Origin of the sequence: Micromonospora sp. ANENR4 (genome assembly GCF_015354395.1) — a bacterium.
Classification (GTDB): Bacteria; Actinomycetota; Actinomycetes; order Mycobacteriales; family Micromonosporaceae; genus Micromonospora; species Micromonospora aurantiaca.
On sequence record NZ_JADKYQ010000003.1, the window covers coordinates 55,674 to 111,429 of the forward strand.

A 55,756-nucleotide genomic window follows, 5' to 3' on the forward strand; every position below is an offset into this window, starting at 1 on the left:
CTTCAACTCGCCCGGGGTGCCCTCCGCGATCACCCGGCCGTGGTCGACCACGGCGATCCGGCCGGCGAGCTGGTCCGCCTCGTCGAGGTACTGCGTGGTCAGCAGCACCGTCGTGCCGTACGCCACCACCGCCCGCACGATCGCCCACACCTGGTTGCGGCTGCGCGGGTCCAGCCCGGTGGTCGGCTCGTCGAGGAACAGCAGGTCCGGCGTGTTGAGGATGCTCGCGGCGATGTCGATGCGCCGCCGCATCCCACCGGAGTACTTCTTCACCTGCCGTCCCGCCGCCTCGGTCAGCCCGAACGCGGCGAGTAGCTGTTCGGCCCGGTCCCGGGCGCCGGCCCGGCCCAGCCCGAGCAGCCGGCCCAGCAGGACCAGGTTCTCCGCGCCGGTCAGGTCCTCGTCCAGCGAGGCGTACTGGCCGGTCAGGCTCACCCGGGCGCGCACCGCGTCGGCCTCGCGCACCACGTCGTGCCCGAAGACCCGGGCCGTGCCGCCGTCCGGGCGCAGCAGCGTCGCCAGCACGCGTACGGCTGTGGTCTTCCCGGCGCCGTTCGGGCCCAGGACGCCGTAGACGGTGCCGGCGGGAACCCGCAGGTCCAGCCCGTCGAGTGCCCGGGTCGAACCGAAGGACCGGACCAGGCCCTCGGCCTCGACGGCCAGGCCGGTGTTCCGGTTGCTCATGAATCGCTACCTCTCTCGTCGGTGTCTCGACAGGCGTACGGGCGTGCCGCCAGACCGATCGCCTGTTTCAACGAGGCCGGGATGCTGTGGTGTTGTGCCGGCCTCACCTCTCAGGCGCCAGACGGCCCGCCAGATCCGATCTGGCGGTGGCGATTCCCGGCCGACGACGGCCGGTACGGGAGGAAGGCGGGGTTATGACCGTTCCCGCAGCAGTCCGCCGGATGACCGGTCGCGGACAGTGCCCGATCGATCGTCTGCCATATGCTGCGCCGGCATCCGACGCACGGGGGGCGTGTCCTGGTTGTGGTGACGCGGACGCCTCTTGAGCGCATTGAAACCGAGAGGGGTCCACCGTGTCCATCGTCCGAAGAGTGCTCGGCGCACTCGCCGTGACGGTCCTGGCCGTCACCGCCGCACCCACCGCCGCCGGGGCGGCGGATCCGGCCGGCGTGCTCCACCTGACCGTCACCAGGCCCGACGGCAGCCCGGCCGGCGCCAACGTCGCCGTGACGGCCGCCGACAACAGCTACGACAAGGACCTCCTGCCGCTCGACGAGTCCGGGCAGCTCAGCGTGGAGGTGCCGGCCGGCGACTACAAGATCGCCATCACCCCGGTGTACAGCGACGGCCAGGACGACGAGTCGCTGAGGCAGTGGGTGCCGGGCCGGACCAGCTGGGCGCAGGCCGGAACGGTCCGGGTGTCCGCGGGGGACACGACGGAGGTCTCCGAGCGCCTGCTCGTGCCCAGCGGGTCGACCCTGCGGGCGCGCGACGCGGTCACCGGCGCCGCGGTCGACGGGCTGTGCGTGTTCGTCGACCCCCGGCGCAATCCGTGCGGCGACACCCAGGTGACCGTTCCGCCGCTGATCCCCGGCCCGCAGGAGGTGTGGGTCTACACCCGGGACGACACCCACCTGCCCCGCTACGCCACGGTGAACGTCCTCGCCGACGGCAGCGGCACCGCCGTGGTCGTCCTGACCCCGGCCGCGAACGTGGTCTCCCGGGTGGTCGACGCGGCGACCGGCGCACCGGTCGCCGGGGCCTGTGTGACGCCGGCGCCGGCCGGGACCGGCGAACTACCCCACAACCCGGGACGGTACTGCTCCGACGCCTCCGGGAACGTCCGCGTCGGCCTGGTCGCGGCCGGCTCCTGGAACCTGTTCGCCCGCCCCGCCGGCGGATCGGCGTACGGCGCGCAGTGGGTCGGCGCGACGGGCGGCACCGGCGACGCGAAGCAGGCCCGGGTGGTCACCCTCCGGGCCGGGCAGACGGTCACCGTGCCCCCGATCCGGCTGGACCGCTCCGGTGTCGTCGCCGGCACCGTGACCAGCGCGGCCACCGGCAGGCCGGCGACCTCCGGCACCGTGACGCTCGCGCCCGAGTCGGGTTTCTTCCCGGATTGGGGAGTGGAACTGGACGCGCAGGGCCGCTACCGGATCGACTGGCTCGGCCCGTACGCCTGGCCGCTGCTGTTCACCACCGCCGACAATGCCACCCAGTGGTCCGGCGGGTTCGCCCTGCGGGGCAAGGCCGTGCCGGTCACCGTCCGGGCCGGCGCCACCACCGTCTACAACCTTGCCGTACGGCGAGGCGTCCTGGTCACCGGCCGGCTCGTCGACCCGGAGGGCCGCCCGGTGGTCGCCGAACTGACTGTGCGCAACGCGCGTACCCGTGAGGTCATCGGATACACGTTGGATCCGGATCGCGACGGTGAGTACGCGCTGCGCGTGCTCGGTCCCCAGCCGGTCACCGTGGCGTGGCTGTGGACGCCGCCCTACATCAACTACGCCGGCTGGTACGACGGTGCGACCCGCCCGGCCGACGCCACCGAGGTGGCCCTGCCGGGCACCGGCACCCTGCGGCTCGACGTCACTGTCGACCGGTTCCCGGCCGGTTCAGCGGCGCGGGCGAGCTCAGCGGCACCGGCCGGCTCAGCGACGCGGGCCGGTTGAGTGACACGAGCCGGTTGATCGGCGCGGGCCGGGTGGCGTGTGAGCCACCCGGCCCGGCGCCGGTCAGCGTGCCGAGTCCAGCCGGGTCCGCTGCTCGGCGGTCAGCTCCAGGTCGACCGCGGCCAGGCTCTCCTCCAGCTGCGCCACCGAGGAGAAGCCGACGAGCGGGACGGCCGGGATGTCGCCGCCCATCAGCCAGGCCAGCACCACCTGGTTGACGGTGGCACCGGTCTCGGCGGCCACCGCCCGCAGCGCCTCCAGCCGGGCCGGAGTGGCGGGCACCGCGTACTCCTCGCCGAGCCGCTCCGGCCGGACGTACGCGCCCTTCAGCAGCGGCGAGTACGCCACCAGCGTGAGCTGCGGCTCGGTGCGCAGGTAGCTGAGCAGGTCCGGGCCGACCCAGCCGACGTCCCCGTCCCGGTCCAGCTCGCTCGGCACGTCCAGGCGCCGGGGCAGGTAGCTGCGGTGGTACTGCAGCACCTCGTACCCGGGCAACCCGGCCGCGGCGGCGAGCGCCCGCGCCCGCTCCACCCGCCAGGTGCGGTGGTTGCTGGCGCCCAGCAGCCCGACGGTGCCCTCGGCGACCAGCTCGGCGAAGCCCTCCACGGTCTCCCCCAGGGGAACCGTGTGGTCCTCGATGTGGGCGTAGAGCAGGTCGATCCGGTCGAGCCCGAGGCGCTCCCGGCTGCGCTCGGCGGACTCGCGGATCACCTTCGCCGACAGCCCTTCGGGGTTGTCGACGTAGCTGGTGCCCGGCGCGAGCGGACGGGCGCCCAGCTTCGTCGCGATGACCACCTCGTCGCCGATCCCGCGGCTGCGCCGCCAGCGGCCGAGCAGTTCCTCGCTCTCGCCACCCTGGCCCCCGTTCTGCCAGAAGGCATAGTTGTCCGAGGTGTCGATGAAGGTGCCGCCCGCCTCGACGTACCGGTCGAGGATGGCGAACGAGGTGGCCTCGTCGGTGGCGGTGCCGAACAGCATCGCGCCGAGACTGAGCACACTGACCTCGCGGCGGGTGGCCGGGTCCGTGCCGATGGTGCGGTAGCGCATGTCTTCCTCCCCGTCGAAGCGTTGCCGGTCACCCTGCCCCTTCGAGTGCGCGCGAAGTCAACAACGGAGGGGCCCCGGGTCTCCCCGGGGCCCCTCCGACGTGTGACTGCTCAGCTCGGGATGTAGTCGAACTCGTCCGGGTTCGGGCCCGTCCGGCCGGCCTCGCCCCGGTCCAGCGAGGTGAGCCGCTCCATCGCGGTGTCGTCGAGCGTGAAGTCGAAGATCGCGAAGTTCTCCTCGATCCGCTTCGGCGTGGTCGACTTCGGGAAGACGATGTCGCCGCGCTGCACGTGCCAGCGCAACACCACCTGGGCCGGGGTCCGGCCGACCTGCTCGGCCACGTCGACGACAGTCGGGTCGTCGAGCACCTTGCCCTGCGCGATCGGCGACCACGCCTCGGTGAGGATGCCGTGCGCCTTGTCGTACGCCCGCACCTCCTCGTTGCCGAGGTACGGGTGCGCCTCGATCTGGTTGACCGCCGGCACCACGTCCGCCTCGGCGGCCAGCCGCTCCAGGTGCGCGACCTGGAAGTTGGACACGCCGATCGACCGGACCGTGCCCGCGTCACGCAGCTCCTCCAGCACCTTCCAGGTGGAGACGAAGTCGCCGTCGTAGCGGGTGGGCAGCGGCCAGTGGATCAGGAACAGGTCGAGGTAGTCGAACTTCAGCTCCCGCAGCGACTGCTCGAACGCCTTGCGGGCGTCGTCCGGCCGGTGGAAGCCGTTGTTCAGTTTGCTGGTGACGAAGACCTCGCCGCGGTCCAGGCCGGAGGCGCGCAGCGCCTGACCCACCTCGGCCTCGTTGCCGTACATCTGGGCGGTGTCGATGTGCCGGTAGCCGACCTCCAGCGCGGTGCCGACGGCCCGGACGGTGTCCTTCGGCTCGATCTGGAAGACGCCGAAGCCGAGCTGCGGGATGGTGTTGCCGTCGTTGAGTGCGATGTCCGGAATGCCGTTCTGGGCCATGAGAGCCTCATCTCCGATCGTGCGGTGCCCGGGGCGTGTCCGTGCCGACCGCCTCCCGGCCGTGCCAACCGGATGTCTCTACCCGCTCGCCACGCTTCCTCACATCGGGGACGAGCGTCAACCCCAGATCGACCGCGCCCACTCGGGGTGGTCGACGAACGGGTTGCGGTTGCCCTGCCAGCGCTCGTGGATGCGCTGGTTGCGGCGCTTCTCGAAGGCGTCCGGCGGATCCTGGTCGTTCCAGGCCAGCAGCTTCGACAGCCGCCCGAGGCGGGGTGCGGAGCCGTTGGAGACCGAGTCGTTCGGTTCCAGGTCCGGCCAGCCGTCGTCGCCCTCGTACCGGATCGCCATGTAGAGGATCATGCGGGCCACGTCGCCCTTCACCGCGTCGCGCGGCTCGAACGAGTCGGCGTCGGTGTAGCAGCCGGGCGCCTCGGCGACCGTGCCGCCGCCCGCATCGAAGTCCTTGTTGCCGCGCAACGAGTTGACCGACACGTCCTCCGGGCGAAGGTGGTGCACGTCGGTGCCGGGACCGGTGGCGGTGCCGAAGTCGCCGTGCGACTTGGCCCAGACGTGCTCCCGGTTCCAGTCGTTCGCGCCGCCGCCGTTGCTCGTCTTGCTCTGTGACCGTCCGCTGTAGAGCAGGACCACGTTCGCCGGGTTGGCCGGATCCTGGTCGGTGTCCTTCAGCGCGTCCCACACCTGGTCGTAGCTGAGCTTCGTCTGCACCCTGATGATGCCGTGCAGCGCGGTGCGCAGCGCCGTCCCGGTCTTGCCGGACGCAGCCGCGTAGTAGGCGTCCGGCGCGGCGGTGCCGGTCGGGCTCGGGGTCGGCGTGGGACTCGGCGTGGTGCCGCCGCCGAGGCTCATGGCGGTCGGGTTCTTCAGCCCGCCGTGGCTGAAGTACGCGGTGAGCGTGCCGGTGGCGGTGACCTGCCGCCCGCGCAGCGACGGGTTGGTGAGCAGCCCGAAGGTGCTCCGCCAGGCGGCCGTCACCTGCACGTACAGCATCCGGGCGGTGCCGGTCTCGCCGGCCTGGTCGGCGATGGCGATCGCGGTGTCGGCGGTGAAGCCCGAGGTGAGCACCGTGGTGGTGGCGGTGGGCTGGCCGATGACGTAGCCGGTGACGGTGGCCGTCCGGCCGTCCTGGGCGGCGAGGGCCTGCGCCACCGTCAGTGTGGTCGCGGCCGACGCGGCGCCGGTGACGCCGAGCGGGAACGCGACCGCGACGGTGAGCACGACCGCCGCGATCAGCCGCCCGGGTCGCGAGCGGGTGACGCACTTGATATTCATGATCAGCTATGTTAGTCGGATCGGGGTGAACTGCGGGAGGTCAGCGGGCCAACTTCTCGTCCCGGCCGGCCTCGAACAGCACCGGCCACGGCCGGGCCGCCGGGGCGAGGAGCGCCGGCCCGCCCGGTTCGTCGGGCGCGGCGAGCGTCTCGGTGGCGAGGTGGCCGAACATCGGCGCGGCGGGGTGCGCCGCACGGATCGGCCAGGCCGCGGAGATCCGCCGGACCAGCGGCGTACCGGTGATCGGCCGCCACGCGACACGTGGTTCCCGGCGGGCCAGCGCGGCGGGCTCGACGGCGACCGCGCCGCCGGCGAGGAGCAGACCGAACAGGAACTCCGGGTTGCGCGCGGGGCGGACCCGGGCCGGGGCGAAACCGTGCTGCCGGCACACGGTCAGCAGATGCTCGTGCCAGCCCGGAGCGGTGGCCGGTGGCGCGGTGACCAGGTCCATGCCGGCCAGATCGGCGAGCGCGATCTCCCGCGGTCGGGCCAGTGGCGAGGCCCGGGGCAGCAGCACACCCACAGGTACGTCCACCGGCTCACCGAAGCGCAGCCCGGCCCCGTCGACCGGATGGTGCAGCAGGCCGACGTCCAGCCGCCCGTCCGCGAGCATCCGGTGCTGCTCGGCGCTCGTCAGTTCGTGCAGGTCGAGGGCGAGCCCGGGCGCGCGGGCCGCGAGCGCGTCGAGCAGCGCGCGCAACGTCACGGCCGGGGTCTCCGGGGGTACGCCGGCACGCAGCACCCCGAGCGCGCCCCGGCGGACCCGGTCGGCGAGGTGACGCAGCCGGCGTTCACCGGCCAGCAGCTCGTCGGCCTCGCCGAGCAGCAACTGGCCGGCGGTGGTGAGGCCGACCTGGCGCTGTGACCTGTCGAACAGGGTGACGCCCAGCTCCCGCTCCAACCGCTGGATCGACTGGCTCAGCGGCGGCTGTGCCATGCCCAGCGTCTCGGCGGCCCGGCCGAAGTGCAGTTCCCGGGCGACCACCACGAAATGCCGCAGGTGCCGCAGCAGGTCCATCCGCGCACCCTAGCGTCGCCGCTGGTTACCGTGTCGGCGTGGATGTGGCGGAACGGGTCGGGGAGATCTTCGGGCGGGCCGGGGTGCGGGGTTGCCTGCACGTCGTGGACGTGGACGACCCGACCGGCGGTGAGGTGGCGCTGCGCGCCGACGAGCAGATCGTCATCGCCTCCATCTTCAAGATCATGGTGGTGCTGGAGTTCGCCCGGCAGGCGGCCGCCGGCCAGCTCGACCCGACCGAACGGGTGCTCGTCGGTGCCGCCGACCGGCTCGGCGGCTGGGGTGTGGCCGGCTGCGCCGACGACGTGGAGGTCTCCCTGCGCGACCTCGCGTACCTGGCCATGTCGGTGAGTGACAACACGGCGGCCGACCTGCTGCTGCGCCGGATCGGGGCGGACGTGCTGCCGATGCTGGCCGCGGAGCTGGACCTGCCGCGCACCCGGATCGTCGGCGGCCCCCGGCAACTCGTCGAGACGATGCTCTCCGACGTGGGCGCACGCACCGAGGCGGACTTCGCGCGGATCTTCCCCACCCTGTCGCCCGAACAGGTCCGCGCGATGCGGGTCTTCGACCCCGAGCACACCAGCTCCAGCACCGCCCGGGAGCTGACCCGGCTGCTCCGCCTGGTGTGGCGGGACGAGGCCGGCCCGGCGCCCGCGTGCGCCATGGTCCGGGAGCTGATGGCACGGCAGCTCTTCTGGACCCGGCTGGCCGCCGGTTTCCCACCCGGGGTCCGGGTCGCCGGGAAGACCGGCACCCTGCCGGGACTGCACCTCGAAGCCGGCGTCGCGGAGTACCCCGACGGCCGCAGGTACGCGATAGCGGTGGCGGTACGCACCGAACGGCTGGCCGCCCGCCGGATCGACGTGGACCTGGCGATGGGGGAGGCGGCCCGGACCGCCGTCGATTCGTTGCGTTGATCCGGGCCGGGCCACCGGCCTGGCCTGCGGTGATATCGGTCCGGATATCGGTCGTTGCGCTCGTCGATCTTGGACATCGGCGCCGGCGGGGTGGTGGTCTGGGCCTACCGATCACCGATCCCGAACGGGGAGGACGACACATGCCCGAGAACCAGCCGTCCGGCTACGCCCGCCGTCGACTGCTACGCGACACCGCGGTCGGCGCCGCCGCCGTCACCACCGCCGGACTCGTCGTCGGCGCCCCGGCCCGCGCCGCCGGGCCGAGCCCCGTCGCCGCGCCGAGCCGTGCCGCCGGCGGTACGCGACGCGGCGGCGCGGTGAGCTTCCGCTGGTGGGGTACCTCCGGCTGGCGGATCGACATGGGGGACCGGACGGTGCTCGTCGACCCGTACCTGAGCCGGTACGACACCGGGCTGTTCCGGAAGCCGTTCAACCCCGACACCCGGCTGACAGTGGCCGCCGACGTGGTCGACCGGCTCGCCGACCGGGCGGAGAACGTCTTCGTCACCCACACCCACTGGGACCACTTCAACGACGTGCCGCACATCGCCGCCCGGACCGGTGCCCGGGTCTTCGGCACGCTCACCGCGTATCACCTCGGCCTGGCGTACGGACTGCCGGCCGGGCAACTGGCCCCGGTCAAGGGCGGCGAGGTGCTCGACTTCGACGGGTACACGGTGGAGGTGGTCGGCTCGCTGCACAGCCGGAATCCCACCTGGTCGATGGCCTTCCCCGGGGTACGGGTCACCCGGCCGCCGCGTCCGGAGACGATCGCCGACCTGCCCGAGGGCGACACGCTGGCGTACCAGATCAGGATCGACGGCGGCCCGTCCGTGTTCTTCATGGGCGCCAGCGACTTCGACGAGCGCAAGCTGAGCGGACTCGCCCCGGACGTGGCGATGGTCGCCTCCGCCGCCACCACGGCGACCGCCGACTACGTGCCCCGGCTGATGGCCGCGCTGGACCGCCCGAAGGTCGTGGTGCCGGTGCACTGGGACAACTTCGAGACGCCGCTCACCAACCCGCCGACTGTCGCCGACAGCGACCGGGAACGCCTCGACGCCCTCGTCGCCGAGGTGCGCCGGGTCTCGCCGCGCAGCCGCGTGCTGGTGCCCGAGTACCACACCGCGTACCGATTCTGACGGCGCCGCTCAGGAGGCCGCCAGCCGGGCGTAGACGTCGCCGGAACGACCGGCCGGGCGGTACGTCTCCAGCAGGCGCACCAGCTCGGCCGCGTCCAGCCACCGATCACTGGCGAACCGCATGGTCTCCACGGGCGAGTAGTTGTAGCGGTAGCCACCCGCCGACGCGCCCAGCCGTTCCACCAGCTCCAACGCGGCCAGCGCGGAGTCGTGCGCGGGCGGCAGGTACTCGAACGACAGCCCGCGCACCGGACGGCTCAGCCCGGCCAGCACGTCGACCTCGAAGCCCTCGACGTCGACCTTGCAGAACGCCGGTACGCCGTGCCGCTCGATCAGGTCGTCCAGCGTCACCACCGGCACCTCGACCGACCGGTCCCAGCGGACCCCGGCGAAGCTCGGATCGGCGGTGACCGACTCGATCCACGACGACGACATGGTGGACACCGTCGGAGTCGCGCTGGACAGCTCCAGCCGCGCGCTCCCGGACCGGGCGCCGACAGCCGTCGGCTCGATCGTCACGTCGGCGTCCCGCCCGAAGCCCAGGCGCAGCACCCGCAGGCAGTCCGGCTGCGGCTCCACCGCCACGACGCGCGCGCCCAGCCGTCGCCAGGTGCGGACCCGGCCGCCGACGTGCGCGCCGATGTCGAAGCCGAGGTCGCCGGGGGAGAGGAACTGCCCGTAGAGCTGCCGGGCACGCCGGTGCTTGGCCGGCTGTCCGTGGTAGACGGCCAGGGAACGGGTGATCCCCCAGGCCCGCGCGAGCATCGTCACGACATCCCTAACTGTGAGTGGTGGACTTCGGTCCGAACGCGTGCAGGAACCGGTCGCGGAACGACTCCATCGGCCAGACCGGGGCCTGCGGGTCGGGGTTGAGGCCGTCCTGCCAGCCCCACCCGGCGATGCGGTCGAGCACTGCCGGGTCCTTGGCGACGACGGTGATCGGCACGTCCTTGCCGGCTCCCTCGCCGGTGACCGCCCGGGCCGGCTGGTGGTCGCCGAGGAACACGAGCACCAGGTTCTCGTCACCGTAGCGCTGCACGTAGGAGATCAGCGTGCGCAGCGTGTAGACCACCGACTGCCGGTACGCCTCCCGGGTGCCCTCCGCCGAGCGGTCGGCGCGCGCGGTCCCCTTGTACACCGAGCCGTCGCCGACGTCGTCCCAGTCCACGAGCGGCGGCACCGGCGTCCACGGGATGTGGCTGGACAGCAACGGGATCTCGGCCATCACCGGCGCATGTCCGGGTCCGCGCTCGCGGCGCTGGAACGTCGACAGCGTGTACTGGTCCGGCGGTGAGGAGAAGCTGAACAGCGGCCCCCGGTAGCCGAGTTCCTTCACCCCGTACACCTGGTCGGGGGAGAAGAAGTCGGCCTCCGGCCAGGCCCGGGTGAGTGCCGGCATGACCAGCGTGGTCCGCCAGCCGGCGCGCTTGAACGCGCCGTTGAGGGTCAGGTGGTCGCTGCGGACCAGGTTGGTGTAGCGCAACTGGTTGTCCGCCCGGATGCCGCTCATCAGGGTGGCGTGCGCGAGCCAGCTTCCGCCGCCGGTGGTGGACGAGGTGAGGAACGCGCTGCGGCTGCCGTATCCGGCCGCGCGCAACTGCCGGGTCCCCTCGTCCAGGACGGCGTCCACCTCCGGCGCGAGGTCCGGGTCCTCCAGCGCGACCCGGCCGTAGCTCTCCACGAACGTGAACAGCACGTCCTTGCCGCGCAGCGCGGTCAGCAACTCGTCGCCCGGCACGTTCTGGAACGGGTCGCCGGCGAGCTGCGTGTTCAGCGTCTCCTGGTCGTTGAGGCCCGCCCGTACCTGCCGGGCCCGGTCGTAGAGACCGGACGCCACCGTGTCGGCGGCGACCGGGACGCCCGGCACGATCTGTGCGCCGAGCACGGCGCAGACCACCCAGGCGGCGGCGAACGCGGTGGTCGCGCGCGCGGTGACCCGCCGGTGGCCGGCCACCACCCGGGTCAGCCGCCGCACCGACAGCGTCACCAGCAGCGGTACGGCGAGGACGGCGACCACGGCCAGCGCCACCGCGCCCACCTCGGCGGTCCGGCCGTACGACTCGGACAGGAACTCCGCGCCCGCGCCGAGGAACGTCCAGTCGGCGATCAGGTCGAAGGGGCGGTCCAGCACCAGCGAGAACCCGAGGTCGGTGACCTTGAGGACGAGGACCAGACCGAGCAGCGCGCCGAGGATCGTGGCCACCACCCGGCGCGGACGCGGCGGCAGGACCAGCAGCAGGGCGACGCCGATCAGCCCTTCCACCGGGATGCGCAGGAACGCGCGGGGGGTGAATTCGTTGACCTCGCTCGGCGCGACGAGTGCCACCAGCACGAGCACGGCAGCCAGCGCGGTGACCATCGCGGCGAGCACCCGCCGGGTACGCCGGCGGCCGGTCTGCCGGGCGTCGGCTGTATCGGCGTCCGGGGCGCCGCCGTCCTCGCGTGTGTCGGTGTCCGGAGTGGTGCGGTCCGGGACCCGGTCGCCCTCGGTCGTGGTGCCGGCGTCGTCGTCCGCCGCGCGGGACAGGTCGGTCACCGGTGCCGACCGCCGACCTCGGCGGGCTGCCGGGCGATCCGCACGCCCGGCGTCCACTCGGGCCGGTGACCCGCCGGTGCGGGGGAGACCGGCGCGGCCGGGAGCGCGCGCGGCGCCGGCCGTACGCGGTGCCGCCACAACCAGGCGACGTCACGGCCGAACGACTCGACGAGCATCGCGAGCGCGCCGAGAAGCACCGCGACTGCGAGCAGCCGGGGCAGGACGCCCGCCGCCACCACCGCCAGCGCGATGCCCTGCGTGGCGGCCACCACCTTGCGCCAGTAGCGCGGCGGCAGCGAACCGCGCATCCAGGGCAGCACCCAGCCGGCGGCGACGAAGACGTACCGCATCGCGCCGATCACCAGCACCCAGGCGCCCACCTGGTCGGCGACGTATCCGCAGAGGACCAGGACCAGGAAGGAGTCGACCTCCATGTCGAACCGGGCCCCCAGCGCGCTCACCGTGCCGGTACGCCGAGCCACCTGCCCGTCGACCCAGTCCAGCGACAGCGCCACCGCGCTCAGCACGACGAGCACCGGCACCACGATCGGCTCGCGGAACGAGTCGACGGTCAGCGCGGCAACGCCACCGGCGAGCGTCGCCCGGGTCAGCGTCACCCAGTCCGCAGGCCCGAGCCGGTCCGCGCCCGAGCGGCGCAGCCCGTATCCGAGCGCCGCGACCATCACCACCCCGAAGAGCAGACCGGCAAGCCAGCCGTACGCGCTCAGGCCGACCGTGCCGGCCAGGGCCGCGAGTACGCCGACCTGGAGAATCGCCCCCGCGAATGGATCAGTTCGAAGTGCGGACACCATGCCTCCGAGGTAGACGTCACGAACCACACGTGTGTACGGAGAACATGCCCGAACAGTTCGTTCTGATACCGGAAACGCGCCAGCAGAAGTAGCGGCACCGGCAGCTCCGCACGTTTGTTTGTTTGCACGTAAGTACGTACTTCCGTACTATCGCTGCCGTGGCAAGCGTGGAGGAACGGCTCGCGGCCCTGGAGGCCCAGGTGGCCCGGCTCGTCGGCGAGCGGGACGCCGGAGCCGGCGCGGCGACCGGCGAGGTCGCGCCGGCCGACGCCCTCTGGGCGCTCGGCGGCCTGAAACAGCGGATACCCGCCGACGGCACCGGGGCGGTGCTCTACACCGGCACTGTCCGCACCGGGGACCGGCACTACGACTGGCAGTACGGCTCCACAGTCGACGACCTGCTCGACGACGACTGGGCGGCACTGGCCGGCACGCTTACGGCGCTGGCGCATCCGGTGCGGCTGCGGCTGCTGCGGGAGATCCTCGGCGGGCGGCACGGCACCGCCGAACTGGCCGACCTCGACGGGCTCGGCACCACCGGTCAGCTCCATCATCACCTGCGGCAACTCGCCGCCGCCGGCTGGCTGCGCAGCGGTGCCCGAGGGCGCTACGACATCCCGCCCGAGCGGGTGGTGCCGCTGCTGGCCATCCTCACCGCAGCCCGCCGCTGATCCGGACATCCACCCCGACGGAAGGCAGCACCATGCGTACCCCGATCGTTCTCGCCGTCGCCGCCGGCCTCGCCGCCACGGCCGTGGCCGCCGTCCGGAAGCCCCGGCCACCGCGCCTGGGCCCGCAGCAGACAGGCGACGCGGACCTGGCCGCGACGGTCCGAGCCGCCGTCGACGACACCGAAGGGCTGCGCGGCCTCGCGGTCGCCGTGATCGAGGGCGACCGGGTCCGCGTCGCGGGCCTCGGCGAACGGGCGCGCGGCGGGCCGGCCGTCGAACCGGGCACGCCCTTCGAGATCGGCTCGATCGCCAAGCCGCTCACCGGGATGCTCCTGGCCCGGCAGGTGGCGGCCGGTGCGGTCGACCCCGACGACCGGCTGGCCGCCGTCCTGCCCGGCGTGACCGGTCCGGCCGGCGGCGTCACGCTCGCCGAACTCGCCAGTCACCGGGCCGGGCTGCCCCGGCTGGCACTCGACTCCACGGGTGCGACGATCCGCATGTGGTGGGCGGCGTCCACGGCCGGAAACGCGTACGCCGGCTACGACGTGGACCGGATCGTCGCCGTCGCCGCGAACACCGAGCCGGGCGGAGACCGCGGCACCGTCTCCTACTCGAACTTCGGCGCGGCGCTGCTCGGCCAGGCGCTGGCGGCCCGGGCCGGCGTCGGCTACCCGGAACTGCTGCGCCGGGACGTGCTGGGTCCGCTGGGCATGACCGCCACGCTGGCCGCCACCGAGGCCGGGCACCTGCCGGCCGGGCGGGCCGAGGGCGCCACCGCCGCCGGCCGCGCCGCCGACCCGTGGCTGGGCGCGGGCTACGCCCCGGCCGGCGTCGGAATCTGGTCCACGGCCGAGGACCTGGCCCGGCTCACCGCCGCGATGCTCGCCGGCACCGCCCCCGGCGCCGACGCCGCCATGCCCCGCTTCGACGCCGGGGACGACGGCCGGATCGGGTACGGCTGGTTCACCAGCCGGCACGGCGACCGGGAGATCGTCTGGCACAACGGGGGAACCGCTGGCTTCCGGGCGATCCTGGGCTTCGACCGGGCCGCCGGCCGGGGCGTGGTGGTGCTCGGCAACACCACGCGCGACGTGGACCCGATCGGCCTGCGACTGCTCGACGGCTGAGGTGACGCGGCGGTCAGCGGGCCCGGTCGGCGGTGTCCTCGTCGCGCCGGGCCAGCGCCGAACGGCGGTAGCCGTACAGCGCGTAGACGACCGCGCCGAGCAGGAACCAGGCGCCGAACCGCAGCCACGTCACCGGGTCGAGGAACGTGATCAGCCAGATCGAGAACACCACGCCGATCGCCGGCACCACGGGCATGCCGGGGAGCCGGAACGTCCGCGGCGCGTCCGGGCGGCGGTAGCGCAGCACGATCACCGCCACGCACACCACCACGAACGCCAGCAGGATGCCGATGTTCGTCAGCTCGGCGGCCTGCCGGATCGGCAGGAAACCGGCGATCAGCGCCGAGCCGACACCGACGATCCAGGTGACCCGGGTCGGCACCCGGCGTACCGGGTGGACCTTGGCGAACCAGCCGGGCAGCAGCCCGTCCCGGCTCATCGAGAACCACACCCGGGTCACGCCGAGCATGAACGTGAACATCACGGTGAGGATGCCGATGATCGCCCCGACCGCGATCACACTGGCCAGTCCGGAGAGCCCGACCGAGGCGAACGCGGAGGAGAAGCCGCTCTCCGGGTCGATGTCCCGGTAGTTCTGCATGCCGGTGAGCACCAGCGTGGCCAGCACGTACAGCACCATCGAGATGACCAGCGACCAGATGATCGCCTTGGGCATGTGCCGGCGGGCGTCCCGTGACTCCTCCGCGGCGGTGCTCATCGCGTCGTACCCGAAGACGGCGAAGAAGACGGTGGCCGCGCCGGTGATCGCGCCGCCGACGCCGAACGGGAAGAACGGCGAGTAGTTGGCGGTCTTCACGTGGAAGAAGCCGACCACGATCACCAGCAGCACGACGGCGACCTTGAGGCCCACCACGAACGTCTCGAACCGCGCGGCGGCCTTGATGCCCCGGGTCAGCAGGAACGCGATGAGCAGGCAGAGCACCACCGCGAACAGGTCCACCCGGTGCCCGTCGCCGGTGCCGGGCGCGCCGAGCATCCAGGCCGGCAGGTCCGCGCCCAGCTCGTTGACGAGGAAGCCGAAGTAGCCGGAGATGCCGATGGCCACGACGGCGACGATCGCCGTGTACTCCAGCAGCAGGTCCCAGCCGATGAACCAGCCGACCGCCTCGCCCAGCACCGCGTACCCGTAGGTGTAGGCCGACCCGGCCTTGGGGATCATGCCGGCGAACTCCGCGTACGAAAGCGCGGCGGCGGCGCTGGCCAGACCGGCGATCAGGAACGACACCAGCACGGCCGGGCCGGCGGTCTCGTTCGCCACCGCCCCGGCCAGCGCGAAGATGCCCGCGCCGATGATGCCGCCGACCCCGATCGCGGTGAGCTGCCACAACCCCAGTTCGCGGGAGAGGCCCGCGTCGGTCTCGTCGGCGATCTGCTCGACCGGCTTGCGCCGGAAGATGCCCTGTCCCACGGCCATGCCGGTTCCTCCCGTCGCACCGACGTACTCCGGCCGGGCCGCCGCCGTCCGGCGAGCCGCACCCGTATGGACGAACGTAGATGCTCGGCGCGAAGATCGCAGCGCGACCGCGGCGGTCAGCCCGGCGGTGGGCCGGCCACCAGCCGCCAGTACTGCCGTTTGCCCTCGTCGCGGACCACGACGCCGAGCCGGGCCAGCTCCCCGTGCAGCTCCCGGGTCTCGGCGTCGTGGCCGCCGTCGAGCGCCCGCTGCCGGGCGCGTAGCAGGGCGTCCGCGCCGGGCGGCAGGCCGGGCAGCCCTTCCACCCACCGCCGGTACGCGTCCCGGTGCGGGTCCTGGCCGGTCCACGGCCAGCCCTGCCTGGTGAACGCCTCCCGCAGCCGCTCGGTGTCCAGGTCGGACTTCTCCCGGGCCAGCTCGCCACCGGCGGTGTCCAGCAGCACCAGTGCCTTTCCGTCGACGAACACCCCCGCCACGTCGGCGCGGGCCAGCTCCCGGCCGTGCCCGTCGCGGTGCAGCCGTACCGTCCGGTGCCCGACCGTGACGGTCAGCCGCTCGCGGACCGCCACCACCGCCAGGAACAGGCCGCCGAGCAGGCCCACAGCGGCCCCGATCGGGTACGACCGCTCGTCCGGCCACCGGGCGAGCAGCTCGAACAGGCCCTGGAACGGAAACCAGGACAGCCCGGCGATCCAGCCGGACAGCGCGGTCAGCCCGGCGCCCAGACCTGCCCCCAGCAGCGGGAATCCCGCCCACATCAACACCAGCTCGCCGCGTCCGCCGTCGACCACGACGTCCTCGCCGGGTTGCCGGGCGGCCACGGTCAGGACACCTCCCGGCGCATGGTGCGGACCAGACCGGCGACCAGCGGCAGGAGCACCCAGACGGCGAGCGAGACGCCGAGCCGGCCCCACTGCCCGCCGGTCATCTCGGCGCCGAGCAGCGGCTCCATCGTGTACGAGGTGTCCAGCCAGCGGGCCGGCTCGCGCAGCGCCGAGATCATCGCGGCGAGCAGGCTCCACACGGTGGGCAGCAGCAGGTAGGCGACGATCGCCAGCGGCGTGTTCAGCAGCAGCAGGCCGAAGGCGGCGCCCATCAGCACGTTCACCACCTGGAACACGGCCGCGTGCGGCAGCAGTTGCCAGTCGAACGTCCAGGCGCCCGCCCCGCCGGTGGCGCGGGCGGCGAGCGTGCCGACGGCGGCGACGGCCAGGCTGACCAGCACCGAGGCGAGCGCGGCGAGCACCACCGCGACGAGTTTGGCGACGATCACCCGTTCCCGGCGCGGCACCAGCGCAAACGTGGTGAGCGCGCTGCGCTGCGACCACTCCCCGGTGATGGAGAGGATGCCGAGCACCGGCAGCAGCAGCCCGACCGGCAGCAGCGACGGGGTGAAGAAGGCGGTGAACGTCTGGTCGGCCGCGTCCACGACGAACAGCTGCACCACCACGATCACGGCGGCGATCAGCCCGATCGTGATCAGCAGCCAGCGTCCGGCCCGGGTGTCGGCGAGCTTGCGCAGTTCGACGGCGGTCAGCCGGGCCAGCGTCGGTCCGGCGACGGCGGCCTCGGGACGCGGCGGCGCGGGGGTACGGGTGGCGGTGGTCATCGGACGGCCTCCTTGGTCGACGCGCCGGCGGTGAGGGTGAGGAAGAGTTGTTCCAGGCCGCCGCTGCCGGCCGGGCGCAGCTCGGTGAGGACCAGTCCGGCGTCCGCCGCGGCCTGGCCGACCTCGCCCGGCTCGGCCCGGACCACGAAGCCGCCGTCGGTGCCGGCGGTGGCGGGCAGCGCGGCCCGATCCAGCGTCAGGCGCAGGGCGTGCGCGTCGCGGGCCCGCACGAGGGTGCCGGCGCCGGCGAGCAGCTCGTCCTTGCCGCCCTGGGCGACCACCCGGCCGCCGCCGATCACCACCAGCCGGTCGGCCACCGCCTCCACCTCGCGCAGCAGGTGCGAGGAGAGCAGCACCGTGCCGCCCCGGTCGGCGAAGTCGCGCAGCAGGCCGCGCATCCAGAAGATCCCCTCCGGGTCGAGGCCGTTTGCCGGCTCGTCCAGGATCAGGACCCGGGGGTCGCCCAGCAGCGCCAGCGCCAGGCCGAGCCGCTGCCGCATGCCCAGGGAGTACGCGCCGACGCGGCGCCGGGCCGCGGTGTCGTTCAGGCCGACCTGGTCGAGTGCCGCCGCCACCCGACCTCGGTCCACGCCCATGGTCCGGGCGGCGAGCGTGAGCGTCTCCCGGCCGGTCCGCCCGGCGTGCTGCGCCGAGGCGTCGAGCAGCACGCCGATCTCCCGCCCCGGGTTGGGCAGCTGCCGGTAGGGGCGGCCACCGACTGTGGCGCCGCCCGAGGTGGGCGGCGTCATCCCGCAGATCATCCGCATCGTGGTGGACTTCCCGGCGCCGTTCGGCCCGAGGAAACCGGTCACCGAACCCGGTTCGCACCGGAACGTGACGTCCTCGACGGCGGTGTGCGGGCCGTACCGCTTGGTGAGCTGGTCGACTTCGATCATGCCGTCGAGCCTGCCGGGGCCACCCGGTCACGCGCTGCGGCCGGCGGTCGGCGCCGCCGTCGACCTCGGTTCACCGCAGGCGTCGACTTTGGTAGCTGGTAGCCGGGCCGGAAGGCTTCCTAGCATGGACTGGTGACCAGCGCCGCCGTACCCGATCATCCCTGGCTCCTGCCGGGCTCCCTGGTGCCCGCCCGAGCCGCCCGGCGGACGCCGCGGGACTGGTTCGTGGACAGCGTGGTGTTCGTGATCGCGATCCTCTGGGTGTTGCTCGCACACGGCGACGTCACCAGCGCCACCCCGGAGTTCGGGCTCAACGCCGGTCCGGCCTGGTTGGAGGAGGTCGACGTGCTCGTCGGCCTGCTCGTCAGCGGTGCGCTCTGGCTGCGCCGGCGCTGGCCGGTCGGGCTGGCGGTGGCCACCGCGCCGCTGGCGCTCTTCTCGGTCACCTCCGGCGCGGCGCTGCTGATCATCACGTTCACCGTGCTCGTGCACCGGCCGCTACCGGTGGGCCTGGCCCTGGTCGGCTGGAATCTGCTGAGCCTGCCGGTCTACCTCGCGGTCCGGCCCGACCCGACGATGCCGTTCTGGGGCTCGGTGATCTGGACCGCGTTGTTCATCTGCGTGGTGGTGGCGTGGGCGCTGTTCGTCCGCGCCCGCCGCCAGCTGGTGCTGTCCCTGCGGGACCGGGCCGAGCGGGCCGAGGCCGAGCAGCAACTCCGGCTCGACCAGGCCCGGCAGCTCGAACGCGGCCGGATCGCCCGCGAGATGCACGACGTGCTCGCCCACCGGATCTCCCTGCTCAGCCTGCACGCGGGCGCGCTGGAGTTCCGGCCGGACGCGCCGCCGGAGGAGGTGGCGCGGGCGGCCGGGGTTATCCGGGCCAGCGCGCACGCCGCGCTCCAGGACCTGCGCGAGGTGATCGGCGTGCTGCGGGCCGAGGTCGGCTCCGAGGCCACGCCGGAACGGCCGCAGCCCACGCTGGCCGACGTGCCCGCGCTGGTCGCCGAGAGCCGCGACGCCGGGGTACGGGTCGCCGTGGTCGACGAGGTGATCGAGCCGGAGGCGGTGCCCGCCGCGATCGGGCGCAGCGCGTACCGGATCGTGCAGGAAGGGCTGACCAACGCCCGCAAGCACGCACCGGGCGCGGTGGTGACGGTCCGGCTCGCTGGCGGCCCGGGGGACGGGCTCGCGGTGGAGCTCCACAACCCGTGGCCGGTGGGCGCGTCGCCCACCGCCATTCCCGGTGCCGGCACCGGGCTGGTCGGGATCGCCGAGCGGGTCACGCTCGCCGGTGGCCGGCTCGAGCACGGGCGGGACGCCGACGGCGGGTTCCGGCTGACCGCCTGGCTGCCCTGGGCGGCGACCCGGTGAGCGCGCCGGTGCGGGTGCTGATCGTCGACGACGACCCGCTGGTCCGAGGCGCGCTGTCGATGATCCTCGGCGGCGTACCCGACCTGGCGGTGGTCGGCGAGGCCACCGACGGCGCCGAGGTGCCGGCGGCGGTCGCCGCGTACGCCCCGGACGTGGTGCTGATGGACATCCGGATGCCCCGGGTCGACGGGCTGGCCGCCACCGAGGCGCTGCGTGCCACAGCGGAACCGCCCGAGGTGCTGGTGCTCACCACGTTCGACGCCGACGAGCAGGTGCTGCGTGCGCTGCGCGCCGGGGCGAGCGGCTTCCTGCTCAAGGACACCCCGCCGGCCGAGATCGTGGCGGCGGTACGCCGGGTCGCGGCGGGGGAGGCGACGCTGTCCCCGGCGGTGACCCGCAAGCTCATCGCGCACGTCACCGGTACCGCGCCGGTGGCGAGCCCGGACCCGAAACGGGAGCGGGCGGTACAACTGCTCGACGGGCTCTCCGAGCGGGAGCGGGAGGTCGCGGTGCTGCTCGGCCGGGGCCGCACCAACGCGGAGATCTCCGCCGAGCTGTTCATGAGCGTGGCGACGGTGAAGGCGTACGTGTCGCGGCTGCTGACGAAGCTCGACCTGAACAACCGCGTGCAGGTGGCCCTGCTGGTCCAGGACGCCGGCCTGGTCTGACGCGCCGCGTGGCGGGATTGAACTGCTGCCGTTTCCCGGCCGTACCAGTGGTCGAGGATGTGGTGCGGCCGTTCCGCCGTACCGCTGCCGAGCTGCGGGAGGCCTGCCGTGCGAGTTGGTGAGCAGTCGACGGATCCCATCGACCAGATCCTGGGCGAGGTGCCGGTACCGGCACCGTTGACCCCCGAGGACGTCCGCCTCGCGGTCCGGGCGGTGGTGGTGCATGCCGCCGAGGAGTGGCCCGCGGGGCCGAAGTGCCGCAACGACGGGTCGTCGTTCCCCTGCCGGTTGCATCGCTGGGGCCGGCGCGTGCTGGAGACACACGGTCTCAACGACCGTCAGATCGACGCGCTGATCCGGCACGGCAACCCGTTCGTGCACGTGCCCTTCCCGTTCGTGCTGACCGGGCCGTCCGGCGCCCGTCCGGGCCCGGGGCAGGTGGCCCGCCCGGCCGGACAGGTGACGCGGCCGGGCGTACCCGGTCAGGCCGGCCGGCCCGTGCCGGGGCAGGTCGCCCGTCCCGCCGCCGCGGCTCAGGCGGCGCGCGGTCCGGTCCCGCGGGTCGCCGCGCCACCGGTGCGGCCCGGTCTGCGGCCCGTCGCCGCCCGGTCGGCTCCCACCGCCCGGCCCCGCTGGCCCCGGGCGAGCTGACCCCCGCCGCCCGGTTCCGGGCGGACCGCCTGCCTCCGGGCCACCGGCCCGGGGTGAGCTGACGCCCGGCGCCCGGTTCCGGTCGCGTAGACGCCCCGTCGCGGAGCGGCGTCGGTCGTGCCGGAGCATGCCGACGGCGGCCCGGCCGGGGAGCCCCCACCCCCGTGCCGGGCCGCCGTCACCGCCTCACTTGACTCCGCAGTCCGGGGCGGACCAGTCCCTGGTGTTCGCCACCTTGTCCCGGTTGTTCTCCCGCCGCGAGTCCACGTGCGTGTGGTCGTCGTGGTCCGGGTAGCCGGGCCCGTAGATGCCGCTAAAGCCCTGGTCACGGGCGGATCGGGCGATGTCGCAGAGGCTGCGGTGCTTGGCGATCAGGTCGGCCGCGGTGCCGTAGAGGTGCTGGCTGTCCGCGGCGCCGCCGACCTGCCGGTTGCAGGCGATGCTGCGGAACCCGCTGGTCACGTAGAGCGGCTTGTCGCCGAGGCTGCGCCGCAGCGCCTCCAGCTTCCACATGGTGCGCAGCGCGTTCTCCCGGGTGGCCGACGAGGAGAGCGGGCCGCCGGCCCACCCGCCCTTGCCGCAGCCGTTGTCCAGCTCGGCGTAGCTGAAGTGCTTCGGCGTGCAGTCGCTGTCCTTCTGCAGGTCGTAGATCTTGGCGAACGTCTGCGGTCCGGCCACGCCGTCGGCGCGCAGCCCGTACGCGGCCTGGAAGCGCTTGACCGCGGCGGCCGTCTCCGGGCCGTACACACCGTCGACCCGGACGATGCCGCCGTACGCGGCCCAGCCGGCCACCCGGATCTGGAGCTGCCGGACCTCGGCGCCGGAGCTTCCCTGGGACAGCGTCCGCTTCCAGGTGTAGCAGCCGTCGGCGTGCGCCGGTGGCGCGGCCACGACTGTCGCCACGGCGGCGCCGGGCAGGGCCAGCGCGAACGCGACCGCCGCCCGCTTCAGGGTGTTGACGCGCACAGAGTCCTCCTGATGTCAGAGCGGAACTGGGATGGGACGGGCACATCGACCGGTACGTCCCGTCTCTCTCACCGTGACAGGTGCGAGGATTCTTCGTGGTGATTAGCCGAAATTGTTCTCACATCGGTCGTTTGCTGGATATCAGCTGTGAATACTGCCTGTTTGCGTACGCGCCGCCGGGTGTCGCCCGTCGGAGGTGAGCGGTAACGTCTGCTCCCGGACCCGGGCGGCGACCTCGACGGGCGGGGAGGTGGGCGTTGGCGCGTGGCGGCGTGTTCTGCGTCGAGGGGCAGTGGCACCGCGACCTCAACGAACGAGGATCCGTCCTGCCCACGCTCGACCTGCTCGAACGACTCGGCCGCATCCGCTACATCCACAAGGACGCGGCCACCCGTGACGAGCTGTTCTACTTCGTCGACAGGTGGCTGCTCAAGCAGTACGCGGACCACCGGGTGGGCTTCTTCGCCATGCACGGCGAGCCGAGCCGGCTCTGCCTCACCGACTGGGACTCGGTCGAGCTGTCGGACGTGGCCGAGCGGATGGCCGGCCGCTGCGAGGGCCGCCGCCTCTACTTCGGCAGCTGCTCGGTGCTGCGTGCCTCCGACGCCACGCTACGCGAGTTCCTCGACGTCACCGGCGCGGCCCTGATCTGCGGCTTCACCCGCGAGGTGGACTGGGTCGAGTCGGCCGCCTTCGAGACGGTGCTGCTCGACGTGCTCGCCAACGGTCAGCGGCACAACGCCGCCGAGGTGCGGATGCGCTCGGCGCACTGGGCACCGCTCGCCGCGTACCTCGGTTTCCGGGTCATCTACGCCAACGGCCGCGCCTGGCGGCCCTCGGCGCGCCCGCGCGTGCCGGAGCAGGTCCCGGCGCAGCGGTCCGCAGGGCGTCCACGCTGAGAACGACGGGCGTGCCTGGTAGAACCGAGGGCATGGCACGCAGCATCGCGAAGAACACCCGGGTCGACCGGGACGCCCTGATCGAGTTCCTCCGCCCCCGCCACCACGTCGTGCTGATGACCACCCGCTCCGACGGTCGTCCGCAGTCCTCCCCGGTGGCCTGCGGCGTGGACGCCGAGGGCCGTCTGGTGATCTCCACCTATCCCGAGCGCGCCAAGGTCGCCAACATCCGCCGCGACCCGCGCGTCTCCGCGTGCGTGCTTTCCGACGACTGGAACGGCCCGTGGGTGCAGGTCGACGGCGTGGCCGAGGTGCTCGACCTGCCCGAGGCGCTGGAGCCGTTGGTCGAATACTTCCGCAGCATCTCCGGCGAGCACCCCGACTGGGACGAGTACCGGTCGGCGATGGTCGCGCAGGGCAAGTCGCTGATCCGCGTCACGATCGAGTCGTGGGGTCCGATCGCCACCGGCGGCTTCCCGGCCCGGCTGGCCGACTGAACCGGTACGCGCCGGGTCAGTACGCGACGGTGAACCGGGCGTTGCCGAACCGGGGATCCTCGATCTCGTCGACGATCGCCACCGCCAGATCCTCGTAGGTGAGCACCGAACGGCCCTGCGCGTCGGTCACCGGGTGGTCGGTGCCGGTGCGGTAGTGCCCGGTCCGCTCACCCGGGTGGAACTCCAGCGGCGGCGGCGAGACGTACGTCCAGGTCACCCCGTCCGCGCTGGTGCGGTAGAACTCCAGCGCGTCGGCCTGGCCGTGCGCCGAGTCCCGGTACTCCTCCGGGAAGTCCGGCTCGTCCAGGTAACGGGTGCCCTTCGGCGTGAGCAGCGTCGAGCCGCCGCCGACGTGGATCACCCGCGGTGGGTCCGGCAACTCACGCAACGTGTCGACCAGCGTCCGCGCGGCGTCGCGCCACAGCTCCCGCTCGCCACCGCCGATGGCCACCACCAGCACGTCCGCATCCTCGGCCAGTTCGCGTACGCTCCGCGCCGAGGTGGCGTCGCCGGTCACCGTGCGTACGCCGGGGGGTAGATAGCCGACCGCCTCCGGACGCCGCACCGCCGCTGTCACCCGGTGCCCCCGCTCGACCGCCTCGGCCGCGATCCGCGAACCTGCCGTCCCGCCGGCGCCGAACACGACGATGTCGCTCATGCCTCACAGGCTAGGCAGCCCACCGGGGGACGGCGGGACGTTCCGCCGAACCGGCTCAGTCGACGATCGCCGAGTAGACGAGCTGGCGCAACTGGCTGCGCAGCGGGTACGTGCTCGACGGCATCAGCTGGGTGAACAGCAACGCGGTGACCTCCTCGACCGGGTCCACCCAGAACGCGGTGCTGGCCAGTCCGCCCCAGTAGAACTCGCCGACGCTGCTCGGCACCCGCGACGGCACCGGGTCCAGCACCACCGCGAAGCCCAGCCCGAAGCCGATCCCGTCGAGGATCGTCTCGGCGAAGCCCTCCGGCGAGAACGACGCCAGGTCCCGGTTGCCCGGCAGATGGTTGCGGGTCATGAAGCGCACCGTCCGCGGCCCGAGCAGGCGCACGCCGTCCAGCTCGCCGCCGCGCAGCAGGAACTGGGTGAACCGGTGGTAGTCGGCCGCCGTGGAGACCAGCCCGCCGCCGCCGGAGTGCCAGGTCGGCTCCGCCAGCGCGGCCCGGCCCACCCCGTCGGCGCGTACCGCCTGCCCGGTCGCCGGGTGCGGGGCGTAGAGCGCGGCCAGGCGCTTCGCGTCCGCCGCGTCCACCCACCAGCGGGTGTCCGTCATGCCCAGCGGACCCAGGATCCGCTCGGCGAAGAACGCGTCCAGCGACTGCCCGGAGATCACCTCGACCAGGCGGCCCAGCACGTCGGTGGAGACGCCGTAGTTCCAGCTCGTGCCCGGCTGGAACAGCAGCGGCAGCCGGGCCAGCCCGGCCGAGGCCGCCGCCAGGTCCGCGCCCGCCGGCACGCCCAGGTCGAAGCCCGCCGCCCGGTACAGGCCGTCGACCACCGAGACCTGGGCGAAGCCGTACGTCAGGCCGGCCGTGTGGGTGAGCAGGTGCCAGATCCGGATCGGCTCGACCGCCGGCACGGTGTACGGCTTGAGCACCGAACCCCGGTCGTAGACGCGCACGTCGGCGAACTCCGGCAGCCAGCGGCTGACCGGGTCGTTCAGCTCGAACCGGCCCTCCTCCCAGAGCATCATCGCGGCGACCGAGGTGATCGGCTTGGTCATCGAGTAGATGCGCCAGAGCGTGTCCGGCTCGACCGGCGTACCGGCCTCCCGGTCCCGCAGCCCGTACGTCGAGGAGTGGGCGATCTCGCCCCGCCGGCTGACGACGATCTGCCAGCCGGCGAGCCGGCCGTCGTCGACGTACCGGGCGAAGTGATCGTCGATCCGCGCCAGCCGGGCGGGATCGAAGCCGACGTGGCCGGGGTCGGTGCTCACCGTGACACTCACGACCGCGAACCTACCCGCCGGTACCCGCGGCCGGGAAGTGTCACTAGGGTCGGTGGCATGCCCGAGCCGGTCGAGGACGTCACCTACCGCCAGCAGGACTGGTACGCCGAGGAGCTGGCCGACCGGCACTTCGTGCGGTGCGAGTTCTTCCACGTCGACCTGACCGAGGCGGTCAGCCGCGGCGCGGTCTTCACCGACTGCGTGTTCGGCAACGTGGCGTTCAACGCCTCCCGGCACACCGACTCGGCGTTCACCAGGTGCTCGTTCAGCAAATGCAACCTCTTCGAGGCCGAGTTCACCGGCTGCAAGCTGGTCGGCAGCACGTTCGACCGCTGCGACATGCGCCCGCTGCGCGTCGACCGGGGCGACTGGTCCTTCGTCACGCTCGCCGGGGCCGACCTGCGCGGGGCGCGGATCACCGACGTACGGATGCGGGAGGTCGACCTGACCGGCGCCGACCTCACCGGCGCGACGCTGACCGGCGTGGACCTCTCCGGCGCCCAGCTGCACGCCGCCAAGCTGATCCGGGCCGACCTGCGCGGCAGCGACCTGTCCGCGCTCGATCCGACGGCGGTGCAGCGTTCCGGCGCCCGGATCGACGCCGAGCAGGCGGTGATGCTGGCCCAGGTGCTCGGTTTCCAGGTGGGCTGAAAAGGCGCCGCGGGTTGTCAGGTTTTCCGGACACACTCGGGCACATGACATGGTGGTCCGATCTGGTGACGGCGGAGCCCGAGTTCGCGGCGCGGGTGCGCGCCCGCTTCGCGGTCCGCAAACACGGCACGATGGCGACACTGCGGCGGGACGGCTCCCTGCGGATCAGCGGCACCGAGTTCGACTTCGGCGACGACGGACAGCTGCGGCTGGGCAGCATGGCCGGCGCGCTCAAGGCGCGTGACCTGCTGCGTGACCCTCGAGTGGCGCTGCACAGCCCGACCGAGGACACCCCGCCGGACGACCCGTCCGCCTGGGACGGGGACGCGAAGATCGCCGGCCGGGCGCACGAGGAGCCGCCCGCCGAGGACGGCTCGCACCGCTTCCGGATCGAGCTGACCGAGGTGGTGCTCACCCGGGTCGGCGACCCACCCGACCACCTCGTGATCGAGAGCTGGCACCCCACCCGAGGCCGCCAACACCGAACCCGCCACTGACCCGCCGCCCGCCGCCCGCCCGCGCCTGCTCCCGTCGCCCGCCCGCGCCTGCTCCCGTCGATCATGAAGTTGACGGCACTCCGTGCCCGAAATGTCCCCGCCAACATCATGATCAACGGGGTTTGCGAGGGCGGGTGCGTCTGCCGCGTCGGGCCGGGGGAGATCTTGGTAGGAAATGGCCCCTATGGGGGCCATATTCTTCCAAGATCTTGTCCGCGGGAGGGGCTGGCGGGGGGTGGTGCGTGGGAATTGCGGGGGCCGATGACCTTCTCCAAGATCGCGTTCTGTGTCATCCTCCCTACGGCGAGCCACGGGGCCGGGCCGCTCGCCGCCGGTGGCCGAGGAGGGTCGGTGGCTGAGGACGACATCGCGCGGACCGGAATCCGAGTCGGGGGTTGGCTGCCCACGCCGGACGAATCGACGGACGCGCCCGAGCGCCCTACCGGTCCACGCCGCCTGCCCGGGGACACCGACCCCGGCGCATCCCGGCCGGTGATGCCCCCGGACGTCGAGCGCTCACCCTCCGACGCGGACGATCCGGTGCCGCCGCTCGACCTGGATCCGCCCGGTACCGCTGTCTGGCCGCCTCCGCGCGCCGCCGGCCCGCCGGCTTCCGACCTTCCGGCCGCCGGTCCGCTCCCGACCGACATGCCCGCACCCAGCCTGCCGGCGCCGCCCCCGCCCGCCCCGGGCCCGCTCACCCCGGGCCCGCTCGCTTCGGGTCCGATCGCGCCGGGTGTGCAAGCTCCGGGTCGGCTCAGCCTGGGTGTGCAAGCTTCGGGACCGATCGGTCCGGGTTCGATCGGCCCGGGACCACTCATCTCCGGAGCGGCTGCGCCGGCCGGCCCCGAGTCGCGTCCGAATCCGCCCGGCGGCCGGCTTCCGCTGGTCGGGCCGGCGCCGATCGGACTGCACCTGTCCGGTTCGCCGCCGATCCGGCCGGGCACCACTACCCACGATCCGGACGGCCCGGCAGGAGCCGCCCACGGCCCGGCGAGGTCGCCAGCGGCCGCGCCTGGCCCGGCAGGCCCGGCAGGCATCACCCACGATCCGGCAGACGCCGCCCACGGCCCGGCCGAGGTGGAAGCGCGGCCGGGCCGGCACTCCGCCTCGGAGAGTCTGACGGCGCGCCTCGCCGACCTGACCGGCGGGATCAGCGTCCGGCTGCGCGACGCGGCGCGGACCGGGCTGAGTCGGACGCCCGACCCGGCCCGGCCCTCGGTCGATGCCCCGGTCACCCGGGTCGCGGCGGCCCGGGCCCGGCGTCGACGCCGGCGCGCCGTGTTGGCAGCGGTGGCCGTGACCGGGCTGGTGACGGCGCTGGCGTACGCGGTCCGGTCGCCCGCGTCACCCCCGCGGGAGACCGCGCCGGTGGCGGCACCGACTGTGCAGGCACCCGGCGATCGGGCGCCGGTCGCGCCGGTCACCGGCGACCCGGTCTCGCCCGGCGGGCCGCTGCTCGACGTGGACCTGGCACCGCTGCCGGGGTCGTTGTCGCTCACCGACCTCGGTACGCGGGACTGGCGGCACTGGGGCGGTACCGGCGCGGACAGCTTCCACCGCAAGGCGGGCGGCAGCGGCGAGATCCAGGACCCGGGTGGCGAGCGGCTGGAGCACAACGCGGGCGCCTGTGACCTGCAGTGGACCGACGGCACGCCGACGGCGCGTCAGGAGGGCGCCCGGGCGGGTGTCTTCCAGCGCGGCGCCGGGAAGAGCTTCACGCTCGGCGTGACCGGGAGCGGGGATCTGCGTACGGTCCGGCTGTTCGTCGGCACCTTCTCGGCCGGTGCGCGGCTCGACCTGTCGCTGTCCAGTGGGGGCGACCCCGCCGTCCGCGAGGTCGCCCTCGCCGCGGGCGACCGCTTCTACCAGTACGTCATCCGCTTCCGGGCGGCCCCGGGGGAGCGGCTGCTGATCAGGTGGCAGGCCCTGACCGTGACCGGCGGCCAGAACGACGGGGTGGCGCTGCAGGCGATCACGGTAGGCTGAGCGGCCGGTCCGGCGAGCGGTCGCCAGGTAACGAACTGGAAACGCCCGTCACTCGACATATGGCGCAAAGGGCCATGCGGTGACACCGTGAAGCCCGTCGCACACCTGTCGTATCCGGCGGTGTCGTGACCGAAGTGGAGGGTGTGGTGGGCCAGGAGGACCGTCCGCGTACCGGCCCCGGCTCACACCGGCACGGCCTGCCGCGTACCCGGTCCGCGTTGCGCCGGCTGCGCCGCCGGCGTCGGCTGATGCTCGAAGGGCTGGCCGCCCTACTCTGCCTGGCGGCGCTGGCCGTCTACCTGGGCGTCGAACGGCACGACGCGCCGCGCGAGGAGCACGCCGGAGTGCCGGTGGCACCGCCCGGGCGGGTCGGGCTGCCGAACGAGGCCGACGACACGGTGGTCAACCCGGGCTTGCGTCCCCGGCAGCGGCCGCCGTCGCCGAGCCCGTCGCCGTCCACGCAGTCACCGTCACCGACGCCCGCGCTCCCGCCGACCGTCACCGTGACCCGCGCCGAGGTTCCCGCCACCGTCGACCTCACCGCCGCCGGGCCCACCGACTGGGTCCACTGGGGGCTCACCGGCGCCGACCGGACGGTCCGCAAGCGCGGTGGCTCCGGCGAGATCCGCGACGAGGGCGGCCGGGGGCGGCGGGAGAGCTTCAGCAACAACCCCGAGGCGTACGCGTGGCGTGACGGCAACCCGGTCGCGTCGGCGAGCGGCACCATGTCCGGCCTCTACACCTGCCATCGGGGCAGCGGGTTCAACCTGTCGGTGGCCGCTGACGGGCAGCAGCGCACGGTGCGTCTGTACGCCGGACTCTGGATGGCCCGGGGCCGCCTCGACGTGCGCGTCTCCAGCGGCGGCCCGGTGACCACGCTCCGGATGGAGGATCCGCACACGGCGCTCACCGCCGAGTTCACGATCAAGTTCCGTGCCTCGCGTGGCGCGCGGCTGCTGATGAGCTGGACGGTGGAGGAGTCGCTGGGCGACTGCGGCAACGTCAGCCTGCAGGCGGTGGCGCTGCGCTGAGCGGGGACAGTTTGTCCGTCGCGTACCCGGCCGGGCGTCGTACGTTTCCGTTGTCCCGTCCGACCATCCTCTGTGGAGGCCCGACCGATGACCGGCCCTGCCCCCGTCGTCCCCGCCCGCCCGCGCACCGACTGTGACGTGCTGCGCGAGATCCCGATGCCGCCGTACGTGACGGTCGAGGACGTCCAGTTCGCGGTGCGGGCGGTGGTGGTGCACGCTCCGCGGGCCTGGTCGGGCGGGACCATCTGCCGCAACGACGCCAGCCCGCACCCGTGCCGCCTGCACGTGTGGGGCCGCCGGGTGCTCACCCTGCGCGGACTGCCGTCGGCGGAGATCGACGCGCTGGTCGAGCGCGGCGACCCCGCCGCCGACCCGCGTCCGTACCGCCCCGGCGCCTGAGCACCGGGGCGGCCGGGCCGGTCAGCAGAGCGCGGGCTTCACCCAGGAGCACTCTCGCCCCTCCGGTACGCGCGGCGACTCCGGCGCGACCGGCACGGCCCGCCGAGCGGTCGCCGTCTCCTTCTCGGTGTACGAGGCGAGCGCGATGGCGATCTGGTCCTCCAGCCCCTTCACCGACGAGGTGAGGTAGTTGTTCAGCACGATCGAGAACGCGAGCAGCCGTCCGTCGGCGTCGGTGACGTAGCCGGAGAGCGCCGACGCGCCGGTCAGGCTGCCGGTCTTGGCGTGCACGTTGTTCGCGGCGGCGGTGCCGCCCATCCGGCTGCGCAGCGTCCCGCCCACGAACCGGTCCGGGTTGCCGGCCACCGGCAGCGCGGCGTACCAGGTGTCGAACCACGGTTCGGCGCGGACCGCCGAGAGCAGCGTGACGAACTGGGCCGGCGGGACGAGATTGCGCCGGGACAGGCCGGACCCGTCGCGCTGGCGCAGCGTGCCGGTGTCCACTCCGGCGTCACCCACGTACCCGCTGATCGCGGACAGCCCGGCGGCCCAGGTGCCGGCCCCGGACAGCTGTCGGCCCAGTTCCTTGGTGAGCACCTCGGCGTGACCGTTGTTGGAGAGCTTGAGGAACGGCACCATCAGGTCGGCCAGCGGCATCGAGTCGTGCCGGGCGAGCGGCTTGGCCGTGTCCGGGGTGGCGGTGCCGAGCACGGTCCGGCCGAGCACCCGTACGCCGTGCCGCCGCAGCGCGGAGCGGAACACGTCGGCGGCGTACCCGGTCGGTTCCCACACGGTCACCCAGTCGCTCTCGGCGGCCTGGCCGACCGCGATCTGGCCGGTCACCACCACCGTGTTGCCGCCGTGCTCACGTTCGAAGGAGATGGTGGTCTCGCCGTCGGCGACCGTCTCGGCCCGGTTGTCGATCCGCAGCCAGCCGTTGTCCGGGGTCATGGAGATCTTCGGCCGTGCGCCGGCCCGTGTGCCGGGGGTGGCGTGCACGATCACGGTGCCCGCGTCGTAATCGGTGTCCGGGGCGACCGTCAGCGCGGACACCTGCGCGGCGTAGTAGTAGGGCTCGTCGTCCCAGGTCCAGTCCGGACCGAGCCGGCCCCTGTCGTAGCGGGTGTCGTCGGCGACCAGATCGCCCGCGACCACGCGTACACCCGCCGCGGCGACCTGCTGCGCGAGGCGGTCGTAGTCGGCGGCGAGGATGGTGGGGTCGCCGCCGCCACGCAGGTAGAGGTCACCGGAGAGCATCCCGGCGCGGCGCGTCCCGTCGGCGCTGACCTCGGTGGTGAAGCGGTGACCCGGGCCGAGGAGTTCCATCGCCGCCGCCGAGGTGAGCAGCTTGGTGTTGGAGGCGGGGATGAGCCGCCGGGTGCCGTTGCGGTCGTAGAGCGTACGGCCGGTGGTGGTGTCGACGACCACCACGCCCGCCTGCGCCCCGTCGAGCCGGCTGTCGGCGAGGACCGCGTCGATTGTGGCGTTCAGCCGGGTCTGCGCGGGGGTGGGCGCTTCGGCGGTGGCGGTGGTGGTGCCGGCGGCGGCCGCGGTGGCGACCAGCGCCAGCACCGCGAGCGCCCGGGGGAATAGGCGTCGATGCATGGAAGGATGCTGCCACGGAGATTTCCTGCGGGAAAGGCTCCGGAGCGAAAGGTTATTTGCGGCTGCCGACGCCGGCACCGCAAACCCCTCGGTGTTCCCGGTACGGACCGGGGAAAACACCTGTTCACCGGGGAGCGGCCGATCGCCGGGTTCCGTTTGACGGATGACCTGGCAGCGGGCACGGTGGGGGTGAGGGCCGGGGAACCGCCCTGCTTCCAGCGCGGCGGGACCGTGTCTCGCCCGCTTCCGGGTCGCGAGCCGACCGCGTGGGCCGTGTCGCCCGCGAAACCCGACATCCAGCCATGAGGAGTTCAGCCATGCTGACCATGACCGACAACGCCGTCCTGGTGATCCGCGACCTCGCCGCCCAGCAGGACGTCGCCGACGCGGGCGGGCTGCGCATCGCCGCCGACACCGACGCCGGTTCGCTCTCGATCGAGCTGGTGCCGCAGCCGGTGCAGGGCGACCAGGTGGTGGACACCGAGGGGGCGCGCATCTTCCTCGACTCGGACGCGGCCGAGCTGCTCAACGACACGTCTGTGGACGCGGTCGTCGACGAGGAGGGCGTGGTCCAGTTCGGGTTCACCGAGAAGGAGTGAGCTCAGCCGGCCCGCTGGTCCGGTTCCGGCCGGACCAGCGCGGCCAGCACGTGCGCCAGATGGTGTGAGGTGCTCCACGCGATCCAGTTGGCCGGTGAGCCCGCGCCCGCACCCCGCCGGGCCCGCCGGACGATCTCGTGGTCGCCCCAGGAGAAGCCGGCCCCGGCCGGTGACCAGTGCGGCGCTGTGGTGAGCGTGCGGCACAGGTCGGCGAAGCGATCGTCGCCCCGCCCGCCCCGCCGCGACCAGCGGTACACCCACCACGCGTCGTCGGCGGCCCAGCGCAGCGTCGGGGTCCGGTCGCCCGGCTCGTCCGCGTCCCGTACCGCGCAGCAGACGCCGTAGTCGCCGTATCCGAGGCCCAGGTCGGCCAGGCGCCGCCAGAGCGACCAGTCGTAGCGGTCCAGCCGCACCGGTTCGTCCACCGGCAGCTGGGACAGCGACGGAGGCATTCCGCCCGCGGCCACCGTGACCGAGCGCCAGGCGTGCCGCCGAGCCCAGTGCGCCGCCCGCCGGACCCGTGGCTCGGCCAGCCGCACGTCGGCCTGGCAGCACACGTCCCCCGCGTCGAGCAGCAGATCGCACTGCTCGGGCAGCAGCCCGGTCACCCGCCACACCCGTTCCGCCGCCGCCGTCGCGGCGTCCGGTCCGGCCCGGTCCGGGCCGACCCGCAACCGGACCACCGCGTGGTGCGCCCAGGCCCGGGCCGCCGCGCCGTGCGCGGCCAGCCGCCGGTCACTGTCCGCGAGACCGATGACCGGCACCAGCGGTACGCCCCAGCGGGCCGGATCGTGGTCCGCGCCGTCCGGCAGCGCCGACACGTCGACGGCGGGCAGCAGGCCGTCGGGCAGCCGATTCAGCGCATCCACGATGGACGGCGCGTCGGCCGGAACGTCGAGGATCGGTGCGAGCAGCGCGGCGGAGGCGTCGTCGAGCCGGGTCAGCGCCTCCAGTTCCCCGCGCCGCGCGGCAAGCACCGGGCGGTAGGCCGGAGGTCGACCTCGGAGCGGCGGCACCATACTTCAATGTAGCCAGACGACTGCGCTGCGTCATGGTTTCCGGTCGGCTCCGGTTCCGGGAGCAGGCATCGCAGGGGTCGGTGGAGGGAACCCCGTAGTCGATCGTCAGGGCGACGTTTCCGCAGCTCAGAGCCGTCCACTGTCAATGATCGGACAGTCCTCCGGCTGGTTGCCGGGCGCTTCGCCGACATAGCGTCGGAATCACCGAGGGGGACCGCCGACGATCGCCCGGAAGTGTACGAACGCCTCCTGCCGGCGTACCGGCGGGAGAGAGGATCACCATGCCGAGCCGCAGGGCAAGGAGGGAAACCACCGGCCAGCCGATCCCGAGCATGCGGGATGCCGCGCGCGCCGACACCGAGATCAACTCGTGTTCACCGGTCGGGTTACCGCCGACCGCGCGCATGCTGTTCGCCGTTGTCGACGCCAACGGGCGGCTCGTCCGGGGCCTCGGCGCCACCTCGGCCACCCGGCTCGCCGCCGGGATGTACCAGGTCGCGTTCGACCAGGACGTGGCCGGGGCGGCGTACGTCGGGACGGTCGGCCCGGCGACGGCGAGCGGGCTGGTACCGCAAGGCGTCATCACGGTGGCGCCACGCTCGGGCATCGCCAACGCGGTGTTCGTCGAGACGCACGGCGCGAGCGGGCACGCGGACCGCCCGTTCCACCTGGCCGTGCTGGCCTGACCGGACCCGCGAACGAGCGCACGGCGCCGCACGACCTCCGGTCGTAACGTCGCCGCGCTCCGGCCGTCTCCCACCACCGCAGCCGTACGGCGGTACGCCGGCGGGGACCTGGCTCGACCGGTCCAGCCCGCACCGGTCTTGTCGGCAGCACATGCCCCTTCTCCGGGCATCCAAACCGGATCGGCGTGGGGAATTCCACCATCTGCGACTCCCGGCGTGGCGGGCGCGTGATCGGGGTATGAGCGGGCCATGGAGCATTTCACGATCGCGACAGTCGCCGAGAAGAGTCCCGACTTCCGCCGCGTGCTCTGGACCGGAGAGCACACCCAGCTGGTCATCATGACCATTCCGCCGGGCGGCGAGATCGGCGAGGAGGTCCACGAGGGCATCGACCAGATCCTCACGTTCGTCAGCGGCACCGGCGAGGCGCGGGTGGCCGGGGAGAAGAAGGAGGTCGTCTCCGGCGACCTGGTGGTCGTACCGGCCGGCACGAAGCACAACTTCGTCAACACCGGGCCGAACCCGCTGGTGCTCTACACCGTCTACGGCCCGCCGGAGCACGCCGACGGCGCGGTGCACAAGACGAAGGAGGAGGCGGACGCCGCCGAGGAGGCGGGCGAGGACGAGCCGCCCACCTCCTGACCGCACGTCTCGAGCGGGGCGCCACGATCTCGCCTGTCAGACGGGCGCCCCGCTGTGCACCAGCCCCGGATACTTGACGCCGGCCCCGGTGTTCAGCACCACCACGCGCTCACCGGGCCGGATCCACCCGCCCGCGCGCAGGTGCCGGGCGGCGGTCAGGCAGGCCGCGCCCTCCGGGCAGAGCAGCAGCCCCTCCCGGGCGGCGAAGTCGCGCAGGTCGGTGAGGATCTCGGCGTCGTCCACCGCGATCGCGGTGCCGGCGCTCTCCCGCAGCGCGGACAGGATCAGCTCGTCGCCGAGCGGCGCGGGTACGGTGATGCCGAACGCGACGGTGTGGGCGTCCTCCCACGGGGTGACGCGCTCCTCGCCGGCCGCGAACGCCCGCACGATCGGCGCGCACCCGGTGGACTGCACCGCGACCAGCCGGGGCAGCCGGTCCTCCACCCAGCCCAGCTCGCGCAACTCGTGCAGCGCCTTGTGGATGCCGATCAGCCCGACGCCACCGCCGGTCGGATAGACGATCACGTCGGGCACCTGCCAGCCGAGCTGCTCGACGATCTCGTACCCCATTGTCTTCTTGCCTTCGAGGCGGTACGGCTCGCGCAGCGTGCCGGCGTCGAAGATCCCGCCGTCCGACCCGGCGATCAGCTCGGCGACGTCCCGGCCCGCGTCGTTTATCAGGCCGTCGATCAGCCGCAGGTCGGCGCCCGCGGCGAGGCACTCCTCGCGGCAGATCGTCGGCGCGGCCAGCGGCATGGCGATCGTCGCGCCGATCCCGGCCCGCGCCGCGTACGTGGCCCAGGCCGCTCCCGCGTTGCCGTTCGTGGGCATGGCGATCCGCCGCACGCCCAGCTCCCGGGCCCGGCTCACGCCCACCGACGCGCCGCGCGCCTTGAACGAACCGGTCGGCGTCAGCCCCTCGTCCTTGACGATCAGATCCGCGATGCCGATCTCGTGGCCGTACGCCGGCGCGCGCCACATCGGCGTCCAGCCCTCGCCCAGCGTGGTCACGCACCGGGGGTCGGCCACCGGCAGCAGTTCCCGGTAACGCCACAGGTCGGCCGGGCGCAGCCCGAACTGCTCCGGCGCGACGGTGGCGGCCACCGCGGCGAGGTCGTAGCGGGCCAGCAGCGGCGAGCCGCAGCCGCAGAGGTTCTGCAACACGTCGGCCGGGTGTTCACTGCCGCAGCGCGGGCACTCCAGGTGCGTCAGGTGCACGGTGGTCCTCAGCTCGCGTCGATGCTCAGCCAGTGCCGGCTGCGCCGGCCCGGCTCGTACGGGGAGTCGAGGCGTTTCGCCACCACTCCCGGGAGCCCCTGCTCACGGGCGGCCCGTAGGGCGTCCGCGCCGACTCCCGGGAACCACGGCGGAGTCTGCCAGTGCGGACCCGTGAGCGCCAGGCCGTCGAGCAGGTCACGGCGTTGCGCGTACGGCACGTCGAGGCTGGACACGCCCTCCAGCCAGAGCAGGTCGACGGCGAGGAACTGACCGTCGCGCCGGGTCGGCGGACGGACCCGCCCGGCCGGGTCGATCCGGACCAGCACGCCGTCGAGCACCGCCTCGGCCGGGGCCAGCGCCTCGGCCATCGCCCGTGCCCAGGGGTACGACCCGCTGACGTCGGTGTCGTCGCCGTCGAGCAGCCGCAGCCGGCCGCCCGAGACGTACGCCATCGCGCGCACGCCCGCCCAGCGCAGCTCGTACCCCCAGGCGGCGGCGTCGCGCGGCAGCCGCCCGCCCTCGGCGGGGAGCATCGGGCGGACCAGCTCGGGCATCGGCGTCCAGCCCTCCGGTGCCGGGTCGGTGCGCCTGATCATCCAGTCCCGGCCCCGCCCGCCGGTGGCGAACAGGACGTACCGGCCCTTCGTGCGCTCGCCGTCGAGCACCACGATCACCTCGTCGTCGCGCCACTTCTCCGCGCGGTAGGTGCCGGTGTCGTGCACTGTCATCCGCCCGCCGCCGTACTCCCCGGCCGGGATCTCCCCGTGGAACGTCAGGTACTCCATCGGGTGGTCCTCGGTGTGCACCGCCAGGTGGTTGCGGCCCGGGTCGCGCGGCAGGCCGCGCGGCACCGCCCAGGAGGCGAGCACGCCGTCGTGCTCCAGGCGCAGGTCCCAGTGCAGGCTCCGGGCGTGGTGCTGCTGGATGACGAAGCGGGGGGCGCGCCGCGCGGACCGTTTCCGGCCGGCAGCCCGCTCGGGCACCGGTTCCGGGGTACGCGCGGCGTCCCGTTTCCGCCGGTACTCCTCCAGCCGGTCCGCCATCCCCGCATCCTCCCCCAGACCCGCCGTACGCGCCGGGATGCCGGTGTGTGTGCGGCCAACCGGGGTAGAACGGGGGACATGGACAGCGACCAGCCCACCCTTCCGCTCACCGGCGACGTCCGGATCCCGCTGCTCGGCTTCGGCACGTGGCAGGCCACCGGCGAGGCCGGGTACCAGGCGGTGCTCGCCGCGCTGGACGCCGGCTACCGGCACATCGACACGGCCACCATGTACGGCAACGAGAAGGAGGTCGGGCGGGCGGTGAAGGAGAGCGGTCTGCGCCGCGAGGACGTCTTCATCACCACCAAACTGCCGCCGGACCGGGTGGGCCGGGAGCGGGAGACCATCGAGGCCAGCCTGGCCGCCTTGGACACCGACTACGTCGACCTGTGGCTGGTGCACTGGCCGCCGTCCGCGCCGGGCGACAGCATCCCGGTGTGGCGGGAGATGCTCGCCGCGCGGGACGAGAACATGGCGCGCACGGTCGGGGTGAGCAACTACTCGATCGGGCAGATCGACGAGCTGATCCAGGCCACCGAGGAGACGCCCGCGGTCAACCAGATCCGCTGGAGCCCGTCGCTGTACGACAGGCACACGCACGCCGCCCACCGGGACCGGGGCGTGGCGCTGGAGGGGTACAGCCCGTTCAAGGCCAGTGACCTGTCCGACCCGGTGCTGGTCCGCATCGCCCAGGCGCACGACGTGTCACCGGCCCAGGTGGTGCTGCGCTGGCACATCGACCACGAGATCGTGGTCATCCCGAAGTCGGTCACGCCGGAGCGCATCCGGGCCAACGTCGACGTGTTCGGGTTCTCGCTCACCGCCGAGGAGATGCGCGACGTCGACGCACTCGCCGGCTGAGGCGTACCGGGGAAGGGGGCGCGGTCCGTCGCGGACCGCGCCCCCTTCTCGTGTGCGGTGGTCAGCCCCGGGCGCAGGTGGAGCCGTTGAGCGTGAAGCTGCTCGGCGCGGAGTAGCTGCCGTTCAGCGTCGCCTGGTAGCCGAAGCTGGTGGACGCCCCGGGCGCCAGCGTGCCGTTGTAGCCGGCGTTGCGGGCGGTCACCGCCGAGCCGCTCTGGCTCACGGTGGCGTTCCACGCGTTGGTGACGGTCTGCCCGGAGGGCAGGTTGTAGTTGAGCGTCCAGCCGTTGATCGTGCCGGAGCCGGTGTTCTTGACGGTCACGTCGGCGGTGAAGCCGTTGTTCCAGACGTTCGCCGCCTTGTAGGTGACGGTGCAGGACGCGCCGCCGGACGGCGGAGGCGTGGTCGGCGCGGACGTGGTCGGCGGCGGGTTGGAACCGGTGTTGACGCTCTGCGAGAACGAGTTCACCGCCAGTCCGACGCCGCCCTGCCACGGCTCGAACCCGGCCTGGATGCTGGTCAGGTACCAGTCGTTCGTGATCGCGCCCCGGTTGCGGGTGTCGTTGATGAACGCCATCGCGTCGAAGCTGAAGCTGGGGATGGCGGACGGCGACAGGTACGAGATGACGTTGTTGGAGCCGTTGCTGCCGCGCCAGACCTCCCAGGTGCGGCCGGCGATGCTGGCGGTGCCGACCGGCGAGCCGATGGGCTGGATCGAGCCCTGCCGGTTGAGCCAGATCATGATCTCCATCTGGTTCACGCCGTCGCGCTTGGGCGACGGGTCGAGCCAGATGTCGTACGACGCGTTGAAGATCGCGCCGCTGACGTAGTTGTAGCTGATGCTGGACGGGGCGCTGCTGATGTTCTTCACCTGCACCGGCAGGTTCGTGCCGGGCGAGCAGTTGGTGTAGTGGCAGCCCACGAAGATCGACGGGTACGCGACCGGCGCCCCGTTGGTCGGCGCGGAGCCGTCCGCCCGGGTGATCGAGAAGCCGGTCGAGGTGACGTTGATGCACTGCTGGGCACTGGTGCCCCAGCGGTTGTTCTGCACCACGTACTTGCCGCCGATGGTGGTCGAGCCGTACTGCTCGCAGATCTGGGTGTCGGCGGAGGCGGTGCCGCCGAGCGCGACGGCGACGAGGGTGCCGGCGGCGAGCAGTCCGGCCGCCGCGAGGGCCCTGAGTGGACGCTTCATGATGCTCCTTGGCTCGGCGCGGGGACGGCGCCGGTTCGGTCGGTGGTACGGGCGGGAGCGCTCCCACGATGCACTGCACACATTTACATGTCTCGAATCATTGCGCAAATGCGCCGGGCTCGTTAACGCTCCGCGTCCGGCCGGTGGCGCACGAGAGGACCGCGGCCGCCCCCTTCCCCCAGATGGAGGCGGGATTCCTGCCGGTGGGACGGGGTGCGCCGCCGACCGGCGGCCCGCGCCAGGGCGCACGGGCACTTCCGCCGCCTGGTTGCGGCGAGTAATGTCTTGCCTCCAACGCGTTCCGATCCCCCTCCGGAGGCGTACCCCGTGATGGGTGGTTCCCCCCTGCGCATCCTCGTCGTCGGCGCGGGCATCGCCGGCCTCGCCGTGGCCCGGGCGCTGCGCCTGGCGGGGTTCCGGCCCGACGTCACCGAACGGCTGCCACCCACCGAGACGATCGAGACCGGCCTCTACCTACCGGGCAACGCCGCCCGGGCGATGCGCCGGCTCGACCTCGACGGGCCGCTGCGCCCGCTCGGCCAGGTGATCCACCGGCAGCGCTTCCTCGACGCCGCCGGGGCGCCGCTGTGCGAGGTCGACCTCGACGCGCTCTGGGCCGGCGTGGGGGAGTGCCGGGCGCTGCCCCGGGCCGAACTGCACCGGGTACTGCTCACCGGTGCCGGCGGCGCGGTGCGCCACGGCGCCGAGGTGAGCACCGTCGACCCGCTGCCCGGGCGGGTCGCCGTCGGCTTCACCGACGGCACCACCGCGGAGTACGACCTGGTCGTCGGCGCTGACGGACCCCGCTCGGCGGTACGGACGCTCGCCGCGCTCGGCGGACCGCCACGCCCCGCCGGGCAGGTGGTCTACCGCGCCCTGGTGCGCGGCGGCCCCCGGATCGCGGACTGGACCGCCCTGCTCGGCCAGCGGGCCGGGTTCCTCGTGGTGCCGCTCGGCGCCGGACGGCTCTACTGCTACGCCGACGAGGCCGGCACCGACCTGCCCGCCGATCCGCTGGCCCGCCTGCACGAGCTGTTCGGCTCCTACGGCGGCCCGGTGCCCGAGGTGCTCGCCGCGCTGGAGAGCGTGTGCGTGGAGCGCACCGAGGAGGTCGAGCTGGGACGCTGGTTCCACGGCCGGGTGCTGCTCGTCGGTGATGCCGCTCACGCGACCGCGCCGACGCTGTCCCAGGGTGCCGCCATGGCGCTGGAGGACGCCGTCGTGCTCGCCGAGTCGCTGCGCGCCGCCGGCAGCGTCGACGCCGCGCTGATCGCGTACGAGAGTCGTCGCCGCCCGCGTACCCGCTGGGTGCGGGACCGGACCCGGGACCGCAACCGCACCCGCGACGTGCCGCCGGCGCTGCGCGACCCGTTGCTGCGCGGACGCGGCGGGCGGATCTTCCGGGAGCACTACCGGCTCCTGACCGGTCCCCTCTAGAGAGCGGGAGATCGTAGCCGCCCACCCCACGCGGCGGGGCCACCTACCGGGGACTATCCTCCCTACGGATGACGGCTGCGCCGATGACCAGCGCGCCGAGCGGGACAACCAGAACCGGAGGCCACTCGTGACCACCGTCGCACCCAAGCCGGTCGTGACCCGGCCCTGGCCGGTCCGCGAGCCGGTCAAGGGGTCGGCCATCGCGCGGCTGCTGCGCACCACGGACGCGAAGCAGATCGGGATCATGTACATGGTCACCGCGTTCGTGTTCTTCATGATCGGTGGCCTGATGGCCCTGATCATGCGTGCCGAACTCGCGCGACCGGGCCTGCAGTTCCTGTCGCCCGAGCAGTACAACCAGCTCTTCACGATGCACGGCACGATCATGCTGCTGTTCTTCGCGACGCCGATCGTGTTCGCCTTCGCGAACTACGTGGTGCCGCTGCAGATCGGCGCGCCGGACGTGTCGTTCCCCCGGCTCAACGCCTTCGCCTACTGGCTGTACCTGTTCGGTGGCACGCTCGCCACCGCGGGCTTCATCGCCCCGGGCGGCGCGGCCGACTTCGGCTGGACCGCGTACACGCCGCTGAGCACCGCCGACCACGCCCCGGGCGTGGGCGCCAACATGTGGGTCGTCGGCCTGGCCATCTCCGGTCTGGGCACGATCCTCGGCGCGGTCAACCTGATCACCACGATCCTGACCCTGCGCGCGCCCGGCATGACCATGTTCCGGATGCCGATCTTCACCTGGAACATGCTGGTCACCAGCCTGCTGGCGATCCTGGTCTTCCCGCTGCTGGCCGCCGCGCTGTTCGCGCTCGCCGCGGACCGCCTGATGGGCGCCCACGTGTACGACCCGGCGACCGGCGGGCCGATGCTGTGGCAGCACCTGTTCTGGTTCTTCGGTCACCCCGAGGTTTACATCATCGCGCTGCCGTTCTTCGGCATCATCAGCGAGATCATCCCGGTGTTCTCCCGGAAGCCGATCTTCGGCTACAAGGGCCTGGTGGCCGCCACCATCGCCATCGCCGCCCTGTCGATGAGCGTCTGGGCGCACCACATGTTCGCCACCGGCCAGGTGCTGCTGCCGTTCTTCAGCTTCCTGAGCTACCTGATCGCCGTGCCCACCGGTATGAAGTTCTTCAACTGGATCGGCACCATGTGGCGGGGCCAGATCACGTTCGAGACGCCGATGCTGTTCTCGATCGGCTTCCTGGTGACCTTCCTCTTCGGTGGTCTCACCGGTGTGCTGCTGGCCAGCCCGCCGCTCGACTTCCACCTGCACGACTCGTACTTCGTGGTGGCGCACTTCCACTACGTACTCTTCGGCACCATCGTGTTCGCGGTGTTCGCCGGCATCTACTTCTGGTTCCCGAAGATGTTCGGCCGGATGCTCGACGAGCGGCTCGGCAAGATCCACTTCTGGCTGACCATGATCGGCTTCCACACCACGTTCCTGGTGCAGCACTGGCTGGGCAACGAGGGCATGCCGCGCCGGTACGCCGACTACCAGGCCGCCGACGGCTTCACCACGCTGAACACGATCTCCACGATCGGCGCGTTCATCACCGGTATCTCGACGCTGCCGTTCATCTGGAACTGCTGGAAGTCGTACAAGACCGGCCCGGTAGTCGAGGTCGACGACCCGTGGGGCCACGGCAACTCGCTCGAGTGGGCCACCAGCTCCCCGCCGCCGCTGCGTAACTTCGACCGCATGCCGCGCATCCGCTCGGAGCGGCCGGCGTTCGACGCGAAGTTCCCCGAGCTGGCCGCCGGGCAGAGCCTGGCCGGTCCGCCGGAGGGTGGTGCCAAGCCGCTGACCAGCGAGGTCAACGGTGGCGCCAGCTACCAGGAGGACACCGCAGGCAACCTCGACCAGCGCTGACGCAGTCCAAGGCCGGGCGCCGCACTCCCCCACGGGGTGCGGCGCCCGCTCTGTTTCTCCCGCCCGTCCCCGCCCGTCCCCGCCCGCCCGTCCCCGCCCGTCCCCGTTGATCATGAAGTTGACGGTGTTCCGTGTCCGATTTGTCGCCGCCAACTTCATGATCGCCGGGGTGGGGGGCGGGGTGCGGCACCAGTTCGGGGGAGTGGTGGTGTCCGGAGCGCCTGGAGCCAGCCACTTCCCCGTACTGGTTTCGCCCCGCCTCGGGGCGCCCCGGTGATCAAGGGGTTTGTGTCGGTTTGGCCTGCATGGGGGGACACCAACTCCTTGGTCAACTTCCGGGAACGTGGGGTTCCGGCCGGGGCCGTCACGCGACGCCAGTACGGGGGAGTGGTGGTGTCCGGAGCGCCGGGACCTAGCCACTTCCCCGTACTGGTTTCGCCCCGCCTCGGGGAGTTGATCACGCGGGGTGGGGTGGGTGGAGGCGGGGGCGGGGCCCGGGGGCTAGCGGGACGCCAGGGCCAGGTCGGGGTCCGGGGTCGGGGTGAGGGCCGGGGTGCGGCGGTGGCGCAGCTCTATCGGGAGCACCGCCAGCGCCACCAGCGCGCCGATCGCGCCCGTGACCACGAAGCCCCACGCGGGCGCGGAGGCGTCGATGACCGCGCCGGCCAGCGGTGCGCCGAGCGCGATGCCGACCGTCACGGCGGAACCGTGCAGGCCCATCGCCAGACCCCGGACGGAGGACGGGGCCAGCCGGCTCACCGCGTCGGAGGTGGACGCGATGGTGGGGGCGCAGAGCGCACCGGCCGGGATCAGCGCCAGACACAGCAGCCACCAGTGCGACCCGCCCAGCCCGACCGGGATGGTGGTGAGGCTCAGCGCCGCCATCAGCGCCAGCGGGGAGAACGAGCGGCGTACCGCGCCGTAGGCGAAGCCGCCGGCCAGCGAGGCGACCGCCCAGGCGGCCAGCACGGCGCCGGTCCAGCCGACCTCGCCTCCCTCCCTGAGCACGGCGACCACCGCGACGTCGGTGCCGCCGAGCACCAGGGTGGCGGCGAGGCTGACCGCCAGGACGGCGAGCAGGCGCGGGGTGAGCCATTCGCGGCGGTGCACCGGGCGCGGCGGAGCGGCCGGTTCGTCGGCGGCCCGGATCGGCGGGTCGAGCACCCAGAAGCAGATGCCGGAGGCGACGATCCCGGCGCCGACTGCCCAGAGCGTCAGGCGCGGCGTGACGGCGGTGGCCAGGGCCACGGCGAGCGCCGGGCCGACCATGAACGACAGCTCCACGGCCATCGAGTCCAGCGCGTACGCGGGGCGGCGCTTCTCCACCGGCACCAGCGCGGCGATCGACTGGCGGACCATCGAGAAGATCGGCAGGGCGAGCAGCCCGGCGAAGAACGCTGCCGGCAGGAGTACCGGGTACGGCAGTGTGGGCGCGGCGGACCAGAACAGCGCCTCGGCGACTGTGGTGAGCACCAGCACCGGCCGGAGCCCTCGGCGGTCGATGAGCCGCCCGAGCAGCGGGGCGCCGACCGCCGCGCCGATCGTCGACGCGGCGCCGACCAGGCCGGCGGCGCCGTAGCCGCGGCCCAGGTCGAGCACCACGTAGAAGGTGAGCGTCACCCCGGTGGCGGTCAGCGGCACACGGGCGAGCACCGACACCAGCAGCAACGATCGGAGACCGGGTAGGGCGAGCGCTTCCCGGTAAGGCTTCAGGTTCACGACGGTCCGTACCTCCGGCGCCATCCTCGGGCCGGGGTACGACACCCGCAAGCAATTATCAGGTCAAGCGGCAGTGATCACAGGCTCGCCCACCATTGTCACCCCGGCGCCGTCCAGCGCCCGCAGCGCGACGTCGAGCGTGTCCGGCGCGACGGCGGCGGTCAGGTCGAGCAGCACCGTGGTCCGGAAGCCCTCCCGGGCGGCGTCCAGTGCGGTCGCGCGCACGCAGTGGTCGGTGGCGATGCCCACCACGTCGACCTGGTCCACGTCGTGCCGCCGCAGCCAGTCGGCCAGGCACTCGCCGTCGGTGGCGTGGCCCTCGAAACCGGAGTACGCGGCCGCGTGCTCGCCCTTGTGGAAGATCGCCTCCACCCGGTCGGTCGCCAACTCGGGGTGGAACTCGGAACCCGTCGTGCCGACCACGCAGTGCCGGGGCCAGGAGTCGACGTAGTCCGGCGGGTCGCCGAAGTGCGCGCCCGGGTCGATGTGGTAGTCCTTCGTCGCGACCACGTGGTCCCACCGGTCCGGCTCGGCGGCGAGCAGCCGGGAGATGCCGGCGGCCACGCCGGCCCCGCCACCGACCGCGAGGGAGCCGCCCTCGCAGAAGTCGTTCTGTACGTCCACGATGATCAGGGCGTTCGCCATCTGACGGGTTCCTCCTCAGCTCGCGGGTACGACGGTCACCGGTACGGCGGGATCCCCGGCGGAGAGCTTGAGCCCCTCCCACGGGATGGAGATCAGGCACTGGCGCAGGTGGTCCCGGGACTCCTCCAGCGTGGGCAGCGTCTCCGGCTCGCCCGACACCACGTACGAGCGCTGGAGCAGCCGGTCGTTCGGCTGCCGGTCCGGTACGCCCTGCGGCACGATGACCTCCTCGGTGGCGGTGCCGGTCGGCTTGTGCCGGCGGACCGCGACCTTCCGGCCGCCGATGGTGGCCTTGTGCTCGGAGCGCTTGACCACCGGCCGCCCCTCCACCTCGACCAGCTTGTAGACCAGGCCGGCGGTGGGCGCTCCGGAGCCGGTCACCACGGCGGTGCCGGCGCCGTACATGTCGACCGGTTCGGCGGCGAGCGCGGCGATGGCGTACTCGTCGAGATCGCCGGAGACGATGATCTTCGTCTCGGTGGCGCCGAGCGAGTCGAGCAGCTCCCGGGACTGCTGGGCGATCACCGCGAGGTCGCCGGAGTCGATCCGGACCGCCCGCAGCTCCGGCCCGGCCACCGCGATCGCGTTGCGGATGCCCTGGGCGATGTCGTACGTGTCGACGAGCAGCGTGGTGTCCTTGCCCAGCGTGGCGACCTGGGAGGCGAACGCCGCCCGCTCGTCGTCGTGCAGCAGCGTGAAGGCGTGCGCGGCGGTGCCCGCGGTGGGGATGCCGTAGCGCTGCCCGGCGGCCAGGTTGGAGGTGAACCGGAACCCGGCCAGGTACGCGGACCGCGCCGCTGCGACGGCGGCCTCCTCGTGCGCCCGGCGGGAGCCCATCTCGATCAGCGCCCGGCCCCGGGCCGCGGTGACCATCCGAGCCGCGGCGGCGGCGACCGCGCAGTCGTGGTTGAGCACCGACAGTACGAGCGTCTCCAGCACCACGCACTCGGCGAACGTGCCGGACACGGTGAGGATCGGCGAGCCGGGGAAGAACAACTCGCCCTCGGCGTAGCCGTCGATGTCGCCGGTGAACCGGTAGTCGGCCAGCCACTGCGCGGCCGGCTCGTCCACCACACCGGTACGGCGCAGGAAGTCGATCTCCGCCGGATCGAACCGGAAGTCGCGGATCATCTCGATCAGGCGGCCGGTTCCGGCGACCACGCCGTACCGGCGCCCGGCCGGCAGCCGCCGGCTGAACACCTCGAAGACGCAGCGTCGGTCGGCCGTGCCGTCACGCAGGGCCGCGCTGACCATGGTCAGCTCGTAGTGGTCGGTCAGCAGCGCGGGACGAAGGGTGCTCACCGCCCCAGCCTAGAGTTCAGCCCGGGTCCACGCCGTCGTGCCCCGGCATGGACCGCAGTGCGGCCCGCAACTCGCCGCGCCCGGCGACGCCGAGCTTGCTGTAGACGCGCTGGAGATGGTTCTCCACCGTGCGGGTCGACAGGAACAGCCGCTCGGCGATGGCGCGGCTGGTCACGCCGTCTGCGGCCAGCCGGGCGATCTCCCACTCCCGCTCGCTGAGCGCCGGGCGCAGCAGCCGCAGCGCCGGGGTGGAGATCTCGTCGCAGCGGCGCAGCAGATCCGCGAGGCGTTCCCGGATCGGCCCGGTGGCGCCGGCCCGGACGTGTCGCGTCCGATGCAGGGCCAGGGCGGTCGCCTCGGCCGCGTACACGATCAGCTCCCGGTCGGCGAAGCCGTCGGCGACCGCGAGCAGCGCGTCCGGCGAGCCGTCGACAGCGGCCCGGCCGAACCGGGCGACGAGCGGCGGCAGGACGCCGTCGACCTGCTCGGAGAGTTCGGCCAGGCGTTGCGCCACGGTACGCCGGCCACCGTCGGTGCAGGTCGGCCCGACCGGCGCGGCGGCCTGGTCCAGCCGGACCAGGTCGAGCAGGACGAGCAGCTCGTGCCCGGCCAGGCCGTCCTCGCGCAGCCGGTCGGCGAGCGCGCACAGGTGCTTGGTGGCCGCCGGCAGGTCACCCGTGGCGGCCTGGACCGCGCCCCGGGCCTGCTCCAGCCACGGGTAGAGCACGGCCATACCGGGCGCGTGCGTCCGGTCCGCCTCGGCCATCGCGTCGGCCGCGTGCGTCACGTCCCCGCGCAGCGCGGCGGCCTGGGCGCGCTCCGCGTGCGCGAGGCCCGCGTACACCCGGCTGGTGGCGAGCACCGCGCACGCCTCCAGGCTGGTCCGCAGCGCCTCGTCGCCACGCCCGCGCAGCCGCGCCGCGTACGCCTGGAGGATGGCCAGGTAGCCGGTGCCGAGCCGGAAGTCACCGGCCCCGGCCAGGTCGGCGAACTCGTCGGCGACGATCGCGTCGATGCCGGGCAGGTCGCCGGAGAGCGTCAGCCGGGTGCCCCGGGCCAGCTCCATGGCGAGCTGGAGGTAGGGCATGTCGGCCCGCCAGCACGCCGCCTCGGCCTGCACCCGGGCGATCGCTGTGGCGCTGCGCTGGTATTGCCCCTGCGCGGCCTGGAGGTGGGCGAGCGTGCAGCGGGCCAGCTCCCGGGCGGCCATCGGGGCGGCGGGCCGGTCCAGCACCTCCTGGGCCAGCCGTACCGCGACGTCGACGTCGAGCCGGTGCAGCCGCATGATGGCCTCGAACGCGCGTACCCGGGCCCGGTCGGCGGGGTCGCTCAGCTCCTCGCCGCGCGCGGCGATCTCCTCCACCGTGGACTCGCGGTTGAGCCCCCAGTAGCTGACCATGCCCCGCACGGTCAGCCACCGGCTGCGCCGCCGGTCGTCGTGGATCTCGCCGGCGACCTGGTCGAGCACGCCGATCGCCTCGTCCGGGCGGTCGCCGAACATGAGGATGGTGGCGAGCAGCTCGGCCGCGTCCGTGCCGCCGCCGGCCTCAAGCGCCGCGCGGGCCAGCCGGGTGGCAAGCGGCACGTCGTACCTGCCGAACGCCTGCACCGCCGCTTCGAGCAGCAGGGCCACGTCCTGCGCCGTACCCGAGTCGAGCCGCCACACCGCGACGCGCAGCAGGTCCTCCCGGCGGCGCTTGCCGACCTGTTCCAGCAGCCCGGCCAGGGTGGCCTGGAGCCGGCGGGTGCGGCTGACCGGGCAGTGCCGGCGCATCACCTCGCCGTAGAGCGGGTGCGCCAGCCGGACGTTGAGCCGCCGGTCGTCGTGGACCAGCGCGATGAGCCCGCGTTCCTCGGCCGTCTCCACGTCCGCCGGGTCGACCGCCCGTTCCAGCAGTTGCAGGCCCAGCGGCTCGCCGAAGGCGACAAGCTCGACGACCGCCCGGACGCCGGGGGTGAGCTGGCCGATCCGGGTGTCGATCAGCTCGGTGAGGTTGGGCGCCAGCTCCAGCCGGCCGGTCCAGGTCCAGAGCCCGTACCTGCGGTCCAGCGCGTCGTCGGCGGCGAGCACCAGCTCCCGCAGCAGCAGCGGGTTGCCGGCGGAGAGCTGGAACAGCCGGTCCGAGGAGCAGGCGTCGACCGGGCCGCCCAGGATGGCGGCGAGCAGCCCCGAGGTCTCGGTGCGGCACAGCGGGCCGAGCTCGACCAGGTCGGCCAGGTCGTCGGTCCAGAGTGCCCGGATCGGCAGCGGGACCTGTTCGCCGTTGCGCAGCGTCCCGATCACATACGCGTTCTCCGAGCGGGCGACCAGGTGCACGAGCGCCGCCGAGGGCGGATCGAGCAGATGCGCGTCGTCGACGGCGAGCACGATGGGCCGGCCGGCTGCCTGTTCCTGGAGCACGTCCAGGGCCCAGCGCAGGATTCCGGCGGGGGACAGGCCCTGCGGCTGCGAGGCGGGCAGCACCTGGACCAGCCCGCCGAACGGCAGCGCGGCAGTGGTGGCGCTGGCCGCGATGGACCAGATCGCGTACCGCTCGGGGGAGAGCGCGGCCACCCCTTCGCGCAGCAGCCGGCTCTTGCCGACCCCGGCGTCGCCGCCGAAGAGCAAACCGCGCCCCTCGGGGCCGCCGACCGCCGACAGCAGACGGTTGAGTTCATCAGTACGGCCGACGAACTCCCACCTACTCATCGATGCAGCATATCGACCGTGTTCCGTCCGCGTGCGTATCGTCACGCAGTGAAGTTGAGTAATCTGTTCATTACCCGTGAGTACCGGAGTTGTTGGCTGTCGGATGGCCGACACCCGTACTCTTCCGGCAGTCCCCGTACCCAGGGAAGATCCGCGACCGGCACCCCGGTCGCCCGACCGGGAGGCCCACCTGATGACACCGGGTCCGCTCCCTTCGGTCGACGTGCCCGACCCGCGCCGTCAGGCCGAGCCCTCCTCCGGAAGTGCCCCGCTGCCGACCCGGCTCGGTGTGACAGCGCCCGGTCCGGACGAGCCGATGGCGGTGGTCGTCGCCGGTCCGGCCGGCGCGAACCGACGCGAGCTGATCGCCGGCCTGCTCGGGATCGAGGCCGCGACGCTCGCCGTGCCGCCGGGGAGCAACCTGCTGATCCAGCACGCCGCCACCGCCACCCGCGCCGCGTACGTCCCGGGCTACCGCCAGCCGCACTCCTACGGCGCCGACCCGCTCGCGGCCGGCCCGGCGCTGGCCCGGCCGCCCCGCCGGGTCGAGCTGAGCCTGCCCGATCCGCTGCTGCGGCACTTCGCGGTGGTCGACACGCCTGATACCGGCACGCTCGGTGTGGCCGGCGGCCGGGTGCTGCGCGACGCCGTCGGCCGGGCCGGCGCGCTGCTCTTCGTGATCTCCGCCGACCAGGCGTTCAGCGCGGCCGAGCTGCACCTGCTGGCCGAGGTGGTGCGTACCCGGGTCGAGGTGTTCTTCGCCGTCACGCCCGGCGTGACCGGCCCGGCGCCGGACGACGACGCGCGGGCCCAGGACCGGACGGCGTCCGGCCGGGCCGGGTCCGCCCGCCCGCTCGACCCGGTCTCGGTCTCCATCGAGGCGCACCGCGCCGCGCTGCTGGCCGCCGTGCCGGCGCTCGCCCCGGCCCGGTGGTTCCCGGCCCGCCGCGCCGAGCTGCCGAACCTGCGCCGAGCGCTGGTGAACTGGGCCGCCGACGAGGTGCGGCGGCGCGGCAGCGCCCACCCGCCGGTGCCGGTCGGCGGGCACGGCCGGGTGCCGGTGCTCACCGGTGTCGAGCCGGGTGAGCTGGCCGACGGGATCGACCGCCAGGCCCGCGCCTGCGCCCGCCGGATCCGTCAGCACCTCGCCCTGGAGCTGGCGAACATCCACCTGCGGGTGGTGCAGGAGATCGTCTTCGGGGTCGGCTGCGCCGGCCTGCCGCAGATGCTCGACCGGGAGCTGGAGGCCCTGTCGCTGCTCGCCACCACGCAGTGCGACGAGGCCGTGCGGGGCCTGGTCGACGAGGCCGCCGCCCGGGTCTTCGGCGCGCCGCTGGCAGAGGGCGTACGCCGGCGGATCATCCACGCGGTGCGCTTGGGCCTGGCGGACCACCCGGACGCCCCCGAGCTGGACCGGGTGCTCCTGGTCACCAGCACGGCCGGGGTCGCCGGGCTGACCGGCGCGGGCGCCCTGGACGCGCTGGCCGGGCTGCCCGGCGCCCAGCGGGACGAGGTGCTCCCGCCGGTCGGCGTCGCCCTCAACGGCGGCTGCTGGCAGCACTGGCGGGCACCGGGCAACGACGACCCGAACGCCGCCCGTTCCTGGGCCCAGCGCGCGCTGCGCGAGGTCGAGCTCGAACTGTCCCGCGAGGTGTCCCGCCGCTTCGAGGTGATCCGTCTCTCGCTCGGCGGGGTGCTCGCCGATGCGGTCGACCACGGCATCCTGCTTGCCTGACCACGGCGCGGGCACACCGCGACCCGGGCTCGCGTACGCCGCCCGGGCGGGTGACGACGACCGCCGCGCCGTTCCGGTTCATCGGTTCCCCGGATCCGGTGGCACGATGGGGGGCATGGCGGCTCCACAGGTTGCGCCGGTCGAGACGCCGGACACCGAAGAGGTGCCGGTCTCCGACCGGCCGTGGGTGACCATCGTCTGGGACGATCCGGTCAACCTGATGACGTACGTGACCTGGGTGTTCCAGAAGCTCTTCGGGTACAGCCGGGAGAAGGCGGAGCGGCTCATGCTGGACGTGCACCACAAGGGCAAGGCCGTGGTCTCCAGCGGCGCGCGGGAGCGGATGGAGCACGACGCGGCGCAGCTGCACGCGTACGGCCTCTGGGCGACGGTGGACAGGTCATGAGCATGTTCCGCCGCCGGGGCGACCACTACGTGGCCACGTTCGCGGTCGACGAGGTCCGGGTCCTGCGCAAGGTCGCAGGCGAGGTGGTCGGCCTGCTGACCGACGGCTTCGACCACGGCGATCCGGTGGTCGGGCGGCTGTTTCCCGACGCCTACCCGGACGACGACGCCGGCACCGCCGAGTTCCGCCGCTACACCGAGGGCGACCTGAAGACCGGCAAGATCGACCAGGCGGGCGCCGTGCTCGCCGCGCTGCCCGACGGAGACGCCGGCGGCGAGGTGCGGCTGGACGCGGAGGCGGCCGAGGCGTGGCTGCGGGCGCTGAACGACGCCCGGCTGGCGATGGGCGTACGCCTGGAGATCAAGGACGGCACCGACCTGGGTGAGGAGCTCGACGACGCGGTCGCCGCGGACCCGGGCTCGTCCCGGGTGTTCCAACTGTCGGTCTACGCCTATCTCGGATATCTCCAGGAATCCCTGCTCAACGCGCTCATCGACTGAGTGGTGACGGTCGCCACCTCGCCGCCCGGCCGGGCCAGGGGCTAGGCTTGGCGGCGTGCTGAGCATCGACCGGTCGATCATCGACGCGATCGTCGCCCACGCGCGTCGGGACCACCCGGACGAGGCGTGCGGCGTGGTCGCCGGCCCCGTCGGCAGCGACACCCCGACCCGGCACATCCCGATGGACAACGCCGCCCGCTCCATGACGTTCTACGAGTTCGACTCGATGGAGCAGTTGCGGGTGTGGCGCGAGATGGACGACCGCGACGAGGAACCGGTCGTCATCTACCACTCGCACACCGCGACGGAGGCCTACCCGTCACGTACGGACGTCTCCTTCGCCGGCGAGCCGGGCGCGCACTACCTGCTCGTCTCGACCCGCGAGCCCGACACCGAGGAGATCCGCTCCTTCCGGATCGTCGACGGCGTGGTCACCGAGGAACCGGTGGAGATCGTGGACGCCGCCGTGGACCCGAACGCCGTCCAGTCCTACATGTTCGGGCAGAGCCCGGCGACGGTCGACTACGAGTGTTCCGGCCGCTGACCTTCAGCGCCGGCACCTTCCTTTTCCCGTCACCTGGCACGATCCCGAACGAGGAGCACGAGACATCATGGCCATCGAGGTTCGTATCCCCACCATCCTGCGCAGCTACACCGGCGGCGCGAAGGTCGTCGAGGGCAGCGGCGACACGCTCGCCGACCTGATCGCCGACCTGGACTCCCGGCACGGCGGCCTGAAGGCCCGCCTGGTCACCGACGCGGGCGCGCTGCACCGGTTCGTCAACGTCTACGTCAACGACGAGGACGTCCGCTTCCTCGGCGCGCTCGACGCCAAGCTCAACGACGGCGACAGCGTGACCATCCTGCCGGCCGTGGCCGGTGGCGCGTTCGGCTTCGCGGCCGCCGCGGCGATCGCCTCGCACGCGGTCTCCACGCGCGCCGCCCGCTGAGGGGGCCCGCGATGGCGCGGTACGAAAGCCTCCTCGACGCCTGCGGCGGCACGCCGCTGGTCGGGTTGCCCCGGCTCTCGCCGACGGTCCCGGCCGGGGCGCCGCCGGTGCGGCTCTGGGCCAAGCTGGAGGACCGGAACCCGACCGGCAGCATCAAGGACCGCGCGGCCCTGTTCATGGTGCGCGCGGCCGAGGAGTCCGGTCGGCTGCGTCCGGGTGACACGATCCTGGAGCCGACGAGCGGCAACACCGGCATCTCGCTGGCGATGGTGGCGAAGCTGCGCGGCTACCGGCTGGTCTGCGTGATGCCGGAGAACGTCTCCACCGAGCGGGTGCAACTGCTCCGCATGTACGGCGCGGAGATCATCTTCTCGCCCGCCGCGGGCGGCTCGAACCAGGCGGTCGCGACCGCGAAGCAGATCTCCGCCGAGCACCCGGACTGGGTGATGCTCTACCAGTACGGCAACGAGGCGAACGCCCGGGCGCACTACGAGACGACCGGGCCGGAGCTGCTCCAGGACCTGCCGGGCATCACCCACTTCGTGGCCGGGCTGGGCACCACCGGCACGCTCATGGGCACCGGGCGCTACCTGCGGGAGAAGGTCGAGGGCATCCAGATCGTGGCGGCCGAGCCGCGCTACGGCGAGCTGGTCTACGGTCTGCGCAACATCGACGAGGGTTACGTGCCCGAGCTGTACGACGCCGGGGTGCTGTCCCGCCGGTTCTCCGTGGGCACCCGGGACGCGGTGCTGCGTACCCGGCAGCTCGTCGAGGTGGAGGGCATCTTCGCCGGGTTCTCCACCGGCGCCATCCTGCACGCCGCGCTCGCGGTGGCGCACGAGGCGGTCCGCGACGGCCGCGGCGCGGACGTGGCGTTCGTGGTCTGCGACGGCGGCTGGAAGTACCTCTCGACCGGCGCGTACGGCGGCACCCTCGCCGACGCGGAGGAGGCCCTGGAGGGTCAGCTCTGGGCCTGACGGACCGATGGCCGGTCCGGCCGGTGGCGTGCCCGCCGGCCGGACCGCCGGTCTCGTCCGGAGCGGACGTGTATGGGTGTCACGTTGATGACAACTTCCGGCAGATGATTCTTGCCCGACCGGGGCGACGCGTAGGCTGCGCAGCGTGGCGAGCGCGTCGGTAGAGATCATCGGCGGCGCCGCCGCCGGCGCATCGACTACTCATGGTGAGATCGAGGCCACCGGATGAGACTGACCGTCCTCGGCTGCGCGGGCAGCTTCCCGGGGCCCGAATCCCCCTGTTCGGCCTATCTCATGGAAGCAGACGGCTTCCGGCTTCTGATCGACTTCGGGGTGGGGTCGCTCTCCACGCTCCAGCGTTACGTCGGGCTGCACGCCCCCGACGCCATCCTCCTCACCCACCTGCACTGCGACCACATGTTCGACGCCGTGTCCTACGTCGTGGTACGCCGGTACGCGCCGGACGGCCCGTACCCGCCCCTGCCGATGTACGCCCCGTCCGGCGCGCCCGACCGGTTGGCCGCCGCGTACGGGCAGGAGGAGGGCTCGGTCGAGGACGTCTACCAGTTCTACGGCCTCCAGCCGGGCACGTTCCCGATCGGCCCGTTCTCCGTCACCGTCGACCGGATGAACCACCCGGTGGAGACGTACGGGGTGCGGCTGGAGCACGGCGGCCGGGTGTTCTGCTACTCCGCCGACACCGCGCCCTGCGAGGCGCTGCTACGCCTGGCCCAGGACGCCGACGTGTTCCTCTGCGAGGCGAGCTACATGGACGGCGTGGAGAACCCGCCGGATCTGCACCTGACCGGCCGGGAGGCCGGTGAGGCGGCCACCAAGGCGGGCGTGGGACGGCTCCTGCTCACCCATCTCGTACCGGCCTGGGGCAGCGAGTCGCAGACCGTGGAGGCGGCGGCCGGGGCGTACGCCGGGCCGCTGGACGTGGTCCGGCCCGGCGCCTGCTACGAGGTCTGAGCCCGGCGGCGGCCCTGTCGTCGGCGGGCACCCGCGGGCGGTGCGATCACCGCACCGCATAGGGTGCAGGCATGGCGCGACCTGACGGGCGGCGGCCCGACCAACTCCGACCGGTGACCCTGACCCGGGGCTGGAGCACCCACCCGGAGGGCTCGGTGCTCGTCGAGTTCGGCGCGACCCGGGTCCTCTGCACGGCGAGCGTCACCGAGGGCGTGCCCCGCTGGCGCAAGGGCTCCGGGCTGGGCTGGGTGACCGCCGAGTACGCGATGCTGCCCCGCGCCACGAACACCCGTTCGGACCGGGAGAGCGTCCGCGGCAAGGTCGGCGGGCGCACGCACGAGATCTCCCGGCTGATCGGCCGCAGCCTGCGCGCCTGCGTCGACCTGAAGGCGCTCGGCGAGAACTCGATCGTGCTGGACTGCGACGTGCTCCAGGCCGACGGCGGCACCCGTACCGCCGCGATCACCGGCGCGTACGTCGCGCTTCACGACGCGGTCACCTGGCTGGCCGAGCGCAAGGCGCTGGCCGGCAAGGTGGAGAAGGTGATGCACCGCTCGGTGGCCGCGGTGAGCGTCGGGGTGATCGGCGGCGAGGCGATGCTCGACCTCTGCTACGCCGAGGACGTCACCGCCGAGGTCGACATGAACGTGGTCTGCACCGGCACCGGCGACTTCGTCGAGGTGCAGGGCACCGGTGAGGCGGGCGTCTTCGCCCGCGACCAGCTCGACGCGCTGCTCGACCTGGGCGTGGCGGGTTGTCTGGAACTGGCCGACGCGCAGCGGAAGGCGCTCTCGTCATGAACAAGGTCCTGCTCGCCACGCGGAACCGGAAGAAGCTCGTCGAGCTCCAGCGGATCCTGGACGGCGCGCTCGGCGCGCACCGGATCGCCCTGCTCGGGCTCGACGACGTCGAGGAGTACCCGGAGCTGCCGGAGACCGGCCTCACGTTCGGCGAGAACGCGCTGATCAAGGCGCGGGAGGGCTGCCGGCGTACCGGCCTGCCGACCATCGCTGATGACTCCGGGCTGGCGGTGGACGCGCTCAACGGCATGCCGGGTGTGTTCAGCGCCCGCTGGTCCGGCCGGCACGGCGACGACCACGCCAACCTCCAGCTCGTGCTGGACCAGGTCGCCGACGTGCCGGACGAGCACCGGGGCGCCGCATTCGTCTGCACCGTCGCGCTGGTGCTGCCCGGCGGCAAGGAGCACCTGGTCGACGGCCGCCAGTCCGGCCGGCTGCTGCGCGCGCCGCGCGGCGACGGCGGCTTCGGCTACGACCCGATCTTCCTGGGCGACGGGCAGGAGCGCACCAACGCGGAGCTGACGCCCGAGGAGAAGGACGCGGTCAGCCACCGCGGCAAGGCGCTGCGGGAACTGGCCAAGCTGGTCGCGAAGGTGCTCCCGCCCGCCGCCTGAGATCAGCCGAGCGGGCCGATCTCCCGCTCGATCGCCGCGCGCAACTCCGGGCCGCGTACCACGTCCCGCGCGGCCTCCATCAGCGGCGCGAGGAACACGTCCGGTCCCGGCTCGCCGATGGTGCCGCCGAGCGCGTCGAGCGCCGCCCGCCCGGCCGGTGACGGGGTCAGCGGCGCGCGGAGCTGGAGCCCGCGTACGGCCGCCAGCAGCTCCACCGCGAGCAGGCTGGTCAGGTTGTCCAGCACCGTGCGCAGCTTCTTGGTGGCCGCCCAGCCCATCGAGACGTGGTCCTCCTGCATGCCGCTGGTCGGCAGCGAGTCGATCGAGGCGGGCGCGGCGAGCCGGCGGTTCTCCGCCACGATCCCGGCGGCGGTGTACTGGGCGATCATGAGCCCGGAGTTCACCCCGGCGTCGGGGGACAGGAACGCGGGCAGCTCCCGGGAACGGGTGACGTCCAGCAGGCGGTCCACCCGCCGCTCGGCGATCGCGCCCACCTCGGCGGCGGCGATGGCCAGGTAGTCGGCGGCGAAGCCGAGCGGCGCGCCGTGGAAGTTGCCTGTCGACTCGACCCGCCCGTCCGGCAGC

Annotated in this window: 55 protein-coding genes (2 of these 55 only partly in view); 30 read left to right on the forward strand and 25 right to left on the reverse strand. The window is 73.2% G+C overall.

From position 1 onward, the window contains the following. Positions 1–684, reverse strand: partial view of an ATP-binding cassette domain-containing protein gene (locus IRY44_RS06165; protein ID WP_194799507.1) — the 5' portion only. The gene continues 330 nt to the left of window position 1, outside the view; only the first 684 of its 1,014 coding nucleotides appear in the window; the start codon lies at positions 682–684; the stop codon falls past the left edge of the window. A 353-nt stretch (positions 685–1,037) separates the two neighbouring features. Between IRY44_RS06165 and IRY44_RS06170 the strand changes: the two genes are divergently transcribed. Beyond that, positions 1,038–2,636, forward strand: a complete 1,599-nt coding sequence (locus tag IRY44_RS06170) for a hypothetical protein (RefSeq protein WP_194799508.1) — start codon at positions 1,038–1,040, stop codon at positions 2,634–2,636. Between the two features lie 63 nt (positions 2,637–2,699). On the opposite strand, the gene IRY44_RS06175 is transcribed toward IRY44_RS06170, so the two are convergent. The 4 genes from IRY44_RS06175 to IRY44_RS06190 all read right to left on the reverse strand — a co-directional run bounded on the left by IRY44_RS06175 (position 2,700) and on the right by IRY44_RS06190 (position 6,959). Then, the gene (locus IRY44_RS06175) at positions 2,700–3,683 is read right to left on the reverse strand and encodes an aldo/keto reductase (protein WP_194799509.1); all 984 of its coding nucleotides are present in this window, start codon (positions 3,681–3,683) and stop codon (positions 2,700–2,702) included. 110 nt (positions 3,684–3,793) lie between these two features. After that, positions 3,794–4,648: an aldo/keto reductase gene (locus IRY44_RS06180; RefSeq protein WP_145755053.1), complete on the reverse strand. Its 855-nt coding sequence runs from the start codon at positions 4,646–4,648 to the stop codon at positions 3,794–3,796. A gap of 117 nt (positions 4,649–4,765) precedes the next feature. After that, positions 4,766–5,941 carry an endonuclease gene (locus IRY44_RS06185; protein WP_194799510.1) on the reverse strand — a complete coding sequence of 392 codons (1,176 nt, stop codon included), beginning with the start codon at positions 5,939–5,941 and terminating at the stop codon, positions 4,766–4,768. A 40-nt stretch (positions 5,942–5,981) separates the two neighbouring features. Then, a complete protein-coding gene (locus IRY44_RS06190; protein WP_194799511.1) occupies positions 5,982–6,959 on the reverse strand; it encodes a LysR substrate-binding domain-containing protein in 978 nt (325 codons plus the stop codon). 38 nt (positions 6,960–6,997) lie between these two features. Here IRY44_RS06190 and IRY44_RS06195 point away from each other — a divergent pair, with 38 nt between their 5' ends. Together IRY44_RS06195 and IRY44_RS06200 are read left to right on the forward strand one after the other, a co-directional pair. After that, positions 6,998–7,879: a serine hydrolase gene (locus IRY44_RS06195; protein WP_194799512.1), complete on the forward strand. Its 882-nt coding sequence runs from the start codon at positions 6,998–7,000 to the stop codon at positions 7,877–7,879. A 140-nt stretch (positions 7,880–8,019) separates the two neighbouring features. Continuing rightward, a complete protein-coding gene (locus IRY44_RS06200) occupies positions 8,020–9,021 on the forward strand; it encodes an MBL fold metallo-hydrolase (RefSeq protein WP_194799513.1) in 1,002 nt (333 codons plus the stop codon). Between the two features lie 9 nt (positions 9,022–9,030). Here IRY44_RS06200 and IRY44_RS06205 read toward each other — a convergent pair whose 3' ends face one another. From IRY44_RS06205 to IRY44_RS06215, 3 genes are read right to left on the reverse strand one after another with little or no spacing between them, the layout of a single operon-like run. Beyond that, complete coding sequence (locus IRY44_RS06205; RefSeq protein WP_194799822.1) at positions 9,031–9,786, reverse strand: FkbM family methyltransferase; 756 nt, start codon at positions 9,784–9,786, stop codon at positions 9,031–9,033. A gap of 13 nt (positions 9,787–9,799) precedes the next feature. After that, a complete protein-coding gene (locus tag IRY44_RS06210) occupies positions 9,800–11,557 on the reverse strand; it encodes a sulfatase (RefSeq protein WP_194799514.1) in 1,758 nt (585 codons plus the stop codon). Beyond that, positions 11,554–12,369 (reverse strand): CDP-alcohol phosphatidyltransferase family protein, encoded by an 816-nt coding sequence (locus IRY44_RS06215; protein ID WP_228531609.1) that lies wholly within the window; start codon positions 12,367–12,369, stop codon positions 11,554–11,556. The genes IRY44_RS06210 and IRY44_RS06215 overlap by 4 nt, the downstream gene beginning before the upstream one ends. A gap of 158 nt (positions 12,370–12,527) precedes the next feature. Between IRY44_RS06215 and IRY44_RS06220 the strand changes: the two genes are divergently transcribed. Together IRY44_RS06220 and IRY44_RS06225 are read left to right on the forward strand one after the other, a co-directional pair. Beyond that, on the forward strand, positions 12,528–13,040 hold the full coding sequence (locus IRY44_RS06220) for a helix-turn-helix transcriptional regulator (RefSeq protein ID WP_269696211.1): 513 nt from the start codon (positions 12,528–12,530) through the stop codon (positions 13,038–13,040). A gap of 32 nt (positions 13,041–13,072) precedes the next feature. Then, positions 13,073–14,167 carry a serine hydrolase gene (locus tag IRY44_RS06225; RefSeq protein WP_194799515.1) on the forward strand — a complete coding sequence of 365 codons (1,095 nt, stop codon included), beginning with the start codon at positions 13,073–13,075 and terminating at the stop codon, positions 14,165–14,167. A gap of 13 nt (positions 14,168–14,180) precedes the next feature. Here the strand turns inward: IRY44_RS06225 and IRY44_RS06230 are convergent, their stop codons facing one another. The 4 genes from IRY44_RS06230 to IRY44_RS06245 all read right to left on the reverse strand — a co-directional run bounded on the left by IRY44_RS06230 (position 14,181) and on the right by IRY44_RS06245 (position 18,107). Next, positions 14,181–15,602 carry an amino acid permease gene (locus IRY44_RS06230; protein ID WP_194799516.1) on the reverse strand — a complete coding sequence of 474 codons (1,422 nt, stop codon included), beginning with the start codon at positions 15,600–15,602 and terminating at the stop codon, positions 14,181–14,183. A gap of 116 nt (positions 15,603–15,718) precedes the next feature. Beyond that, entirely contained in the window at positions 15,719–16,423 is a 705-nt protein-coding gene (locus IRY44_RS06235) for a hypothetical protein (protein ID WP_194799517.1), read from the reverse strand. 2 nt (positions 16,424–16,425) lie between these two features. Further along, positions 16,426–17,211 (reverse strand): ABC transporter permease, encoded by a 786-nt coding sequence (locus tag IRY44_RS06240; protein WP_194799518.1) that lies wholly within the window; start codon positions 17,209–17,211, stop codon positions 16,426–16,428. Continuing rightward, the gene (locus IRY44_RS06245; RefSeq protein WP_194799519.1) at positions 17,208–18,107 is read right to left on the reverse strand and encodes an ABC transporter ATP-binding protein; all 900 of its coding nucleotides are present in this window, start codon (positions 18,105–18,107) and stop codon (positions 17,208–17,210) included. The genes IRY44_RS06240 and IRY44_RS06245 overlap by 4 nt, the downstream gene beginning before the upstream one ends. A 132-nt stretch (positions 18,108–18,239) precedes the next feature. Here IRY44_RS06245 and IRY44_RS06250 point away from each other — a divergent pair, with 132 nt between their 5' ends. The 3 genes from IRY44_RS06250 (at position 18,240) to IRY44_RS06260 (ending at position 20,797) form a co-directional block, all read left to right on the forward strand. Further along, positions 18,240–19,478, forward strand: coding sequence for a sensor histidine kinase (locus IRY44_RS06250; protein WP_194799520.1), 1,239 nt, complete (start codon positions 18,240–18,242; stop codon positions 19,476–19,478). Next, on the forward strand, positions 19,451–20,146 hold the full coding sequence (locus tag IRY44_RS06255) for a response regulator (RefSeq protein WP_370584885.1): 696 nt from the start codon (positions 19,451–19,453) through the stop codon (positions 20,144–20,146). Before IRY44_RS06250 ends, IRY44_RS06255 begins: the two co-directional genes overlap by 28 nt. A 108-nt stretch (positions 20,147–20,254) precedes the next feature. Beyond that, positions 20,255–20,797, forward strand: coding sequence for a hypothetical protein (locus tag IRY44_RS06260; RefSeq protein ID WP_194799522.1), 543 nt, complete (start codon positions 20,255–20,257; stop codon positions 20,795–20,797). A 186-nt stretch (positions 20,798–20,983) separates the two neighbouring features. On the opposite strand, the gene IRY44_RS06265 is transcribed toward IRY44_RS06260, so the two are convergent. Next, positions 20,984–21,763: a D-Ala-D-Ala carboxypeptidase family metallohydrolase gene (locus IRY44_RS06265; protein WP_194799523.1), complete on the reverse strand. Its 780-nt coding sequence runs from the start codon at positions 21,761–21,763 to the stop codon at positions 20,984–20,986. Positions 21,764–22,020: 257 nt separating this feature from the next. Between IRY44_RS06265 and IRY44_RS06270 the strand changes: the two genes are divergently transcribed. Together IRY44_RS06270 and IRY44_RS06275 are read left to right on the forward strand one after the other, a co-directional pair. Beyond that, positions 22,021–22,662, forward strand: coding sequence for a hypothetical protein (locus IRY44_RS06270; protein WP_194799524.1), 642 nt, complete (start codon positions 22,021–22,023; stop codon positions 22,660–22,662). 32 nt (positions 22,663–22,694) lie between these two features. Beyond that, positions 22,695–23,159, forward strand: a complete 465-nt coding sequence (locus tag IRY44_RS06275; protein WP_030272926.1) for a PPOX class F420-dependent oxidoreductase — start codon at positions 22,695–22,697, stop codon at positions 23,157–23,159. A gap of 16 nt (positions 23,160–23,175) precedes the next feature. Here the strand turns inward: IRY44_RS06275 and IRY44_RS06280 are convergent, their stop codons facing one another. Further along, entirely contained in the window at positions 23,176–23,817 is a 642-nt protein-coding gene (locus IRY44_RS06280; protein WP_194799525.1) for an NAD(P)-dependent oxidoreductase, read from the reverse strand. 55 nt (positions 23,818–23,872) lie between these two features. Then, on the reverse strand, positions 23,873–25,105 hold the full coding sequence (locus tag IRY44_RS06285; protein ID WP_194799526.1) for a serine hydrolase: 1,233 nt from the start codon (positions 25,103–25,105) through the stop codon (positions 23,873–23,875). 57 nt (positions 25,106–25,162) lie between these two features. Between IRY44_RS06285 and IRY44_RS06290 the strand changes: the two genes are divergently transcribed. The 5 genes from IRY44_RS06290 (at position 25,163) to IRY44_RS06310 (ending at position 29,672) form a co-directional block, all read left to right on the forward strand. Next, positions 25,163–25,756 carry a pentapeptide repeat-containing protein gene (locus IRY44_RS06290; protein ID WP_194799527.1) on the forward strand — a complete coding sequence of 198 codons (594 nt, stop codon included), beginning with the start codon at positions 25,163–25,165 and terminating at the stop codon, positions 25,754–25,756. 44 nt (positions 25,757–25,800) lie between these two features. Beyond that, the gene (locus IRY44_RS06295) at positions 25,801–26,253 is read left to right on the forward strand and encodes a pyridoxamine 5'-phosphate oxidase family protein (protein ID WP_194799528.1); all 453 of its coding nucleotides are present in this window, start codon (positions 25,801–25,803) and stop codon (positions 26,251–26,253) included. Positions 26,254–27,333: 1,080 nt separating this feature from the next. Beyond that, positions 27,334–28,242, forward strand: coding sequence for a hypothetical protein (locus tag IRY44_RS30615; RefSeq protein ID WP_228531611.1), 909 nt, complete (start codon positions 27,334–27,336; stop codon positions 28,240–28,242). A gap of 125 nt (positions 28,243–28,367) precedes the next feature. Then, positions 28,368–29,273, forward strand: a complete 906-nt coding sequence (locus IRY44_RS06305; RefSeq protein WP_269696219.1) for a hypothetical protein — start codon at positions 28,368–28,370, stop codon at positions 29,271–29,273. An 87-nt stretch (positions 29,274–29,360) separates the two neighbouring features. Next, a complete protein-coding gene (locus IRY44_RS06310) occupies positions 29,361–29,672 on the forward strand; it encodes a hypothetical protein (protein ID WP_194799530.1) in 312 nt (103 codons plus the stop codon). A 21-nt stretch (positions 29,673–29,693) separates the two neighbouring features. Here IRY44_RS06310 and dacB read toward each other — a convergent pair whose 3' ends face one another. Continuing rightward, on the reverse strand, positions 29,694–31,277 hold the full coding sequence (gene dacB / locus IRY44_RS06315; RefSeq protein ID WP_194799531.1) for a D-alanyl-D-alanine carboxypeptidase/D-alanyl-D-alanine-endopeptidase: 1,584 nt from the start codon (positions 31,275–31,277) through the stop codon (positions 29,694–29,696). A gap of 317 nt (positions 31,278–31,594) precedes the next feature. Between dacB and IRY44_RS06320 the strand changes: the two genes are divergently transcribed. Further along, on the forward strand, positions 31,595–31,876 hold the full coding sequence (locus tag IRY44_RS06320; protein ID WP_047894073.1) for an iron-sulfur cluster biosynthesis family protein: 282 nt from the start codon (positions 31,595–31,597) through the stop codon (positions 31,874–31,876). Between the two features lie 2 nt (positions 31,877–31,878). On the opposite strand, the gene IRY44_RS06325 is transcribed toward IRY44_RS06320, so the two are convergent. Then, on the reverse strand, positions 31,879–32,895 hold the full coding sequence (locus tag IRY44_RS06325; RefSeq protein WP_194799532.1) for a beta family protein: 1,017 nt from the start codon (positions 32,893–32,895) through the stop codon (positions 31,879–31,881). 404 nt (positions 32,896–33,299) lie between these two features. Here IRY44_RS06325 and IRY44_RS06330 point away from each other — a divergent pair, with 404 nt between their 5' ends. Both IRY44_RS06330 and IRY44_RS06335 read left to right on the forward strand, forming a co-directional pair. Then, positions 33,300–33,581, forward strand: coding sequence for a hypothetical protein (locus tag IRY44_RS06330; RefSeq protein ID WP_228531612.1), 282 nt, complete (start codon positions 33,300–33,302; stop codon positions 33,579–33,581). A gap of 249 nt (positions 33,582–33,830) precedes the next feature. Continuing rightward, positions 33,831–34,223 carry a cupin domain-containing protein gene (locus tag IRY44_RS06335; protein ID WP_013284343.1) on the forward strand — a complete coding sequence of 131 codons (393 nt, stop codon included), beginning with the start codon at positions 33,831–33,833 and terminating at the stop codon, positions 34,221–34,223. A gap of 36 nt (positions 34,224–34,259) precedes the next feature. Here the strand turns inward: IRY44_RS06335 and IRY44_RS06340 are convergent, their stop codons facing one another. Both IRY44_RS06340 and IRY44_RS06345 read right to left on the reverse strand, forming a co-directional pair. Further along, positions 34,260–35,441: a threonine synthase gene (locus IRY44_RS06340; RefSeq protein WP_194799534.1), complete on the reverse strand. Its 1,182-nt coding sequence runs from the start codon at positions 35,439–35,441 to the stop codon at positions 34,260–34,262. A gap of 8 nt (positions 35,442–35,449) precedes the next feature. Beyond that, on the reverse strand, positions 35,450–36,484 hold the full coding sequence (locus tag IRY44_RS06345; RefSeq protein WP_194799535.1) for a DNA polymerase ligase N-terminal domain-containing protein: 1,035 nt from the start codon (positions 36,482–36,484) through the stop codon (positions 35,450–35,452). Positions 36,485–36,562: 78 nt separating this feature from the next. On the opposite strand from IRY44_RS06345, the gene IRY44_RS06350 reads away from it, so the two are divergent. Continuing rightward, on the forward strand, positions 36,563–37,345 hold the full coding sequence (locus tag IRY44_RS06350) for an aldo/keto reductase (protein ID WP_194799536.1): 783 nt from the start codon (positions 36,563–36,565) through the stop codon (positions 37,343–37,345). Positions 37,346–37,406: 61 nt separating this feature from the next. On the opposite strand, the gene IRY44_RS06355 is transcribed toward IRY44_RS06350, so the two are convergent. Next, on the reverse strand, positions 37,407–38,540 hold the full coding sequence (locus tag IRY44_RS06355) for a cellulose binding domain-containing protein (protein WP_194799537.1): 1,134 nt from the start codon (positions 38,538–38,540) through the stop codon (positions 37,407–37,409). 330 nt (positions 38,541–38,870) lie between these two features. Between IRY44_RS06355 and IRY44_RS06360 the strand changes: the two genes are divergently transcribed. Next, positions 38,871–39,977: an FAD-dependent monooxygenase gene (locus tag IRY44_RS06360; RefSeq protein WP_194799538.1), complete on the forward strand. Its 1,107-nt coding sequence runs from the start codon at positions 38,871–38,873 to the stop codon at positions 39,975–39,977. Positions 39,978–40,104: 127 nt separating this feature from the next. Then, entirely contained in the window at positions 40,105–41,862 is a 1,758-nt protein-coding gene (ctaD, locus tag IRY44_RS06365; RefSeq protein ID WP_013284349.1) for a cytochrome c oxidase subunit I, read from the forward strand. A 501-nt stretch (positions 41,863–42,363) separates the two neighbouring features. Here the strand turns inward: ctaD and IRY44_RS06370 are convergent. The 4 genes from IRY44_RS06370 to IRY44_RS06385 are packed head-to-tail and all read right to left on the reverse strand — an operon-like array spanning position 42,364 to position 48,217. Further along, a complete protein-coding gene (locus tag IRY44_RS06370; protein ID WP_194799826.1) occupies positions 42,364–43,605 on the reverse strand; it encodes an MFS transporter in 1,242 nt (413 codons plus the stop codon). 39 nt (positions 43,606–43,644) lie between these two features. Continuing rightward, positions 43,645–44,226: an isochorismatase family protein gene (locus IRY44_RS06375; protein WP_194799539.1), complete on the reverse strand. Its 582-nt coding sequence runs from the start codon at positions 44,224–44,226 to the stop codon at positions 43,645–43,647. A 15-nt stretch (positions 44,227–44,241) separates the two neighbouring features. Continuing rightward, positions 44,242–45,528, reverse strand: coding sequence for a nicotinate phosphoribosyltransferase (locus tag IRY44_RS06380; RefSeq protein ID WP_194799540.1), 1,287 nt, complete (start codon positions 45,526–45,528; stop codon positions 44,242–44,244). Positions 45,529–45,544: 16 nt separating this feature from the next. Further along, positions 45,545–48,217: a LuxR family transcriptional regulator gene (locus IRY44_RS06385; protein WP_194799541.1), complete on the reverse strand. Its 2,673-nt coding sequence runs from the start codon at positions 48,215–48,217 to the stop codon at positions 45,545–45,547. A gap of 193 nt (positions 48,218–48,410) precedes the next feature. On the opposite strand from IRY44_RS06385, the gene IRY44_RS06390 reads away from it, so the two are divergent. From IRY44_RS06390 to rdgB, 9 genes are all read left to right on the forward strand, one after another. After that, positions 48,411–49,952, forward strand: coding sequence for a hypothetical protein (locus tag IRY44_RS06390; protein ID WP_194799542.1), 1,542 nt, complete (start codon positions 48,411–48,413; stop codon positions 49,950–49,952). Positions 49,953–50,067: 115 nt separating this feature from the next. Next, positions 50,068–50,358: an ATP-dependent Clp protease adapter ClpS gene (gene clpS, locus IRY44_RS06395; protein WP_018786685.1), complete on the forward strand. Its 291-nt coding sequence runs from the start codon at positions 50,068–50,070 to the stop codon at positions 50,356–50,358. Then, positions 50,355–50,858, forward strand: coding sequence for a DUF2017 domain-containing protein (locus tag IRY44_RS06400; RefSeq protein WP_194799543.1), 504 nt, complete (start codon positions 50,355–50,357; stop codon positions 50,856–50,858). The genes clpS and IRY44_RS06400 overlap by 4 nt, the downstream gene beginning before the upstream one ends. A 55-nt stretch (positions 50,859–50,913) precedes the next feature. After that, the gene (locus IRY44_RS06405; protein WP_128138201.1) at positions 50,914–51,402 is read left to right on the forward strand and encodes a Mov34/MPN/PAD-1 family protein; all 489 of its coding nucleotides are present in this window, start codon (positions 50,914–50,916) and stop codon (positions 51,400–51,402) included. Between the two features lie 67 nt (positions 51,403–51,469). Beyond that, the gene (locus tag IRY44_RS06410) at positions 51,470–51,808 is read left to right on the forward strand and encodes a MoaD family protein (protein ID WP_047892373.1); all 339 of its coding nucleotides are present in this window, start codon (positions 51,470–51,472) and stop codon (positions 51,806–51,808) included. Positions 51,809–51,819: 11 nt separating this feature from the next. Further along, positions 51,820–52,785, forward strand: coding sequence for a PLP-dependent cysteine synthase family protein (locus IRY44_RS06415; protein WP_194799544.1), 966 nt, complete (start codon positions 51,820–51,822; stop codon positions 52,783–52,785). A 225-nt stretch (positions 52,786–53,010) separates the two neighbouring features. Further along, a complete protein-coding gene (locus IRY44_RS06420; RefSeq protein ID WP_187691215.1) occupies positions 53,011–53,757 on the forward strand; it encodes an MBL fold metallo-hydrolase in 747 nt (248 codons plus the stop codon). A gap of 71 nt (positions 53,758–53,828) precedes the next feature. Next, positions 53,829–54,557 carry a ribonuclease PH gene (gene rph, locus IRY44_RS06425; protein ID WP_194799545.1) on the forward strand — a complete coding sequence of 243 codons (729 nt, stop codon included), beginning with the start codon at positions 53,829–53,831 and terminating at the stop codon, positions 54,555–54,557. Then, on the forward strand, positions 54,554–55,171 hold the full coding sequence (gene rdgB, locus IRY44_RS06430; RefSeq protein ID WP_120571409.1) for an RdgB/HAM1 family non-canonical purine NTP pyrophosphatase: 618 nt from the start codon (positions 54,554–54,556) through the stop codon (positions 55,169–55,171). Before rph ends, rdgB begins: the two co-directional genes overlap by 4 nt. A gap of 2 nt (positions 55,172–55,173) precedes the next feature. Here rdgB and hutH read toward each other — a convergent pair whose 3' ends face one another. Then, on the reverse strand, positions 55,174–55,756 hold the 3' end of the coding sequence (gene hutH / locus IRY44_RS06435) for a histidine ammonia-lyase (RefSeq protein WP_194799546.1). 956 nt of this gene lie beyond the right edge of the window; the window shows 583 of its 1,539 coding nt (coding positions 957–1,539); the start codon falls outside the window, past its right edge — the gene reads right to left on this strand; it ends in the stop codon at positions 55,174–55,176.

Bases quoted from the DNA above. Each gene is read 5' to 3' on its own strand.
- IRY44_RS06185 (WP_194799510.1), bottom strand. From the start codon at position 5,941: ATGAATATCAAGTGCGTCACCCGCTCGCGACCCGGGCGGCTGATCGCG.
- IRY44_RS06200 (WP_194799513.1), top strand. From the start codon at position 8,020: ATGCCCGAGAACCAGCCGTCCGGCTACGCCCGCCGTCGACTGCTACGC.
- IRY44_RS06410 (WP_047892373.1), top strand. From the start codon at position 51,470: ATGGCCATCGAGGTTCGTATCCCCACCATCCTGCGCAGCTACACCGGC.
- IRY44_RS06230 (WP_194799516.1), bottom strand. From the start codon at position 15,602: ATGGCCGTGGGACAGGGCATCTTCCGGCGCAAGCCGGTCGAGCAGATC.
- IRY44_RS06190 (WP_194799511.1), bottom strand. From the start codon at position 6,959: ATGGACCTGCTGCGGCACCTGCGGCATTTCGTGGTGGTCGCCCGGGAA.
- rph (WP_194799545.1), top strand. From the start codon at position 53,829: ATGGCGCGACCTGACGGGCGGCGGCCCGACCAACTCCGACCGGTGACC.
- IRY44_RS06240 (WP_194799518.1), bottom strand. From the start codon at position 17,211: ATGACCACCGCCACCCGTACCCCCGCGCCGCCGCGTCCCGAGGCCGCC.
- IRY44_RS06385 (WP_194799541.1), bottom strand. From the start codon at position 48,217: ATGAGTAGGTGGGAGTTCGTCGGCCGTACTGATGAACTCAACCGTCTG.
- IRY44_RS06295 (WP_194799528.1), top strand. From the start codon at position 25,801: ATGACATGGTGGTCCGATCTGGTGACGGCGGAGCCCGAGTTCGCGGCG.
- IRY44_RS06245 (WP_194799519.1), bottom strand. From the start codon at position 18,107: ATGATCGAAGTCGACCAGCTCACCAAGCGGTACGGCCCGCACACCGCC.
- IRY44_RS06320 (WP_047894073.1), top strand. From the start codon at position 31,595: ATGCTGACCATGACCGACAACGCCGTCCTGGTGATCCGCGACCTCGCC.
- IRY44_RS06415 (WP_194799544.1), top strand. From the start codon at position 51,820: ATGGCGCGGTACGAAAGCCTCCTCGACGCCTGCGGCGGCACGCCGCTG.
- IRY44_RS06335 (WP_013284343.1), top strand. From the start codon at position 33,831: ATGGAGCATTTCACGATCGCGACAGTCGCCGAGAAGAGTCCCGACTTC.
- dacB (WP_194799531.1), bottom strand. From the start codon at position 31,277: ATGCATCGACGCCTATTCCCCCGGGCGCTCGCGGTGCTGGCGCTGGTC.
- IRY44_RS06180 (WP_145755053.1), bottom strand. From the start codon at position 4,648: ATGGCCCAGAACGGCATTCCGGACATCGCACTCAACGACGGCAACACC.
- rdgB (WP_120571409.1), top strand. From the start codon at position 54,554: ATGAACAAGGTCCTGCTCGCCACGCGGAACCGGAAGAAGCTCGTCGAG.
- IRY44_RS06355 (WP_194799537.1), bottom strand. From the start codon at position 38,540: ATGAAGCGTCCACTCAGGGCCCTCGCGGCGGCCGGACTGCTCGCCGCC.
- IRY44_RS06310 (WP_194799530.1), top strand. From the start codon at position 29,361: ATGACCGGCCCTGCCCCCGTCGTCCCCGCCCGCCCGCGCACCGACTGT.
- IRY44_RS06175 (WP_194799509.1), bottom strand. From the start codon at position 3,683: ATGCGCTACCGCACCATCGGCACGGACCCGGCCACCCGCCGCGAGGTC.
- IRY44_RS06375 (WP_194799539.1), bottom strand. From the start codon at position 44,226: ATGGCGAACGCCCTGATCATCGTGGACGTACAGAACGACTTCTGCGAG.
- IRY44_RS06420 (WP_187691215.1), top strand. From the start codon at position 53,011: ATGAGACTGACCGTCCTCGGCTGCGCGGGCAGCTTCCCGGGGCCCGAA.
- IRY44_RS06360 (WP_194799538.1), top strand. From the start codon at position 38,871: ATGGGTGGTTCCCCCCTGCGCATCCTCGTCGTCGGCGCGGGCATCGCC.
- IRY44_RS06215 (WP_228531609.1), bottom strand. From the start codon at position 12,369: ATGGTGTCCGCACTTCGAACTGATCCATTCGCGGGGGCGATTCTCCAG.
- IRY44_RS06330 (WP_228531612.1), top strand. From the start codon at position 33,300: ATGCTGTTCGCCGTTGTCGACGCCAACGGGCGGCTCGTCCGGGGCCTC.
- IRY44_RS06325 (WP_194799532.1), bottom strand. From the start codon at position 32,895: ATGGTGCCGCCGCTCCGAGGTCGACCTCCGGCCTACCGCCCGGTGCTT.
- IRY44_RS06390 (WP_194799542.1), top strand. From the start codon at position 48,411: ATGACACCGGGTCCGCTCCCTTCGGTCGACGTGCCCGACCCGCGCCGT.
- IRY44_RS06290 (WP_194799527.1), top strand. From the start codon at position 25,163: ATGCCCGAGCCGGTCGAGGACGTCACCTACCGCCAGCAGGACTGGTAC.
- IRY44_RS06345 (WP_194799535.1), bottom strand. From the start codon at position 36,484: ATGGCGGACCGGCTGGAGGAGTACCGGCGGAAACGGGACGCCGCGCGT.
- IRY44_RS06400 (WP_194799543.1), top strand. From the start codon at position 50,355: ATGAGCATGTTCCGCCGCCGGGGCGACCACTACGTGGCCACGTTCGCG.
- IRY44_RS06350 (WP_194799536.1), top strand. From the start codon at position 36,563: ATGGACAGCGACCAGCCCACCCTTCCGCTCACCGGCGACGTCCGGATC.
- IRY44_RS06370 (WP_194799826.1), bottom strand. From the start codon at position 43,605: ATGGCGCCGGAGGTACGGACCGTCGTGAACCTGAAGCCTTACCGGGAA.
- IRY44_RS06205 (WP_194799822.1), bottom strand. From the start codon at position 9,786: ATGCTCGCGCGGGCCTGGGGGATCACCCGTTCCCTGGCCGTCTACCAC.
- IRY44_RS06280 (WP_194799525.1), bottom strand. From the start codon at position 23,817: ATGAGCGACATCGTCGTGTTCGGCGCCGGCGGGACGGCAGGTTCGCGG.
- IRY44_RS06225 (WP_194799515.1), top strand. From the start codon at position 13,073: ATGCGTACCCCGATCGTTCTCGCCGTCGCCGCCGGCCTCGCCGCCACG.
- IRY44_RS06275 (WP_030272926.1), top strand. From the start codon at position 22,695: ATGGCACGCAGCATCGCGAAGAACACCCGGGTCGACCGGGACGCCCTG.
- clpS (WP_018786685.1), top strand. From the start codon at position 50,068: ATGGCGGCTCCACAGGTTGCGCCGGTCGAGACGCCGGACACCGAAGAG.